The organism is Nocardioides ganghwensis (genome assembly GCF_014779655.1).
Classification (GTDB): domain Bacteria; phylum Actinomycetota; class Actinomycetes; order Propionibacteriales; family Nocardioidaceae; genus Nocardioides; species Nocardioides ganghwensis.
In genome coordinates, this window is the sequence record NZ_JACXYX010000005.1 from 167,811 (window position 1) to 223,284 (window position 55,474).

Here is a 55,474-nt window from a genome sequence, read left to right on the forward strand (position 1 = left end):
AGCATGACGACGTCGGGGACGGAGGCCGCCACGTCGTCGGTGGCGACCAGGCCGATGGCCACGGCGCCCGCGACCACGGTGGTGGCCGCCGCCGCGCCGGAGGCGTACGCCATCCCCTGCGGGCGGAAGCGCGTCGCGAGCGCGACCACGAGCAGGACAGCCGGTGCCGCGAGGTAGACCCAGTCACGGTCGCCGTCGCCGACGATGCCGAGGGCACCGATGCCGAGGAGGAGGAAGAGAACCGTGCCGACGGACACGGCCATGGCGATCGCGTAGCGCGCGGTGCGCGAGGAGGGGCTGGACGGCATGCAGACGACGGTAGGCCCGCTCCCCTCCGGAAGGGGTGGAGGAGGTGTGAAGGTTCGGTGCGGATCGGCGTAGCCTTCGGGCCATGTCGTTGCTCCGCCAGCCGATCCTGCTCCTCGCCCGCAGCCAGGGGGTGAAGCGGCTGGTCTCCACGATGCCCGTCTCGAGCGGCATCGTCACCGGCTACGTCCCCGGTGAGACCACGGAGACCGCCGTCGCGGCGACGCAGGGACTGGTCGACGACGGGCTGCGCGTGACGCTGGACTACCTCGGCGAGGACACCACCGACGTCGCCCAGGCCGAGGCGACCGTCGCCGCCTACAAGGAGCTGCTCGCCGAGCTCGCCGCCAGGGGCCTCGCCCCGCACGCCGAGGTGTCGGTCAAGCTCAGCGCCATCGGGCAGTCGCTCCCCGACAACGGCCACAAGGTCGCGCTGGAGAACGCCCGCGACATCTGCCGCGCCGCCCGCAACGCCGGCACCACGGTGACCCTCGACATGGAGGACCACACCACCACCGACTCGACGCTGACGATCCTGCGCGAGCTGCGCAAGGACTTCCCCGAGACGGGCGCCGTGCTCCAGGCGATGCTGCACCGCACCGAGGCCGACTGCCGCGCGCTCGCCTACGAGGGCTCCCGCGTCCGGCTCTGCAAGGGCGCCTACATGGAGCCCGCGGACGTCGCCTTCCAGGACCGGCTCGACGTCGACAAGGCCTACGTACGCTGCCTCAAGGTGCTGCTCGGCGGGCAGGGCTACCCCATGGTCGCCACCCACGACCCGCGGATGGTCCAGATCGCCTCATCCCTCGCCAGCCGGTTCGGCCGCCGCCCGGGGACCTACGAGTTCCAGATGCTCTACGGCATCCGGCCCGAGGAGCAGAAGCGCCTCGCCGCGGCCGGCGAGTCGGTGCGGGTCTACATCCCCTACGGCACCGAGTGGTACGGCTACCTCATGCGCCGCCTGGCCGAGAAGCCCCAGAACCTGGCGTTCTTCGTACGCTCCCTCGTCTCCAAGAAGTGAGACCACAGCGTCTGCGACGAAGGAGCAGGCGCAGTAGGTTGGCGTCATGACTACAGCCATCATCGGCGCCGGCGTGATGGGGGAGACCCTGCTCTCCGGGCTGGTGCGCGCCGGGCGCCGGGTCGACCAGCTGATGGTCGGCGAGAAGCGTGCCGAGCGGGCCCGCGAGCTCGAGGAGCGCTACGGCGTCGCCGTGGTCTCCAACCGCGAGGCGGCCGCGAAGGCCGACACGGTCGCGCTCGTCGTCAAGCCGCAGGACATGGGCGACGTGCTCGACGAGATCGCGCCCGACCTGCGAGCCGGGCAGCTCGTCGTGTCGCTGGCCGCCGGCATCACCACCGCCTTCATCGAGTCGCGGGTGCCCGAGGGCGTCGCCGTCGTACGGGTCATGCCCAACACGCCGGCGCTCGTCGACGAGGGCATGGCGGCCATCTCGCCGGGCCAGCACTGCGACGAGGCCCACCTCGCCGAGGTCGAGTCGCTGATGGCCTCCACCGGCAAGGTCCTCCGCATCCCCGAGAAGCAGATGGACGCGGTCACCGCGATCTCCGGGTCCGGCCCGGCCTACATCTTCTTCGTCGTCGAGTCGATGATCGAGGCGGGCGTCCACCTCGGGCTGCCGCGCGCCACGGCGACCGAGCTCGTCGTGCAGACCCTCGTCGGGTCCGCTGCGATGCTGCGTGAGACCGGCACCCACCCCGTCGTGCTCCGCGAGCAGGTCACCTCGCCCAGCGGTACGACCGCCTCCGCCCTGCGCGAGCTCGAGATCCACCGGGTCCGCGCGGCGTTCCTGGCGGCGATGGAGGCAGCGCGCAACCGGTCCCGCGAGCTGGCCGAGGGCAGCTGACCGGACCGGGTGGGAGTAACGTCCGCCACATGGAGTGCGTCGGGCCCACGTCAGTCGTGTTCGACCAGACCCTCTGCGAGTACAACTTCGGGCCCACCCACCCGATGTCGCCCGTGCGGGTCGACCTGACGATGCGGCTGGCCGAGGAGCTCGGCGTCCTCGAGCTGATCAAGCTGGTCGACGCGCCCGTCGCCACCGACGAGCAGATCGCCACCGTGCACGACCAGGGGCTGATCGACGCGGTGACGCGGGCCGGTGCGACACCCGGCTACGAGGACGCGTCCCGGGGCCTCGGCACCGAGGACGACCCCGTCTTCGCCGACATGCACCTCGCCAGCGCCCACGTGGTCGGTGCCACCCTCGAGGCCTTCCGCCAGGTGTGGAGCGGGGAGTCGCTGCACTCGGTCAACATCGCCGGCGGCCTCCACCACGCCATGCCGGAGAAGGCAAGCGGGTTCTGCATCTACAACGACGTCGCCGTCGGCATCAAGCAGCTGCTCGCCGACGGCGCCGAGCGGGTGGCCTACGTCGACATCGACGTCCACCACGGCGACGGCGTGGAGAAGATCTTCTGGGACGACCCGCGGGTCCTCACGGTGTCGCTGCACGAGACCGGGCAGATGCTCTTCCCCGGGACCGGCTTCCCCTCCGACACCGGCGGCCCCGGCGCCGAGGGCACCGCGGTCAACGTCGCCCTCCCGCCGGGCACCTCCGACGCGGGGTGGCTGCGGGCCTTCCACGCCGTCGTGCCGCCGGTGCTGCGCGAGTTCGCCCCCGAGGTGCTGGTCACCCAGCACGGCTGCGACTCCCACATGAACGACCCGCTCGCCCACATGATGCTCAGCATCGACGGCCAGCGCGCGGCCTACCTGGCGCTCCACGAGCTCGCCCACGAGGTCGCGGGCGGTCGCTGGGTCGTCACCGGGGGCGGCGGCTACTCGATCGTCGACGTCGTCCCCCGCGCCTGGGCGCACCTGCTCGCGATCGCCGCCGGCCGCCCGCTCGACCCCGCGCTCGCGACGCCGCCGCGTTGGCGGGCGTACGTCACCGAGGTACTGGGCGCCACCGCCCCCCACCGCATGACGGACGGGCGTACGCCGGCCTACCGCGACTGGTCGGCGGGCTACGACCCGGAGGCCTGGCTCGACCGCGCGATCAACGCCACCCGCACCGAGGTGTTCCCGCTCCACGGCCTCGACCCGCTCCCCTAGATCCGGCAGCCGAGATCTAGGAAAGGTAAAGGTTCAACCCGACACGCCGCCAGTCACACAAGTTTCTCTGGCATTCCTCTTCCCCACGCGTCACGCGAGCCCTATTCTCACCAAAAGCGGCACGCCTGTGACGCCGGCGAGGAAGCCGGCGCCGTCGCCGCGAAGAAGGATCGGTGCACACCATGGCTGAGAACACCCCTGGCGACATGTCCGAGGCGCAGTTCCTGACCATTGCCGAGGTCGCAGCCAAGATGCGCGTCTCGAAGATGACGGTCTACCGGCTCGTCCACGGGGGCGAGCTCCCCGCGGTGCGCGTCGGCCGTTCGTTCCGGGTCACCGAGGACGACGTCAACGAGTACCTCCGCAAGAGCTTCTACAACGCCGGCTGACGTCGCCCGTCACGGACGGGATCCCACCGCTCCGACTCGATTCCGCGGTCCACCTCCCTGCCAAGTAGGGTGTGCGGGTCCGACCGGCGAACGCCGGTCGCAAGGAAAGGTCTGATCCACGTGGGTTCTGTCATCAAGAAGCGGCGCAAGCGCATGGCCAAGAAGAAGCACCGCAAGCTTCTCAAGAAGACGCGCGTCCAGCGCCGCAAGCTCGGCAAGTAACACCCTCGACCATGGGGCGGGTCGTGCTGGTCACCGGGATCTCCCGGGACATAGGGCGACGCTTCGCGCGCGCCGCGGCCGGCGACCCGTCCATCGATCGAGTCATCGGGGTCGACGTCGTCCCGCCGCGGGGCGACATCGGGGACGTCTCGTTCGTCCGCGCCGACATCCGCAACCCCGTCATCGCCAAGGTCATCGCCAAGGAGGACGTCGACACCGTCGTCCACATGAGCGTGATCGCGACGCCCGGCTCGGCCGGCGGTCGCGGGACGATGAAGGAGCTCAACGTCATCGGCTCCATGCAGCTGCTCGCTGCGTGCCAGAAGTCGACGACCGTCGAGCGCCTGGTCGTGAAGTCGACCACCACCGTCTACGGCTCCAGCCCTCGTGACCCCGCGATGTTCACCGAGGACATGGGGCCCAAGCGCCTGCCCTCCTCGGGCTACGGCAAGGACGTCTTCGAGGTCGAGGGCTACGTCCGCGGCTTCGCCCGCCGGCGCCCCGACGTCGACGTGACGATGATCCGCGCGGCCAACGTGATCGGTCCGCACGTGTCGAGCCCGCTCACCAACTACTTCCGCCTGCCCGTGGTGCCGCGCGTCCTCGGCTTCGACCCGCGGCTGCAGTTCCTCCACGAGGACGACCTGCTGCGGGTCCTGCGGCACGCCGCGGTCTCCGGCATCCCCGGCACCTTCAACGTCGCCGGCGACGGGCTGATGACGTTGAGCCAGGCCGTACGCCGCCTCGGCCGTCCCTCGGTCGCGCTGCCGAGCTTCGCCGTCGGTCGCCTCGGCGCGACCATGCGGCAGGCCCGCATCTCGGACTTCTCGCCCGAGCAGCTGGGGTTCCTGACCTACGGTCGGGGTGTGGACACCACCCGGATGCGCAGCGAGCTCGGCTTCGAGCCGCGCTTCACCACCGCGGAGGCCTTCGCCGACTTCTGCCGTGAGCTGTCGCCTGCCGGATCCCGCCCCACGCAAGGAGCCGGCCGTGCCTGAGGAAGCCCGCAACGGCACCCAGGACGCCGTCGTGATCCCGATCGGAACCGGCGGCCGTCCCGGTCGTGGCTCCGGCAGCGCGCGGCCCTCCTCGGCCGCCCGCAACCTGGCCCCGTCCGCCAAGTCGGCCTCCAAGCCGGCCCCGAAGTCCTCCGCCAAGTCCTCCGGCAAGTCCTCCGCCAAGTCCTCCACCAAGTCCTCCACCAAGAAGGCACAGCCGCCCCGCGCGGAGCCGGAGGCCGCTCCGACCCAGCAGCAGACCGCCGAGACGCCGCCCACGACCGGCATCCCGGTCGGTGAGTGGCTGTCCGCGCTCCAGGGCGCCGCGCACGAGGTGTTCGGCGACGACTGGGAGCGCCGCCTCGCCGAGCTGATGGCGTTCGTACGCCGCCGGCTCGAGGGCGACTACGAGGTCGACGACTACGGCTTCGACCGCGAGCTCACCGAGCGCTTCTTCATGGCAGCGCTGCGCCCGATCGCGCAGAAGTGGTTCCGTCTCGAGGTCCGCGGCCTCGAGAACATCCCCGCCGAGGGCGGCGCGCTGGTGGTGTCCAACCACTCCGGCACGGTCCCCCTCGACGGCCTGATGACCATGCTCACCGTGCACGACCACACCGGGCGCTTCCTGCGCCCGCTCGGCGCCGACCTCGTCTTCCGGCTGCCGGTCGTCAGCTCGCTGGCCCGCAAGGGCGGCGCGACGCTGGCCTGCATCGAGGACGCCGAGCGGATGCTGTCGGGCGGCGACCTGGTCGGCGTGTGGCCCGAGGGCTTCAAGGGCATCGGCAAGCCCTTCAGCGAGCGCTACAAGCTCCAGCGGTTCGGTCGCGGCGGGTTCGTGTCCGCGGCGCTGCGCACCGGCGTACCGATCATCCCGCTCTCCGTGGTCGGCGCGGAGGAGATCTATCCGCTGGTCGGCAACGTGCCGTCGCTGGCGCGCCTCCTCGGCGTCCCCTACATCCCGATCACGCCGTTCTTCCCGTGGCTCGGACCGCTCGGGCTGGTGCCGCTGCCGTCGAAGTGGATCCTCGAGTTCGGCGAGCCGATCCGCACCGACTCCTACGACTCCGCCGAGGCCGAGGACCCGATGCTGGTCTTCAACGTCACCGACCAGGTGCGCGAGACCATCCAGCACACGCTCTTCGACCTGCTGCGCGAGCGCGACGGGGTCTTCAGCTAGCGCTGGGGATCACGGCGGCGTCAGGGCAGCAGGTTGCCCGTCGCGTCGCCGAGGGTGCCGCCCGTGGCGTTGTCGAGCGTCCCGGTGACCTCGCCGATGAGGCCGCCGGTGGCGTCGTCGAGGTCGGTCGTCAGTCCGCCGACGGCGCCGCCGGTGGCGTCGTCGAGCTCGTCGACGAGCCCGCCGGTGGTGTCGGTGACGGTCTCGGTGACCTCGTCGACCGGCCTGGTCGGCTCGGTCTTGGTGGGCTGGGTCGTGGTCGGGACGGGGAGCGTCGGCGTCGACGCGGCGGGCGTGGACGGCAGGCCCGCCGTGGGCAGCGGCTGCTGCGGGTCGAGCTCCTCCGGCACCGTGATGCCCGTGAGGTCCTGGCCCGAGATCGGAGCCGTCTCGAGCGTCAGCTCGTCCGCGTCGAGACCCTCGAGAAGGTCCGTCGGCGCGCTGGCCAGCAGGAAGTCCGGGATCGTGGTGATGCCGCCGGTGCACGCCAGGCACGCGTTGCTGATCTCGAGGTCGAGGTCGCTGAGCGTGCGGCCGGCGGCGACCAGCTCGTCGCGGGCGCTCTCGGGCAGCTGGTCCTCGAGCGACTCGAGGCGATCCATGCTGGCGGTGGTGAAGTCGCGGGCGTCCTGCGCGTCGCGGTCGCTGCCCGTGGCCTCGTAGGCGGTCAGCAGGCTGCCCACACCGTCGCTGGACTGGCGGGTGAAGGTGTCGAGCGTGTCGGCGACCAGCTGGTCTCCCGCATCCCCGGCCGTCAGCTCCTCGAGCTCGGTGAGGCGGGTGCTTGCCTGTGCCACCAGCGCGCGCCCGCGGGCGGCGTCGTCGGTCGCGAGGCGTACCTGCGCGGACTCGATGCTCCGCTTCACGCCGTAGAGGGACTCGCCTGGCAGGGCGGTCTGGGCGGCCACGGCCATGGTCGCCGCGGAGCCGACGAGCGCGGCGCCGCCGAGCAGGGCGCCGATGCGGCGCTGGCGGGTGCGGGAGGAGGTGGGCATCGCGAGTCGCGGCGTCGCGGCGGGCTGGTGGACCAGGACGGTGTCGGCCTCGGCCATCAGGCTCTCGCGCAGCGACGACACGAAGTCGGCGCGCGGCGTCGGCTGGGGGACCGACCGCAGGTCGGCGACCACCTCGAGGAGGGCCGCGAACCGCTCCGCGTCACGCTCGGTGAGCGGGGTGCCGGGGTCGCGGGAGAGGAGTGCCTCGAAGTCGTCGGCACGCCGTCGTGCCGAGAAGGCGGGTGTCATCGCGGTCGTCCTGTCTCACTGCGGGTGGTTCCTCCCACACGGACGAACGAGTCAGGCGAGGCTGGAGTTACGGGGTGTGTCACGTGTCTCTCAACCCCTCCGGCAGCAGCTTGGCCAGGTTGCGTACGCCGCGGAGCTGCAGCTGCTTGACGGCGCCGTCCGACCGGTCGAGGGCCCGGGCCGTCTCCGCGATCGACAGGCCCTGGAGGAAACGCATGATCAGGCACTCGCGCTGCTCGGTGGGCAGCTCGGTGAGGGCCTTGAGGAGCACCTCGTTGGTGAGCCCCGCGAGCACCGCGCTCTCGGGGCCCTCGGTGGTGTCGTCGTGCGGCGTCATGTCCTCGGTGGTCATCTCCAGGCGGGTGCGACCGGCCTTGAAGTGGTCCGTGGTGAGGTTGCGCGCGATCGTCATCAGCCAGGCGCCGAAGTCCTTGCCCTGCCACCGGAAGTTGTTCATGCTCCGCAGCGCGCGGAAGAACGTCTCCGAGGTGAGGTCCTCGGCCAGCGTCTGCGAGCGGGTGCGGTAGTAGAGGAAGCGGTAGACCGAGAGGTGGTAGTGGTCGTAGAGGAGGCCGAACGCCTCCTTGTCGCCGGCCCGTGCCAGCTCGACCAGTGCGATCAGCCGCTCGCGCTCGGCCTCGTCGACCTCCGAGGACGTCGCGCGGTCCTCGTCGCCGACGGGGCTCGACCCGCGGGACCCTCCGCTCGACAGGGGTGCGGAGTCGGGCACCGCGGTCTCGGCCAGCAGGACGTGACCGGCGGGTTGCGGGACGAGCTGCGGCGAGAGGGCAGCGAGGACCGCGCGCCTGAGCGCGTCCATGCCCTCGTCGAAGGCATGCTGAAGGTCGTCTGATGACCGCATGCGGTGTCCCCTCCCGGTTGCAGCATCATCCACGATAAGCGGCCGAGCCGGTCTTGTGAACCCGTGAGTAACTTTGAGTTACACCTCAGGCGGAACGGCCACGCCCCCGCACGCTGACCCCGGCGGCGACGGCACCGGTGACGGCGCCCGCGACGGCGGCGCCCACCAGTCCCGCGCGGGCGGCCTTGCGCCCGGTCCGGTAGTCGTGGATGCGCCAGCCGTGGGCGCGGGCGTGGGCGCGGAGCCGGGCGTCGGGGTTGATCGCGCAGGGGTCGCCGACCATCGACAGCATCGGCAGGTCGTTGCTGGAGTCGGAGTAGGCCGAGCAGCGGGCCAGGTCGAGACCCTCGCGGGCGGCGAGCGCCTTGATGGCCTCGGCCTTGGCCGGACCGTGCAGGAGGTCGCCGACGAGCTGACCGGTGTAGACGCCGTCCACGTGCTCGGCGACCGTGCCCAGCGCGCCGGTGAGGCCGAGACGACGGGCGATGATGGTGGCGATCTCGATCGGTGCGGCTGTCACCAGCCACACGCGCTGGCCCTCGTCGAGGTGCAGCTGCGCGAGGGCGCGGGTGCCGGGCCAGATCCGGTGGGCCATCGCCTCGTCGAAGATCTCCTCGCCGAGCTCCTCGAGCTCGGCGGTGGTGTGCCCGGCGATGAAGGACAGCGCCGAGTTGCGGGCCTCGGCGACGTGCTCGGGGTCCTCGACGCCGACGATGCGGAAGTAGGCCTGCTTCCACGCGGCCGAGGCGATCTCGCGCGTGGTGAAGAACCGGCGGCGGTGCAGTCCGCGGGCGAAGTGGAAGATGCTCGCGCCCTGCATGACCGTGTTGTCGACGTCGAAGAACGCAGCGGCGGTGGGGTCGCTGGGCGTGAGGAGCGCGTTCTCGACCTCCGCCGAGGCCGCCGCCGCCTCGCCCGCGAGGGCCGAGCGCTGCTGCAGGTTGAGGCGTCGCGGTCGCTCGGACGGGGTCACCCGTCAAGCCTAGCTGTGGAAGGATCGGCCCATGCCGCGCAACGACATCTCCGCGTTGGTGGCCGAGGCCGCCGCGGACGTCCCCGACCGGCAGGCCCTCGTCGAGAGCGGCGGGCGCTCGCTCACCTGGGCGCAGCTCGAGGACGAGGTCGCCCGCCTCGCGACCGGCCTGGGTGCCCACGGCGTACGCGCCGGGCAGCGGGTGATGATCGTCGTCGGCAACCGGATCGAGTTCGTCACGACCTACCTCGCGGTCCTCCGGGCCCAGGTCGTCGCGGTGCCGGTCAACCCGAGGTCGACGGCCGGCGAGGTCGCGCGGATGGTCGCCGACTCCGGCTCCCGCCTCGTGGTCGTCGACGAGACCGCTCTCGACGTCGTACGCCGCGCGCTCGAGGAGCTGGGTCCCGAGGCCACCGCGCCGACCGTCGTCGTCACCGGTGCCGAGCCGGGCGAGGGCGAGCTCGCGCTCGACGACCTGCGCGCGGACGTCGTACGCCCGGTGCCGCCGCTGCCGGACCCCGAGAAGCTCGCCGCCCTGCTCTACACGAGCGGCACCTCCGGCCTCCCGCGCGCGGCGATGCTCAGCCACCGCGCCCTGCTCGCCAACATCGAGCAGGTGGCCGCGGTCGAGCCGCCGATGATGCACGGCGACGACGTCGTGCTCGGCGTGCTGCCGCTGTTCCACGTCTACGGCCTCAACGCCGTGCTCGGCGGGGTCCTGCGCCACCGCGCGCGGCTGCTGCTCGTGGAGCACTACGACCCGCAGGCGGTCCTCGACCTGATCGACGACGAGGCCTGCAGCGTGGTGCCGATCGCGCCGCCCGTCTTCGCCCACTGGCTGCCCGACGAGCACCTGCGTGAGCGCCTCGGCCCGGTCCGGCTGGTGCTGTCGGGCTCGGCGCCGCTCGAGCGCGAGGTGATCGAGCAGTTCACCTCGCTCACCGGCATCCCCGTCCACCAGGGCTACGGGCTCACCGAGGCGGCGCCGGTCGTGACCAGCACGCTGTGCAGCAAGGAGCCCCACGCGGGCTCGGTCGGCGCGGCCCTCCCCGGGATCGAGCTGCGTCTCGTCGACGAGACGTGGGGACAGGTCGAGGGGGAGGACCCCGGCCAGATCCAGGTCCGCGGCGACAACCTCTTCAGCGGCTACTGGCCGGACGGGTCCGACGGCCCCGACGCGGATGGCTGGTACTCCACCGGTGACGTCGGTTTCCTCGACGCCAGCGGCGACCTCTTCCTCGTCGACCGGGTCAAGGAGCTGGTCATCGTCAGCGGGTTCAACGTCTATCCGACCGAGGTCGAGGACGTGATCCGCGAGGTCGACGGGGTGGCCGACGCCGCGGTGATCGGTGTCCCCGACGACGAGACCGGCGAGGCCGTGGTGGCGTACGTCGTCCCCGTCGGCGGCCTCGCGAACGCCCGCACCCACCTCGAGGAGGCGGTCCGGGCGCACGCCGTGGTCCGGCTCGCCCGCTTCAAGCACCCCTCCCGCATCGAGGTCGTCGACGAGCTGCCGCTCACCGCGACCGGCAAGGTGCAGAAGGGCCGGCTGCGCGGCATCGAGCGCCGTCGCGTCCAGGGGCTGCTCGAGTGACCACCCCACGCGTCACCCTCTACTCCCGCCCCGGGTGCCACCTCTGCGACGACGCCCGGGCCGTGATCGAGGCCGTGTGCGCCGACCTCGGGGAGACGTACGAGGAGGTCGACATCACCACCGACGACGACCTCGAGGACCGCTACCGCGACGAGATCCCGGTGACCCTGGTCGACGGCCGCCAGCACGACTTCTGGCGGGTCGACGCCGCGCGGCTGCGGGCCGCGCTCGCCGGCTGACGTACGCGGGCTCGGGCGTGCGGGGGTTCGTGCTCGTCGGCGGCTGGCCCGGGTCGGGCAAGACGACGCTGTCGCGCGCGCTGGCGTCGGAGCTGGGCGTCCCGCACCTCGCCAAGGACGTGGTCAAGGAAGCGCTCATGGACGCCCTGGGTGCGCCGCCCGACGTGGAGGCGTCCCGCCGGTTGGGCCGCGCCGCGGTGCACGCACTGCTGGCCGTCGCGCAGGGCTACCCGGCAGCGGTCATCGACAGCACCTGGTACCCGTACGCGGAGCCGCTCGCCCGGTCGCTGCCCGGGCCGGTCGTCGAAGTCCGGTGCCGCGTCCCGCTGGAGGTCGCTCGCGAGCGTTACCTCCTCCGGGTGAGCGACGAGCGGCACCTCGACGGGCTGCGGGACGAGACCGAGCTGTGGGGCGAGGAGGTGGCTCCGCTCGGGCTGGGGCCGCTCCTGGAGGTGGACACGTCCGGTGAGGTCGATGTGGTCGAGGTCGCCGGGGCGGTGCGGTCGGCGCTGGGCTGAGGTGCGTGCCGGTCCTGCGCACGAACGCGCGGGCGCAGCAGGTTCACGTTGAGCGCGGATGCTCACGCGAGTCGTCGGGTCCGAACCGCCGGCCGGGCAGCTGTACTGCGCGGCCGTCGTCTCGTGGGCGCCCTGTGGCTCGCTCCCCTGATCGTCGTGCTGCGCCGCCCGGTCGTGGATGCGTCAGATCGGGGGTAGAGCGGGACGCAGGTGCTGCGCGGCGGACGACAGCGGATCAGGACGCGCCCGTGGCCCCACCACGTGTTGCTCTGGCGGGGCGTGGGGCGGGGTCATCGTCGGCGGGGTCGCGGGATGCCGGGCGGTTCGGGTGGGTCGAGTGCGGTGGTGCCGGTGTGGTCGCGGCGGTAGTGGTGGCCGTGGGGGGAGGTCCACTCGAACACCCCTGGCTCAGTCATCCGGTAGTTCCAAGGGGAGTGGGTCTTGAGTCGGTGGTGGAACCGGCACAGGCAGGCGAGGTTGTCGGTCTGGGTGGGTCCGGGTTGGGGTCTGCCCTCGGTGTCGGCGTGGTCGTACTCGACGATGTGGTCGATGTCGCAGCCGCGGGCGGGGCGGGTGCACCGAGGGAACACGCAGGTGCGATCGCGGAGGATGACCTGCTCGCGGATCCGGTCGGGGATGTCGTAGCCCTGGGCGGTGAGCTGGGTGTTGAGGTCGATGACGGGCTTGATCGTCACCTTCGTACGGGAGTCGGCGCACCAAGATCGGATCTGGTCCAGCAGGATCAGGCGCTGCCCGTTCTCCATCCGACCGGTCGGCCCGAACACCGTCTGCTCACCGGAGAGGGTGGCGTCGAAGTGGGCGTGGATGACCACCTCACGCGCCGCCGGCAGGTCCGGCTTGTCGTCTTCGGTGGGGGAGGTGCTGGCCTCGTCGGTGGTTGAGGTGCGAGCCGTTCGAGGCGCCTCGTCCCTCGGCTCCTGAGGATGAGCTCCGCGAGCCTCGAATCCACTGCCGTTCTGGGCTGAGTCGTCCTGGGCGTGGAGGTCGAGCGCGGTCTGCGTGCGGGCGAGGTCCCCGAGCGCCTTGGCCCGACGCACGTCCAGCGATTCGGTCGAGCCGAGGGCCTTCTGGAGTGCTGCGTGGTGGGCCACGGCACGGTCGAGGTCGAGGGCGTCGGCGAGGTCGAGGTCGGCCTCGAGGTGCAGGGTGCCGGCGTAGTGCACGTCGTCCTTGTCCACGGTGACGTGCCGCGGGTCGACGTGCTGCCACCCCTCCTCGGGGTCCTTGGTGGGGTCGGCGGTGGCGAGGTCGTAGCGCCTGATCGTCTCCGCGAGGAGGCGGTCGAGCTGCGCCTGCCCGATCCGCCCGGCCACGGCGGCGACCTGGGAGTCGACGAACCCCGCCGCCTCACGGGTGAGGGAAGGAGCCGCGTGGATAGTGGCCTCCGCGACGGCCCGCGCTCGCCACGCCGGCACCTGCCCGGCGTGGACCTGCTCCCACAACCGCGGAAGCCGATGGCGCAGCTCCAACGCGTGACCGATGAGCTTCTTCGCCGCGGTGGTCGAGATGCCGAGGACGGTGCCGAGCTCGGCGACACAGAACTCCGCGACCAGGGGTGCGCCCTCGCCGGCGATGGGCTCCTCGTGCTCACACCCCGGCACGGTGAACGAGGCGGCGTCGTGGATGGACTCCGGCGGGTGCAGGTCGGCCCACCGGGCAGCAACCTCGAGGAGATCGGCTGCGGCCTGTTCTTCGACGGCCTTCCGCTCGCGGGCGAGCGCGAGCAGGTCGGAGGCGGTGAGGTCGTCGACCTCACCTGCTCCGGGCCCCGCCAGCGCTTCGATCATGTGTTCGATGATACGGAAGCCCACCGACACTGGGCCTCGGCTGTGACGGGTGATCTCGGGCGTGGTCTCGAGGCTCGCTGCGCTCGCACCGCGACCACCGACCGGACCGCGCTCGTTCCTCGCGAGGGCCCCACGGCGTACGCCCTCCGATATGCCCTGCGGCACCCTCCGCGCAAGTCGAGGGACCCCCGCGTGGGGTGGGTCTTCTCACATGTGCTAGCGCCTGTCGTTCTCGTTTTGTTCTCCCGTTCACAAACTCCTACAGTGGCGAAGTCACGCGAGATTCGTGGGACTGGAAAGAAGCAGCTGTGACCGCACGGACCCCCGACTCAGCCCGGGACATCCCCGAGGCGACCGTCGCCAGGCTTCCCGTGTACCTGCGTGCCCTGACCAGCCTCGCCGACGACGGGACGACGACCTGCTCGAGCGAGGAGCTCGCGGCGTCGGCCGGCGTCAACAGCGCCAAGCTCCGCAAGGACCTCTCCTACCTCGGCAGCTACGGCACGCGCGGTGTCGGCTACGACGTGGAGTACCTCCGCTACCAGATCGCCCGCGAGATCGGCGTGACCCAGGACTGGCCCGTGGTCATCGTCGGCATCGGCAACCTCGGCCACGCGCTGGCGAACTACTCCGGGTTCCGCAGCCGCGGGTTCCGCGTGGTCGCGCTGCTCGACGCCGACCCGGACCGCCACGACGAGGTCGTCGCCGGGCTCGACGTCCGTTCATTCGAGGACCTCGAGTCGATCGTGGCCGACAACGCCGTCTCCATCGGCGTCATCGCGACGCCGGCCGTCGCCGCGCAGTCGGTCGCCGACCGGATGGTCGCGGCCGGCATCACCAGCATCCTCAACTTCGCCCCGACTGTCCTGTCGGTGCCCGACGGAGTCGACGTGCGCAAGGTGGACCTCTCCATCGAGCTCCAGATCCTCGCCTACCACGAGCAGCGCAAGTCGGTCGCTCCCGGAACGGAGGTCGTGTCGTGAGCGTCCTGGTCGTGGGCATCTCCCACAAGTCCGCACCGGTGGAGCTGCTCGAGCGCCTCGCGCTCGACGCCGACGGCACCACCAAGCTGATCGCCGACGTGATGGGCGGCGAGCACGTCTCCGAGGCGACCGCGATCGTCACCTGCAACCGGCTCGAGGTCTACGCCGAGGTCGACCGCTTCCACGGCAGCGTCGAGGACCTCTCCGGACTCCTCGTCGCCCGCGCCCAGCAGCCGACCGAGTCGCTGCTGCCGCACCTCTACGTCCACTACGACGAGGGCGCCGTCTCCCACCTCTTCCAGGTCGCCGCGGGCCTCGACTCGATGGTCGTCGGCGAGGGCCAGATCCTCGGCCAGACCCGCGAGGCGCTGCGCGTCGGCCAGGAGCACGGCACCGTCGGCCCGGCCCTCAACGCCCTCTTCCAGCAGGCGCTCCGCGTGGGCAAGCGCGCCCACGCCGAGACCGACATCGACCGCGCCGCCCCCTCGCTGGTGACGGCCGCCCTCGAGCGCAGCACGGTGCCCGTCGCGGGTGCCCGCGCGCTCGTCATCGGCGCCGGGGCGATGGCCTCGCTCGCCGTCGCCCACCTCTCGCGCAGCGGTGCCGCGAGCATCTCGGTGCTCAACCGCACCGCGGCCCGCGCCGAACGGCTCGCCGAGGAGTACGCCGCCACCTCCGTGCCGCTCCACGCCCTCGGCGACGAGCTGGCCACCGCCGACATCGTCATCTCGTGCACCGGCGCGCCCGAGCCGCTCGTACGCCTCGCCGACGTCGTGACCGCCCGCGGCGGCAGCGACCGCCCGCTCACCGTGATCGACCTCGCCCTGCCCCACGACGTGGACCCCTCGCTGGCCGACCTGCCGGGCGTACAGCTGGTCAACCTCGCCGGGCTCGCCGCGGAGCTGCGCGGTCTCGAGGCCACCGCCGGGGTCGACGACGTCCGCACCATCGTCGGGCAGGAGATCTCCGCGTTCCTGGCCGTACGCCGCCAGGCGAGCGTGACGCCCACGGTCGTGGCGCTGCGGTCGATGGCCACCTCGGTGGTCGACGCCGAGATGGAGCGCCTCGCCTCGCGCCTGCCCGGGCTCGACGAGGCCACCCGCGCCGAGGTGCTCCACACCGTGCGCCGCGTCGCGGACAAGCTGCTCCACGAGCCCACCGTCCGGGTCAAGGAGCTCGCCGACGCCGAGCCGGCCGTCTCCTACACCGCGGCCCTGGCCGAGCTGTTCCGCCTCGACCCCGACGCCGTCGACGCCATCTCCCGGGCGGAGGGCCAGCCATGACAGCCCCGCGCCCGCTCCGCCTCGGCACCCGCGCCTCGGCCCTCGCGACGACCCAGTCCGGTCACGTCGCCGACCTCGTCCGCGAGCGCCTCGGTCGCGAGGTCGAGCTCGTCGAGGTCTCGACCGAGGGCGACGTCAACCGCGCACCGCTCGCCTCGATGGGCGGCACCGGCGTCTTCGTCAGTGCCCTGCGCGACGCCCTCCTCGACGGCCGGGTCGACCTCGCCGTCCACTCGCTGAAGGATCTCCCGACCACGCCCGCCGACGGCATCGCGCTCGCCGCGATCCCGCTGCGTGAGGACCCGCGCGACGTCGTCGTCGCCCGCGACGGCCTCACCCTCGGCGAGCTGCCGGTCGGCAGCCGCCTCGGCACCGGCTCGCCCCGGCGGGTCAGCCAGCTCGCCGCGCTCGGCCTCGGCCTCGAGCTCCAGGGCATCCGCGGCAACGTCGACACCCGCATCCGCAAGGTCCGCGAGGGCGAGGTCGACGCGGTCGTCCTGGCCCGCGCCGGCCTGGCCCGCCTCGGCCGCCTCGACGAGGTCACCGAGGTCCTCGACCCGCTCCAGATGCTCCCGGCCCCCGGCCAGGGCGCGCTGGCGATCGAGTGCCGCTCCGACGACGCCGACCTCGTCGCGTCCCTGGCGCAGCTCGACGACCCCGCCACCCGCGCCGCGGTCACGGCCGAGCGCGCGGTCCTGTCCACCCTCGAGGCCGGCTGCTCGGCCCCGCTGGGTGCCCTGGCCGAGGTGGTCGAGGGGGAGGACGGCGAGGAGCTGTGGCTGCGCGCCGTGGCCCTCTCGGAGGACGGCGTCCTCTCGGTGCGGATGAGCGCCACCGGCCCGGTCACCGAGGCCGTACGACTCGGAACACGTCTCGCGGGCGACATGCTCGACGAGGGAGCAGCAGACCTGATGGAAGCACCACCAGTGAGGAAGCAGCACGCATGACGCGAGTACAGACCCCCAAGGCCAGCACCGCGACCAGCCCGGCCCAGGGTTGGGTGTCGTTCGTCGGCAGCGGACCCGGTGACCCGGGCCTGCTGACCGTGCGCGCCGTGGAGCTCCTCCAGAGCGCCGAGGTGATCGTCACCGAGGCCCCCGGCCACGTCGACCTGGTCCGTACGGTCCTCGGTCTCGTCGAGGGCCCGGACGGCCTCCAGGGCGGCCCGGAGATCGTCGACGGCGGCTTCGGCGAGGACGGCCAGCCCCTGACGCACGCGGCCCGCGCCAAGGTCGTCGTACGCCACGGCAAGAAGCAGCGGGTGGTGCGCCTGATGGTCGGCGACCCCTTCCTCTACGCGTCCGGGCCCGAGGAGGCGCAGGCCTGCGTGAAGGCCGGCGTCGGCTTCGAGGTCGTCCCGGGCGTCTCGTCGGTGAGCGCCGTCCCGGCCTACGCCGGCATCCCGCTGACCACCAAGCGCCACCGCGAGATGGCCGTGGTCACCTGCGGCGAGAAGGTCGACTGGAGCGCGTACGCCGACGACCGCACGCTCGTCCTGCTCTCCGGGGTCGGCAGCATCGGCGAGACCGCCGCCGCGCTCGTCGAGGCCGGCCGCTCGCCCGAGACGCCCGTCGCGGTCACCCGCGTCGGCACCACGACCGAGCAGCAGACCCTCACCTCGACCCTCGCCTCGGTCGCCGCCGACGTCCGCGCGGCCCGCGTCGCGCCGCCGGCGATCATCGTGATCGGCGACGTCGTCGACCTGCGCGAGACGCTGTCGTGGTTCGAGACCAAGCCGCTCTTCGGCTGGCGCGCGCTGGTGCCGCGCACCAAGGAGCAGGCCGGCTCGCTGTCGCGTCGCCTGCGCGAGTACGGCGCGGTGCCCGAGGAGGTGCCGACCATCTCGGTCGAGCCGCCGCGCAACCCGCTCCAGATGGACAAGGCCGTCCGCGGCCTCGTCGAGGGCCGCTACGAGTGGATCGCGTTCACCTCGGTCAACGCCGTCAAGGCGGTCCGCGAGAAGTTCGAGGAGTACGGCCTCGACGCGCGTGCGTTCTCGGGCCTCAAGATCGCCGCGGTCGGCGACAAGACCGCCCAGGCGATCGCCGACTGGGGCCTGCGCGCCGACCTGGTGCCGTCGGGCGAGCAGTCGGCCGCCGGCCTGCTCGAGGACTGGCCGCCCTACGACGACGTGCTCGACCCGATCAACCGCGTCTTCCTGCCGCGCGCCGACATCGCCACCGAGAACCTCGTCGCCGGCCTGATCGACCTCGGCTGGGAGTGCGACGACGTCACGGCCTACCGGACCGTACGCGCCACGCCCCCGCCGGCACCGGTGCGCGACGCGATCAAGACCGGCAAGTTCGACGCGGTCGTCTTCACCTCGTCCTCGACGGTGCGCAACCTCGTCGGCATCGCCGGCAAGCCGCACCCGTCGACGATCATCGCGGTGATCGGCCCGCAGACCGCCAAGACCGCCGAGGAGCACGGCCTGCGCGTCGACGTCCTCGCGCCCACGCCCGACGTGGAGGTGCTGGTGGACGCGCTCGCCGACTTCGGCGCCGCCCGCCGCCTCGCGATGCTGGAGGCCGGCGAGGCCGTCACCCGGCCGAGCGAGCGCACCGCGTCGGGGCGCCGCAAGGCCCGCGCCAAGTAGCCGTCACCGCCGCTGGGGAAGGATGCTCCCGTGACCGATGAAACCCATGTCCAGGTCCCGACGATCCGACCCCGGCGGCTGCGGCGCACCCCGGCGCTGCGCCGGATGGTCGCCGAGCACCACGTGGTGCCGAGCTCGCTCGTGCTGCCGGTCTTCATCCGTGAGGGCCTCGACGAGCCGCGGCCGATCACCTCGATGCCGGGCGTCGTGCAGCACTCGCGCGACTCGCTGAAGCAGGCCGTCTCCGAGGCGGCCGAGCTCGGCCTCGGCGGCGTGATGCTCTTCGGCATCCCCGAGCACAAGGACGCCACGGGCTCGGGCGCGATCGACCCCGGCGGCGTGCTCAACCTCGCGATCACCGACGTGGTCGCCGAGGTGGGGGACCAGCTGACGGTGATGTCGGACCTGTGCCTCGACGAGTTCACCGACCACGGCCACTGCGGCCTGCTCACCCCCGACGGCGAGGTCGACAACGACCGGACCCTGGTGGCGTACGGCCAGATGGCGCTCGCCCAGGCCGCCGCCGGGGTCGACATGGTCGGGCCCAGCGGGATGATGGACGGGCAGGTCCGGGTCGTGCGGCAGGCGCTCGACGCCGCCGACCACAGCCAGGTGTCGATCCTGGCCTACTCCGCGAAGTACGCCTCCGCGTTCTTCGGCCCGTTCCGCGAGGCCGTGGACTCCTCGCTCGAGGGCGACCGCCGCACCTACCAGCAGGACCCGGCCAACGCCGTCGAGGGCGTGCGCGAGGTGCTGCTCGACGTGGCGGAGGGGGCCGACATCGTGATGGTCAAGCCGGCCCTGGCCTACCTCGACGTCGTACGCCGGGTGCGCGACGCGGTCGACGTGCCGGTCGCCGCCTACAACATCTCGGGCGAGTACTCGATGATCGAGGCCGCCGCCGCCAACGGCTGGATCGACCGCGAGGCCGCGATCCTGGAGACCCTCACGTCCATCCGCCGTGCCGGCGCCGACGTGATCCTCACCTACTGGGCCTCCGAGGCCGCGCGCCTGCTGCGCCGCTGATGCGGGGTCGGCGGCCCCAGCGTCATACGACTCCGCACCCATGGGTGCGCCTTTGCATGACGCTCTCCCGGGAGCCCGCCCCAGCGTCATACGAACCCGCACCTACAGGTACGGGTTCGTATGACGTTGCGGGTCCGGCCGACGTCAGGGGTTGAGCAGGTCGTTCGCGCACTGCTCGAGCTCGTTGACACCGGTCAGGGGAAGGTCGATCACGCCCTGCGCGGTGCACTGGGCGACCGCCTCGACGTAGGTGAGCGTCGACGGGATGGCCGTCGGGACGGGGTTCGGCGGCAGCGTCGGGCTCAGCGTCGGCACGCTGGTCGGGACCGACGTCGTCGGGTTGGTCGTCGGGTCCTTGGTCGGCGTCGGCGTCGGCGTCGGGGTGGGCGTCGGCGTCGGGGTCTGCGTCCCGGAGGGTGTCTGCGTCGGGGTCTGGGTGGGCGTCGGGTCCTTGGTCGGCGAGGCGTCGTCGTCCTTGCCGCCCTTGCCACCCTTGCCGCCCTTGCCACCGTTGCCGGAGGCCGAGCTCGTCGGGTCGGGCACGATCACGCCGCTCGTGAGCGTGGAGGTAGGGACCGCGCTGAAGTCGCCGGCCATGTAGGCCTGCATGATCTCGAGCACCAGGTCGACGTAGGCGTTGGAGTGGTTGTAGCGGTAGACCGAGGCCCGCTGGCCCTTCTCGGCCGACAGGTCGTCGTCGCCGGAGCAAAGGTAGACGGCGGTCGCGAGGGCGGCGTCGTCGATGTCCTGCGGGTTGCGGGTGCCGTCGCTGTCGCCGTCGACGCCGACGACCGCCCAGGTCGAGGGGATGAACTGCATCGGGCCGACGGCGCGGTCGTGGCGGGTGTCGTTGTCGTACTGGCCGGCGTCGGTGTCGGCGATGTCCTGGGTGTTGTTCTTGCCGTTGAGGGCGATGCCGTAGATGCCGGGCTGGGCGACGCCCTGCTCGTCGAGCGCGTTGCCGCCGAAGCGACCGTGGTCGGACTCGACGCGGCCGATCGCGGCGATCAGCTCCCACGGGAGGTTGCAGCCCTTGTCGGCGCTGTTGATGACGCCCTCGGCGCGCTGGTAGGCCGACAGCGCGGCCTGGGGGATGTCGCTGGCCGAGCCCGGTGTGAGGGCCGCGGCGCGGGTGACGGCGTCCTCGCCGACGCTCGCAGGCGCCTCGATGGCGGAGGCGGGCAGCACGGTGCCGTCGGGGAGCGTACGGGGGCCCTCGGGGTCGGCGCTGGCCGAGCCGATGCCGCCGGTGAGGCTGGCCGTCCACGCGGCGGAGAGCACCGCCAGCGGAATGATGGCGGTCGCTCGGTGAAGTCGGCCGGAACTCGACATGTCGCGCTCTCCCCTTGGTCGCACTGGTGTCATGATGCCCCCTCCGGGCACATCCACACCTCGCCAACGACGAACTGTCACTCCAAGTTACGCCCCGGTCACCTGTGCGCCAACCCACAGCCCGGGTCTCTCTGCGCGCACCGAGTGGGATCCCTTTGCGCACCTGCGTGACAATGACCGGGTGACCTCCGCGACGATCCCTTCCACGACCGCGGCCAGCGAGGCCTGGTTCGAGCGAGCCCGGGCCGTGACACCGGGAGGGGTGAACTCTCCCGTCCGGGCGTTCAACGCCGTCGGCGGCACCCCGCGCTTCATCACCTCGGCCTCCGGCGCCTGGCTCACCGACGCGGACGGCAACGACTACGTCGACCTGATCTGCTCGTGGGGCCCGATGCTCCTCGGCCACGCGCACCCCGACGTCCAGGCGGCCGTGGCCGGGGCGGTCGCGCGCGGCACGTCGTACGGCACTCCGACCGAGCCCGAGGTCGAGCTCGCCGAGGAGATCGTGAGGCGCACCCCCGTCGAGCGGGTCCGCTTCGTCTCCTCCGGCACCGAGGCGACCATGTCGGCGATCCGGCTCGCGCGCGGCGCGACCGGCCGTGACCTCATCGTGAAGTTCGCCGGCTGCTACCACGGGCACGTCGACCCGCTGCTGGCCGAGGCCGGCTCGGGGGTCGCCACGCTCGCGGTCCCCGGCACCAGCGGCGTGCCCGCGTCCGCGGCCGCCGAGACGCTCGTCCTGCCCTACAACGACCGCGAGGCGGTCCTCGCGGCCTTCGAGGCCCACGGCCCGCGCATCGCCTGCCTGATCACCGAGGCCTTCCCGGGCAACATGGGCGTCGTCCCGCCCGCGCCCGGCTTCAACGCCTTCCTCGCCGAGACCTGCCGGACCCACGGCGCGCTGTTCATCAGCGACGAGGTGATGACCGGCTTCCGGGCCACCGAGCAGGGCGGCTGGGGCCTCGACGGCGCCATCGAGGGCTGGACCCCCGACCTGATGACCTTCGGCAAGGTGATGGGCGGCGGCTTCCCGGCGGCGGCCTTCGGCGGCCGGGCCGACCTGATGGCCCACCTCGCGCCCGAGGGCCCGGTCTACCAGGCGGGCACGCTCTCCGGGAACCCGGTCGCCACGACCGCCGGGCTCGCCACCCTCCGCCTCGCCACGCCCGAGGTCTACGAGCAGCTCGACGCCACCGCCCACACGATCCGCGCCGCGGTCGCCGAGCACCTGCTGGCCGCGGGCGTGCCGCACGTCGTGCAGGCCGCCGGCACGATGTTCTCGGTGTTCTTCCGCGACGCCGCCGTCCGCGACTTCGCCGAGGCGAGCCGGCAGGACACCACGGCGTACGCCGCGTTCTTCCACTCGATGCTCGACCAGGGCGTCTACCTGCCGCCGTCGGCGTACGAGGCGTGGTTCGTCTCCGCCGCCCACGACGACCGGGCGATCTCGACCATCATCGACGCGCTGCCGGCCGCCGCCCTCGCGGCCGCGACGGCGGGAGGGCACTGACATGGGAGTCCAGACGATCGTCCACCTGCTCCGCCACGGCGAGGTGCACAACCCCGAGGGCATCCTCTACGGCCGGATGGACGGCTTCCACCTCTCCGACCTCGGCCGGCAGATGGCCCAGCGCATCGCGGACTCGATCGGCGACCGCGACATCGTCCACCTGCGCACCTCGCCCCTCGAGCGAGCCCAGGAGACGCTCGCCCCGCTCGCCGCGACGCTCGGGATCACGCCTGAGATCGACCCCCGCGTCATCGAGTCGGGCAACAAGTTCCAGGGCGTCAACTTCGGCGCCGGGGCCAGGACGTTCCTCAAGCGCCCCGACCTGCTGCGCCACATGTACAACCCGTTCAAGCCGTCGTGGGGAGAGCCGTACGACGAGATCGCCGGGCGGATGGTCGCGGCCGTGCACGACGCGCGCGACGCGGCGGTCGGCCACGAGGCGGTCGTGGTGTCCCACCAGCTGCCGATCTGGACGACGCGCCTGTTCCTCGAGAAGCGCAGCTACCTCCACCACCCCAAGACCCGGCAGTGCACGCTGTGCTCGCTCACCAGCGTGGTCTTCGACGACGACCGCATGGTCCAGGTGCGCTACTCCGAGCCGGCCGGCGACCTGATCCCGGTCGGCGACCGGTCCGCCCCGTTCTCGGCCGGTGGCGCCCCGCGGGAGGACCGGCCCTGACGATGCTGCGCCGCCTCGCTGCGCCCCTGGTGGCGCTCGCCTGCCTGCTCGTGCTCGCCGGCTGCTCCGACCTGTCCGGGACCGGCGACAAGGGCTACATCTCCGGCGAGGGCGTGCCGACCGAGGTCGAGCCCGCCGACCGGGGCGAGCCGGTCGCGCTGACCGGCACCGACCTCGACGGCGAGGAGGTCGACCTGGCCGCCCTCCGCGGCAAGCCCGTCGTGGTCAACGTGTGGGCCTCGTGGTGCCCGCCGTGCCGGGTGGAGCAGCCCGACCTCAACGAGGCCGCCGCCGAGCTGGGCGACGAGGTCACCTTCGTCGGTCTCAACATCCGTGACGCCTCGCGCGACAACGCCGCGGCCTACGTCCGCAACCTCGACGTGCCCTACCCCTCCGTCTACTCCGCCGACGGGGCCGCGCTGCTGCCCTTCGCCGGCACGCTGACGCCGCGGTCGATCCCCAGCACGGTCGTCCTCGACGCCGAGGGCCGGATCGCCGCCTCGGTCAACGGTCGCGTCCCGACGACGCAGACCCTCCTGTCCCTGGTCGAGGCGGTCCTCGATGAGTGACTGGTTCCGCGAGACCGCCATGTCGGGGTCGATGGTGCTGGCGCTGCCGGTCGCCCTCGCGGCCGGCCTCATCTCGTTCTTCAGCCCGTGCGTGATCCCGCTGCTGCCCGGCTACCTGTCCTACGCCACCGGCATCTCCGGCGGTGACCTCGACCAGGCGCGGCGCAGCCGGCTGGTGCTCGGCGCGAGCCTCTTCGTCCTCGGCTTCTCGCTGGTCTTCGTGCTCCTCGGCAGCCTCACCGGCGCGGCCGGGGCGTGGCTGTTCACCCACACCCGCCAGCTCAACCTGGTGCTCGGCGTCATCACGATCCTGCTGGGCGTCGCCTTCCTCGGTGCGTTCGGCTTCCTGCAGCGCGACTGGCGCATCCACAAGGTGCCCGCCGTCGGGCTCGCCGCGGCGCCCCTGCTGGGCTTCCTGTTCGGCGTCGGGTGGACGCCCTGCGTCGGGCCGACCCTGGCCGCGATCAACGTGCTGTCGGTCAACGAGGCGACCGCCGGTCGCGGAGCCCTGCTCTCCGCCGTGTTCGCCCTCGGACTGGGCCTGCCCTTCATCGCCGCCGCCCTCGCCTACCGCCGGATGCTGGGCGCCTTCGCCGTCATCCGCCGCCACCAGCAGCTCGTGGTCCGCCTCGGCGGCGCGATGATGATCCTGGTCGGCCTCCTGCTCGTGAGCGGCTGGTGGGACCGCATCGTGCAGTGGCTCCAGCTCCAGCTCGTCCAGGGATTCACGGTGCCGGTGTGACCGACCTCAGGACCGACCTCCAGCACCGCCCGTCGGACGACCGCCAGGCCACCGCGCTGCCTCCCGACCTCACCGCGCGCGAGCTCGCGCGGTGGTCGTGGCGCCAGCTGACCTCGATGCGTACGGCCCTGGTGCTGCTCCTGCTGCTCGCGCTCGCCTCGATCCCCGGGTCGGTCATCCCGCAGGAGAACATCGACTCGCTGGCCGTCTCGCAGTGGCGCGACAACCACCCGCGGCTGGCGCCCGTCTGGGACCGGCTCGACCTGTTCAACGTCTACGGGTCGGTGTGGTTCTCCGCGATCTACATCCTGCTGATGATCTCGCTGGTCGGCTGCATCATCCCGCGCCTGTTCGTGTACGCCCGCGCGGCGCGCGCCCGGCCCCCGCGGGCCCCGCGCCACCTCACGCGCCTGCCCGAGAGCACGTCGTACACCACCGCCGAGGACCCCGAGGTCGTGCTCGCGCGCGCCGCGACGGCGCTGCGCGGCAAGCGGTTCCGGGTCGATGCCGCCGACGACTCCGTGGCCGCCGAGCGCGGCCACCTGCGCGAGGCCGGCAACCTGCTCTTCCACCTCGCCGTGATCGTCGTGCTCGTCGGGGTCGCCGTCGGCAGCCTCTTCGGCTACAAGGGCGGCGTCATCATGCTCAACGGCGAGGACTACGGCTTCTCCAACAACCTCACCCAGTACGACGACTTCGCGCCGGGTGCGCTCTTCGACCCCGACGTGATGGAGCCGTTCTCCTTCAGCATCACCGACTTCGAGGTCGAGTGGCTCACCGAGGGCGAGCGGGCCGGGATGGCGCGCGAGTTCGTCGCCGAGCTCGCCTACGAGACCGAGCCCGGGGGCGAGACGAAGTCCTACGACCTCAGGGTCAACCACCCGCTGAGCATCGGCGGCACCGACGTCTTCCTCATCGGTCACGGCTACGCCCCCGTCATCACGATCCGTGACGGCGACGGCGAGGTCGCCTACAGCGGGCCGTCGGTCTTCCTGCCGACCAACGCCCAGACCTTCGAGTCCTTCGGCGTGATCAAGGCTCCCGACGCGAGCCCGGAGCAGATCGGGCTGGAGGGCACCTTCTACCCGACCTTCGCGATGGGCCGCGACGCCGAGGGCAACCTGACGATGCCGGCATCGGTGTTCGGCGACGCCTTCGACCCCCTGGTCTCGCTGTTCGTCTACACCGGCGACCTCGGCCTCGACGACGGCACCCCGGCGTCGGTCTACGTGCTCGACAAGGCGAAGGCCACCCAGGTCGTCGAGGACGACGGGCAGCCCTTCCGGATGGACCTCCGGCCCGGCGACACCGTCACGCTGCCCGACGACCTCGGCACGGTCTCCTTCGACGGCCTCCAGCGGTGGAACAAGATCCAGGTCAGCCGGAGCCCGGGCAAGATGGTGGCGCTGGCCGGTGTCGTGCTCGCGCTGCTCGGGCTGCTGGGCTCGCTGTTCGTCCGCCCCCGACGCATGTGGGTGCGCGCGCGGCGACAGGACGACGGCACCACGCTGGTCGAGGTGGCGCGCCTGGACCGGTCGTCGGCCGGCGACCCGGAGGACGGCGCCGCCGAGATCGCCGAGGTCGTGGCGGCGCTGCAGGGGGAGACACCCGAGACGAAGACCCGCAAGACCGAGGAGGACGAGTCGTGACCGACGCACAGTGGGAGGTGCTCAGCTACGAGGGCGTCATCGCCGCGGCGGTGCTCTACTTCATCGCCATGCTGGCCTACTTCTTCGAGATGGCCAGCCTGCGCTCCGCAGCGAAGGAGGAGCAGCAGGAGCAGGAGGTGGCGGTCGGCGCGGAGATGGTCCTCGTCGCGACCCGGCGTACGGCGGTGGCCGGCCGGCTCGGGCTGGTCCTGACGTCCTTCGCCGCCGTCGTCCACCTCGTGGCGCTCGTGGCCCGCGGCCTCGCCGCGGACCCCAACCGGGTGCCGTGGGGCAACATGTACGAGTTCACGATCTCCGGCACGTTCGTGGTCGCACTGATCTTCGTGCTCTCCACGCTCCGCCTCGACATCGAGTGGCTCGGCCCGCTGGTGACGACCTTCGTGGTGGCGGCGCTGATGGCGGCGTTCCTCGGGCTCGACGACGCCGTGCTGCCCCTGCCCGACGCGCTCAACAGTCCGTGGCTGGTGATCCACGTCGTCTCGGCGGTGATCTCGACCGGCGCCTTCACCGTCGGTGCCCTGCTGTCCGGGCTCTACCTCGCCAAGGCGCGCTCGACCTCCACCACCGGCTACCTCGCCCGCGTCCCCGACCTCAAGGTCCTCGACCGGCTCTCCTACAAGATGCACGCCTTCGGCTTCCCGGTGTGGACCTTCGCGGTGCTGATCACCGGGCCGATCTGGGCGCACCAGGCGTGGGGCGCCTACTGGAACTGGGACCCCAAGGAGGTGTGGGCCTTCATCACGTGGGTGGTCTACGCCGCCTACCTGCACGCCCGCGCGACGGCGGGCTGGCGCGGGCGCAACGCCGCGATGCTGGCGCTGGTCGGTGCCGCGACGCTGTGGTTCAACTTCATCGGCATCAACTTCTTCAGCTCCTCCAGCCAGCACTCCTATGCCGAAGGGGTCGCGCCCGAGACGTCAGTCGTCGTCGGGCTCGCGGGGCCGGTCAAGGCCGCGGAGGAAGTCGGGGTCGTCGTCGGGTCCGATGACGCGCGGGCGTGACGTCGAGCCACCGTCGAGCCGGCGCAGCATCATCCTGACCAGGAACCACACGACGACGGCGATGGCCGCGACGACGAGCAGGACCTTCAGCATTCCTCCAATGTAGTCGCCACGTCCTAGTCTTGAGGCGTGAAGGAGTTCGTCGTCTACACGGTCATGCGGATCGTGCTGTTCATGGCCTCGTTCGGCATCGTGGTGGGGATCATGGCGCTCGCGTTCGACGGTCGCTACAACCTGTTCTGGGCGATCATCCTCGCCTTCCTCATCTCCGGCGTGGCGTCCTACTTCATCCTCAACCGCCAGCGCGAGGCCTTCGCGCGGCGCGTCGAGGCGCGCGCGGCCAAGGCGTCGGCCGCCTTCGAGGAACGCAAGGCCCGCGAGGACCGGGACTGACCCTCGGGTCCACGCCATGGCGACGCTGCGCGTGACCCGCGGACAGGCACTCGCCTGGCGCCTGGGGCGGCACCACCTGCTCGCCGGTGCCGCCGACGCGACCGAGGTCGTCAGGACCCTGACGGCCGTGTCGGTCTTCGGCTCCGACCCCGACCTGTCCGTACGCCGACGGCTCGCGTCGCCCGGCCCGCCCGGAGAGGTGCAGCGGGCCCTCGCCGACGGTCGGCTGGTGCGCACCTGGTCCTTCCGCGGGTCGGTGCAGGTGATGGCGCCGGAGACGGCCGGCGCCTACCTCGCGGTCCGCTCGGCCGGACGGCAGTGGGAGCGGAAGAGCTGGGTCGAGCACTACCGGCTCGCGGCGGACGACTGGCCCGACCTGCGCGCGGTGGTGCGTGAGGTCGTCGCCGACGGCCCGGTGCCGCCGCAGGCCGTGGCCGACGTCCTCGCGGGCTCGGCCCGCTTCGGGCACCTGGCGCCGGAGTTCGCCGAGCCCAACCACACCCTGCTCAAGCCGTTCGCCTGGCAGGGCGACATCGCCCTCGGGCCCGACCTCGCCGGCCCGCTGGTGCTGCAGAGCCCGAGCGCGGCGCCCGGCTGGGCCGGCATCCCCGACCTCGACGAGGCGGGGCCGCAGACGGTGCTGGAGTACGTCGACGCGTACGGCCCCACGACCCCCGACCACGTGCACTACTGGCTGGGCGAGGGCCTGAGCGCCGGGCGCACGCGCCTCGCGCGGTGGTGGCGCGAGGTGCGGGACGACCTGGTCGAGGTCGACGTCGAGGGTGAGACCCGCTGGCACGTCGCCGAGCGCGCCGACGAGCTGGCCGGCACGCGCGCGCAGCCGACCGTGGTCCTCCTTCCCGGCAAGGACGACTGGGTGATGGGCCCGGGCACCAAGGACGCGTGGGTCGTGCCTGACGGCCTCCGCACCGACATGACCCGCGGCGCCGCCCCGGTGCTCGTCGACGGGGTCGTCGCAGGCACGTGGCGGGTCGTCGGCGACGCGCTCGAGGTGACCACGCCGCCGTCCCCAGACCTGACCGGGGACCTGTCGGCCGAGGTCGCTCGGCTGGGCTCCCTCCTGGGCAGCGCGCTCGAGCTCAGAACCCGGTGAGGCTGTAGGCCGGCTCGCTCAGGTCGGCCATCGCGGCGAGGCGGCGTACGGCCTCCTCGGTGCCGTCGAGACGACCCGCGCGGTGCAGCTGCCGTACGGGCGCGCCGCCGAGGTAGAGGGTCCCCAGTGTCTCCGCAGCGAGGCGTACGTCTGCCTCGTCGTCGGTGGGCGTCACGGTCGCGACGCCTCCGGCGGCGGTCACCGCGAAGCGTCCGGCCGCGTACGCCTGCGGGTCGTCGACCTCGATCACGAGCGAGCCGTCGGCCGCCCACGGGCGGGCGGCGAGGCAGCGCGGCACGTCGAGGACGCGGAGCCAGAGGAATTCCTGGACCTCGGTCGTCCTCACCCGGTTGAGGTCCGTGAGGGCCCACATCAGCGGGTCCTCGGGGTGGAACAGGTTGAAGGTGACCTTGGCGACCCGGTCCATGTCGCCCAGGAACGACCAGAGGGCGAGCTGTGCCTGCGGGGTGAGCGTCGCCATCTCGTCGACCTTGACCGTGTTGTCCTCGCCGGGCTTCCAGAGGGCGAAGCCGTCGACGGCGCCGCCCGCGTCGAGGTGCACGGCGGCGCGGACCTTGCGGTTGGCGCCGCCGCTGCTGGGGTCCCACGCGCCGGTGTGCATGTCCTCGTACTGCGCGGGCCACTCGACCGAGCCGCGCTGGCGGGCGTGGAAGGTGTCGAAGACGGCCTTGACGTGCGGCCACGCGTCGGCGGGCTCGACGAGCTCGACGCGACCCGGGTCGACGAAGTCGCGGAACCCGAACCCGGGCGTCGTGTCGACCTCGACGCCCACGCGGAAGGTCGCCGGGCCGAAGCCCCACCGGCCGTAGATGGTGGCCTCGGCGGCCGTGAGCGCGGCCATCGGCACGCCCTGCGCGACGGCGTCGGCGAGGTCGTCCTCGATCAGGCGGCGCAGCAGGCCCTTGCGGCGATGGGTGGCGCTCGTGGTGACGTCGGTGATCATCCGCAGCGGCAGCAGCTCGCGGCCCGCGTTGAGCGTCTTGTCGAGGCTGGCGTAGGTCGCGACGGGCATGGGGCCCGCGCCGAACTCGCCCTCGGGGAGCCACGCGCCGCGGACGGTCACCCCGTCGGCGCGGTAGTGCTTCACCCACCTCTCGACGGAGTCGTCCTCGGGGCGGTCGTCGCGGAAGCCGCGCAGGACCGCCTCGATCCACCCGCGGCGCCGGGCGGCGGCCTCGGGGGAGTCGTCGGAGAAGTCGAGGATGTCGAAGTCGTAGTCCACCCGGTCACGCTAGTGAGCGCCGCCCGGACGGGCCACGGGTTATCCGAGGAGGAGCAGCGGCACCGCGACCAGCACGGACCAGATCAGCTCCGAGGCGCCCGTCGCGGCCAGGACCGGGATGAGCGCCGGACCCTGTGCGCCGCCGAGGACGGCCCGCGTCGGGACGGCCGCGCGCGCGAGGAAGCCGAGCCCGACCAGCGCCCACCACGTCGTGGCGGCGGCGACCGCGACGACCGCGGCGGCTGCGACCAGGACGAGGAAGGCGTACAGGTAGCGGGTGCGCTCGTCGCCGAGGCGTACGGCGAGGGTGCGCTTGCCGGCGACGGTGTCGGTCGGGATGTCGCGCAGGTTGTTGGCGACGAGGATGGCGCAGGCCAGGGCGCCGATGCCGGTGCCGGCGTAGAGCGCGGGCCACTCCCACGTCTCCGTCTGGACGTAGGTCGTGCCGACCACCGCGACCAGGCCGAAGAAGACGAACACCATCACCTCGCCGAGCCCGAGGTAGCCGTAGGGCTTGTCGCCGCCGGTGTAGAACCAGGCGGCCACCACGCACACGAGGCCCACGGCGACCAGCCACCACGCGGTGGTCGCCGCGAGGACCAGGCCGGCCACGGCCGCCACGCCGAAGGCGGCGAAGGCGGCGGTCTTCACCGCGCGCGGCGTCGCCGCACCCGAGCCGACCAGGCGCATCGGACCGACCCGGTCGGCGTCGGTGCCGCGGATGCCGTCGGAGTAGTCGTTGGCGTAGTTGACCCCGACCTGGAGCGCGAGGCTGACGACCAGTGCGAGCAGGGCCTTCCACCACACGACCTGGTCGACGTACGCCGCGACGCCGGTGCCGGCGAGCACGGGCGCGACCGCAGCGGGGAGGGTGCGGGGGCGGGCGCCGGCGATCCAGTCAGCGGTGGAGGTCACCGGTGGATTCTGGCAGGGGCGCGTCGGGCTCCATCGGCAAGGGCTCCTGGGAGACCGCGAGGTCCACGTGCACCGGTTCGCTCGCCCGGGCGTCCGCGAGGATGTCGGCGGGGACGTGCTGCTCGAGGAAGCGCCGGCCCGCGTGCGCGGACTTGTGCAGGCCTGCCGCGGCGACGACGACGATCGCCGCGATCGTGAGCCAGCCGAAGGCGCCCCACTCCATCGCGAGGAAGCCGTAGGCCGCCGGCGCCCAGAACCGCCCGAGCGTGCCGCCGAGCTCGGAGACCCCCTGGTAGTCGCCGCGGCGACGGGGGTCCATCAGCTCGGCCTCGAGGGTCCAGCCCGAGGCGGAGAGGAACAGCTCGGCCCAGGTGAGGACGATGTGGCCGAGGAAGAACAGGACGATGGTCATCCAGCCGGTCGTCTCGTGCGTGGCCAGCGTGACGAGGCACGTCAGGACGAAGAAGAGGGTGGACAGCCGTACGGCGCGCAGGGCGGTCTCGACGTTGCGGATGCCGCGCGAGGCGAGCCGCGGCAGCACGATGCACATGACCGTGTTGGTGCCGAAGAGCACCGCGACCAGCACCTTGGGCGCGTCGGTCTCGGTCACCAGCCACACCGGGATGACGGTGTGCAGCAGCACCTGGTTGGTCCACATGACGCCGGTGAAGAAGGTGACCGCGATCCAGCTGCGGTTGCGGATGGCTGGGATGCCCTCGGGCTTCACCCGCGGCTCGGAGCTGCGTACGTCGTGGGTGGCGTCGGGCAGCCGGGGGATCGCGGCACTGTTGAGCAGGAACAGCACGGCGCTCAGCAGGGGCGACCAGCGGAGCACGTCGGTGCCGAAGGCGATCGCGCCGCCTCCGAGGAAGGCGCCGATGCTGAAGCCGACGTTGAGCGCGGAGTAGAGGTAGGCACGCGACTCGACCCGCTCCGCCGGAGGCAGGATGTCGATGACGTACGCCCCGTGCGCCGTGCCGCCGAGCGTGCCGGCGACCTCCATCGCGACGGCGAGCGCGACGTACTCGGGGAAGCTGTCGATGAACGGCCAGGCCAGGAACAGCGCTCCCTGCATCGCGGCGGACAGCGTCCACATGCGCTTGGGCCCGAAGTGGTCGACCAGCTTGCCCATCGGCACGGCGACGATGAAGCTCGCCACGGCGGCGATCGTGAGGCCGATGCCCACCTCGGCCAGTGAGAGGCCCACCACCAGGGTGAAGAAGACGGCCGATCCGGCGAGGAACGCGCCGTCGCCCGAGGCGAAGAGCAGGGACTGGACCGACAGCCTGCGGGCGAGGGTGGACGGGGGCGTGGCGTAGTTCTTCAGGGCGGTGAGCATCGCCGGTCATCCTCCCCCGCGGGACCGACAGTCGTCCTGCGATTTTCGGCCGGGGCAGTGGGTGGCGGGCGTGCTCTCGGTCACGCCTCGCTGGTCGAGCAGCCGGTCACCCGCTTCGGTGGTCGTGCGGTCGACGTATAGAGACCCGGCTCTGGGTTGCACTCGAGGAGGTCGCGGCCACGCTTCGAGCAGCGCGGACGCGTCGACTCACGATGCAGGCGGTTCACGCCCGTCGGGCTAGGGGCCGCCCATGAGGCCGTACACGTAGACGCTCCACCCGTCCTTCACGTAGAGGAGGGTGCTTGTGCCCGAGGGGCGTCCGGTCTTGAAGATCTGCCCGCCACCGAGAGTCTCGCCCTTGAGCACCGCGTCAGGGGGCACTCCTCCGGACTGCTTGCCTCCACGGTCGTAGTCCCTGCCCTCGAAGTGAATCTTGGGTGGGGCTGGCGAAGGTGACAGCGTCCACTCCCAGCCGTAGCCGTGGACCTGAGTCGCGCGAGCGCCAAGCGCGACGACACTTACGCTCGCCAAGAGAAGGCATACACGGATGATGTTCCGTCGACTGGCCGCGTTCCCCATGTCCCAAGCGTAGGGCTACAGCCGGTGATGCGTGTGGGCTGAGATTGTGCTTGGAGCGTAGGGCACATGTTCGGAAATACTCCTCCACAGTCCTGTTCTCGCAGGTCGGAGTGTCGGTGGGCTCTGGGAGACTGGACCCATGTCCACCACCGCTCCGGCACCCGCCACCAGCACCCGGCTCTCGAGCCGTGTGGTGCTGGATCGGGCGGTGGCGGCGATGCGTGCGAAGCGGCGTGTCGAGGTCGAAGTCATGGAGTCCGCATTGGCCTGGGCGCACGCGCACACCGTGACCGACGAGGAGGTCGCGGCGGGGTGGCGTTCGGAGACGATCCGTACTCCCGGCACGGCGGCGGCACTGTTCGGGGAGCGTCCCCTCCCGATCGCCGGAGACGGGACCCCGTTGGTCGCGGAGTTCGCGGTGATCGAGCTCGCGGGCGTGTTGGAGCAGTCCCACGAGGCGACGCTGGCGTTGTTGGGTGACGTGCTGGACCTGGCCCACCGCCTGCCACGCCTGTGGGCACTTGTCCGCTCGCTCGACGTTCCGGTGCGGCTGGCCCGGGAGGCGGCGCGGGTGTCGCGGGACCTCGACGTGGTCGCGGCCGGGCACGCGGACCGGCTGCTGGTGTGGCAGCCGCGTCGGCTCAACCCGCACCGCGTGGGGGTGCTGGTCCACGAGGCCCGGTTGTACGCCGACCCGGACCGCGCGATCGCCGACCACGACGAGGCCCTCGCCGCCCGCCGCGTCGAGGTGCACCACGAGCAGGGAGCGCCTGGGGTGAGCGAGGTGTTCATGAGTCTCGACACCGCCGATGCGATCGCGTTCGACAACACGGTGTCGACGATGGCCACCACGATGAAGGCGCTGGGTCACCACGGCGACCTCGGCGTACGACGGGCTCATGCGGTCGGGCTGCTGGCCGACCCCCAGCAGGCGCTGGATCTGCTGGCCGCTGCGGATGTCGCGGACCCCGACCGTGAGGTCGACCCCGACCGGGACGAGGCGGTGTGCGTGGCCGAGGAGGCCGCCTACGCCGCCGCGGACCCGTTCCGCCGCCCCACCACCCACCCGCGAAACGGCCAGACAGGCCAGACAGGCCGGACAGGCGGGTCGGGTGAGGTGCGGCTGGTCCTGCACGTGACTGACCGCGACCTCATCGCTCACGACCAGTCGGTTGACTCGCACGGCATCGATCCGCGCGGTGTCGCGCGCAGCGACGAGCTCGGGCCGATGCTGTTGGGCCGGCTCCAGGCGTGGCTGCTCACCGCAGGCAAGGTGGTCATCCAGCCCGTCCTCGACGCAGAGCGGATGCCTGCGGTGGACGCGCACGACCCGCCCACCCGGATGGCCGCCGCGGTCCGGCTGCGCGACGGCACGTGCGTGTTCCCCGGCTGCAACCGACCCTCCGACCGGGCCGACCTCGACCACATCACCGCGTACGTCCCCATCGACGACGGCGGACCACCCGGACAGACCCACCCGAACAACCTCGCGCCCTTGTGTCGGCGGCACCACCGGGCCAAGACCTTCGGCGCCTTCACCTACCACCGACGACCCGACGGCGCGTACGAGTGGACCCTCCCCTCAGGGCGACGGATCACCACCGACCCACCACGCCCACGACCCAGACCTGACCGCCCCGATGAGCCCGACCACTTCACGTGATCGGGCCATCCTCACGCCACTGGCAGCTGGCCGCCGAGCACGTTGCGGATGTCCTTCAGGATGCGAGTCAGGACTCGGGACACCTGCGCCTGCGTGAGCCCCACTGCTTCACCGATCTCCTGCTGCGACCGCTCTTCGTAGAACCGCAGGTAAACGATGCGTCGGTCACGGGCCGACAGGTTCCGGACGGCCGGCTCGAGCATGACGGACGCCTCGGCAGCGTCGTACGCCCGGTCGTCGGCGCCGAGCCGGTCGCAGAACGCAGAGGCGCTGTCGCCCACGGGTGCGTCGAGAGTCGAGGGAGCGAAGCAGCCGTCGACTGACAGGGCTTCGACGACGTCGCTCACGTCGACGTCGAGGTGGGCGGCGAGCTCGCTGGGTCGCGGTGCGTGACCGAGGATGGCGAGCAGCTCGTCCTGGGCCTGCCCGATCCGTGCCTGGAGCTCCTGGACCCGGCGTGGTGGGCGGACCATCCACCCACAGTCGCGGAAGTGGCGGCGCAGCTCGCCGCGGATGGTGGGGACGGCGAAGGACATGAACGCGTGACCGGCATCCGGGTCGAACCTGTGCGCTGCCTTGGTCAGACCGAGCAGCGCCACCTGCTCGAGGTCGTCGAGGTCGATGCCCCGGTTGCGGTAGCGCAGTGCCATGGACCTGGCGACCTCGAGATGAGCCTCGATGAGCTCGTCGACGAGGAGGTTGCGCCTCGACACGTGGTGGGGCGATTCGAGCTCGTAGATAGTGACCTGCACATCGACCACGGCCGTGGTCCTTCCCGCTCTCCGGGCACTCACCGTGGTCTCCAGTGAGCCGTGTGGGGCAAAGGATCTACACCACCGCGACGACCCGCCACAAGGCTCGATCACCCTTTCGTGGGGTCCTCCTACCGCCCCGGGCCACGGTCGTCCGAGCCGTCGTCCGGACTCCCGCCCGACGCGTCCTCGGGCCGCCCGCGCGCCATGTCCCGTGTGTCCCGCTCGATCCCCTGGGCGCGGCGCTTCTCGAAGAGCAGGATGGCGACGACCACCCCGGCCATCACGAGGACGGTCAGCGCGAGGCGGTAGACGTCCATCCGGTCAGGCTCCCGGCACCACGCGCATGTCGCGGTCGGCGCCGCCGTCGAGCGCGCGCAGCGCCTCCTGGTAGGCCTCGCTCTCGTGCGCAGCGACCGCGGCCTCGACCGAGTCGAACCGGATGACCACGGTGCGGGTCGCCTCGCCCTTCTCGAAGGTCGCCTCGGGCATCCCGCGGACCAGGAACGTCCCGCCGGCGGCGCGCAGGGCGGGGCCGGCGAGCTCGGCGTACGCCGCGACCTTCGCGGGGTCGTGCACGGCCTGGTAGGTGGTGATCCAGTAGGCAGTCATGCCACGAGCCTATGCCGGGTGCGGGGGACTCCAGTCGAGCACGGCCTCCACCAGCTCCTGAGGGCTGGCCGCGCTGTCGAGGCGGAGCACGGGCTGGCCGCGCCCCGCGAGCCACGCGTCGTGGGCAATGCGGCTCCGTCCCTCGAAGGCCGGCTCGTCGTAGCCGCGTGCCCAGGCCAGGAAGGCCGCCCACGCGTCCTCGTCGAAGCCACGGCCCGCCCGCCGGTGCACCTCTCGCGCCTCGAGGCGGCGCAGTCGCTCGTCGGGGTCGAGGGTCAGGAAGACGATGGCGTCGCACTCGTCGACGACCGCCTCGCCCCACCCCGTCATCGACCCGGACAGCACCCACGCCTCGCGAGGCACGAACACCTCGCGCATCAGCGACACCCGTGCCGCCTCGTCGCGCCTCTCGACGTACGGCGGGTCGGTCGGCACCCAGAAGTAGTCGTCCGCGTCGGCGTGCGGAACCGACCAGTGGTCCGCCAGCGCCCGTGCGAGCGTGCTCGTCCCCGATCCGCTGGCCCCCATCACGTGGAGCTTGCACCGTTGCATGGCGACATCCTCGCCGCATCGCGCCCGGACCTGACGAGCGGCTAGCGTTCGCGGTGTGAGCTTCCTCCGGCCCTCGGACGAGCCCTCCGTCGCGATCCGGCAGCTGTCGCGGTGGCTCGAGGCCGACACCCCCGCCCCGCTGCTGATCGAGACCTCCGGGTCCACCGGCCGGCCCAAGGGCGTGGTGGTCCCGCGTCGCGCGGTGCTGGCCAGCGTCGAGGCGTCCGCGCGCCGGCTCGGCGAGTCCGGTCGGTGGCTGCTCGCCCTGCCGTCGTCGTACGTCGCGGGGGTGCAGGTCATCGTGCGCTCCCTCGTCGCGGGCCACGAGCCCTACGTCGTGGACGGCCTCGACATCGGCCGCGCGGCGGCCGCCGACCACAGCGACACCCCGACCTTCGTCTCGCTGGTGCCCACCCAGCTGCACCGGATCCTGGGCAACCCCGAGCAGGTGGCCGCCCTCGCCCGGTGCCACACGGTCCTCGTCGGCGGTGGCGGGCTCGACGCCGACCTGCGGAGGCGCGCCGAGGAGCAGGGCGTCAGCCTCGTCGCGACCTACGGGTCGTCCGAGACCGCGGGCGGGTGCGTCTACGACGGCGTCCCGCTCGACGGCGTGGGCGTGACCCTCGGCGAGGAGGGACGCGTACGGATCGCGGGGCCCACCCTGTTCAGCCACTACCACGACGACCCGGAGCTCACCGCCGCCACGGTGGTCGACGGCTGGTTCCTCACCTCCGACGCCGGCCGCTTCGACGAGGACGGCCGGCTGCGGATCACCGGACGCATCGACGACGTCGTCATCAGCGGCGGGGTGAAGATCCCGCTCGCCACCGTCGCTGCGCGCCTGCGCGCGCACTGCCTCGTGGAGGAGGCCGAGGTGTTCGGCGTGCCCGATCCCGAGTGGGGCCAGCGGCTCGTCGCCGTCCTGGTCGGCAGCGTCCCCGACGCCGAGCTGCGCGACTGGATCAGCATGGAGCACCCCCGCTCGTGGGCCCCCCGCGAGTTCCGCCGGGTCGAGCGCCTCCCGCTGCTGCCCAACGGCAAGGTGGACCGCCTGGCCATCCGGACCGGCCTCTGATGCGCGACCTGCACGTCTTCTCGATCCCGCTGCGCACGAGGTTCCGCGGCATCACCGTGCGCGAGGGCGTGCTGCTGCGCGGCCCGGCCGGCTGGGGGGAGTTCTCGCCCTTCCTCGAGTACGACGACGCCACCTCGCGCCCCTGGCTCGCGTGCGCGCGCGAGTCGGCCGACGAGGGCTGGCCCGAGCCGGTGCGCGACCTCGTCCCCGTCAACGTGACGGTGCCGGCGACCGACCCCGAGCGGGCACACGCGGTCGTCGCCGCCGGCGGCTGCCGCACCGCCAAGGTCAAGGTCGCCGAGCGCGGTCAGACGCTCGCCGACGACGTGGCGCGCGTGGAGGCCGTACGCGACGCGCTGGGGCCGGACGGCCTCGTGCGGGTGGACGCCAACGGAGGCTGGGACGTCGACGAGGCGGTGCGCGCGATCGCCGCGATCGACCGTGCCGCCGGCGGGCTGGAGTACGTCGAGCAGCCGGTCATGGCCGTCGAGGACCTCGCTCTCCTGCGCCGGCGCGTCGACGTCCCGGTCGCGGCCGACGAGTCGATCCGCCGCGCCGAGGACCCCTACCGCGTGCGCGACCTCGAGGCCGCCGACATCGCCGTCCTCAAGGTCCAGCCCCTCGGCGGCGTACGCGCGTGCCTGCGGATCGCCGAGGACATCGGCCTCCCGGTCGTCGTCTCCAGCGCGATCGAGTCCAGCGTCGGCATCGCGGCCGGGGTCGCGCTCGCCGCCGCCCTGCCGGAGCTGCACCACGCGTGCGGGCTGGCCACGGTGCAGATGCTGACCGACGACGTGGCCGTCGAGCCGATGCTGCCGGTCGACGGGATGCTGCGCGTGGCACGCCCTGACGTGGACGACGAGGCACTCGCCCGGCTCGCGGCGCCGGCCGACCGGGCCGACCACTGGCGCGCCCGGCTGGCGTCGGTGGGGCAGGATCGGCCGACATGACCAACCCCTCGACGCGGCTCGCCCGCACGGTGGTGACCGCGCTCCGCGGGTCCGGCGTGCGCGAGGTCGTGATCGCCCCGGGCTCGCGCAACGCGCCGCTCTCCTTCGCGCTGTACGACGCCGCGCAGGCGGGCGTCCTGCGCCTCCACACGCGGATCGACGAGCGTACGGCGGGGTTCCTCGCCCTCGGCCTGGCCAAGGTCGGCAACCGGCCCGCCGCCGTCACCTGCACCTCCGGCACCGCCGTCGCCCACCTCCTCCCCGCCGTGATGGAGGCCGCCCACGCCGGCGTCCCGCTCGTCGTGGTCACGGCCGACCGTCCCGCGCGGCTGCGCGGCACCGGCGCCAACCAGACCACCGACCAGGCCGGGATCTTCGGCACGTTCGCGCCGACGCTCGACGTGGCGGTCGCCGATCTCGAGGAGCTGCTGGCCTTCGTCCGCACCCACGACTTCCGGCGGCCCGTGCACCTCAACGTCCAGCTCGACGACCCGCTGCTGCCCGACGACGGCTGGGAGGTCGGTGAGGTCGCCGAGTGGGAGGGGACCCCGACCACCCGCGGACCGCGGGACCACCTCCTCGGTCTCGGTCCTCGCACCGTCGTGGTGGCCGGCGACGACGCCGGTCCGCCGGCCCGCCAGCTGGCGGAGCGCGCAGGCTGGCCGCTGCTGGCCGAGCCGTCCAGCGGCTGCCGCACCGGCGACAGCGTGATCCGCACCTACCGGCTGCTCCTGGCCGGCGAGCTCGGCCGCCAGGTCGAGCGGGTGGTCGTGTTCGGCCACCCGACCCTCTCCCGACCGGTCTCGCGCCTGCTCGCCCGCGACGACGTGGAGGTCGTGTCGGTGCGGCCCCGCGGCATGTGGCCGGACCGACCGTTCCCGGTCGCCGGTGAGCACGAGGCGATCCGCGTCGACGGGCCGGACGACCCCGCCTGGTTCGAGGCGTGGCGCGACGCGGACCGGGCGACCTCCCGGGACCTCGACCGGCTCCTCGCCGCCGAGCCCGACCTCACGCCCCACGAGGTGGCCGGCGCGGTCAGTCGCGCCCTGCCGCCGCGCGGGCTGCTCGTCGTCGGGGCGTCCAACCCGGTCCGCGACCTCGACCTGATGGTCGCGCCCTACGACGTGGGCGGGCGCCGCAAGGTGATCGCCAACCGCGGGCTGGCCGGCATCGACGGCACCACGTCGAGCGCGATCGGAGCCGCGCTCGGGCGGCCCCGGTCCTCGCGCGCGTTCGCGCTGATGGGCGACGTGACCTTCCTGCACGACACGACGGGCCTGTTCCTCGGGCCGCGCGAGGAGCGTCCCGACCTGACGATCGTGGTCGTCAACGACGACGGCGGCTCGATCTTCGCCACGCTCGAGCAGGGCGCCCCCGAGCACGCCGACCGCTTCGACACGCTGTTCGGCACGCCGCACGGCGTCGACGTCGCGAGCCTGTGCGCGGCCGCACGGGTGCCGCACCTGCGGGTCACCGGCCTGCCCGAGCTCGAGCAAGCGCTCGCCTCGCCCAACGGCGGCATCGAGGTCGTCGAGGCGCGCGTACGCCGCGACGACCGCCGGGCACTGGACGAGAAGATCCGCGCGCTGGCCCCCTGAGGGGACCAACGCGCGGATCGTGGTGGTGCCTGGCTGCTCAGCCGATCAGGACTGCGGGGTCTCCCACACGCGGACCCAGTCGACGTACATGTGCTGCGGCAGCTTCTTGTCCGACATCTCCAGCGCCTCGTAGTCGGAGGCGAGCAGGCTCAGGATGAGGTACTGCTGCTCCTTGGAGACGCGGGCCGACGTGCGCCAGGTCTCCTTGCCGTCGATGTAGAAGACGATCTTGCTCGGGTCCCACTTGACGGAGAAGACGTGGTAGTTCTTCGACCAGCCGTCGCGCTTGTTGTCGAGGAAGGACCTCGAGTCCTTGATCCACGAGCCGGTCTTGATCAGGCGCTTGCCCTTGTACCAGTGGATGAAGCTGGTCAGGCCGCCCTGCGGGTGCTTGTCGCCGAAGTACTCGATGACGTCGATCTCGTGGCCGTCGGAGTGCGGGCCGTTCTCGTTGGTCGGCTGCGACCAGAAGCTGGCGTGCTGGCCCTGGCTCTTGTGCATCTTGATGCGGGCCGCGGCGACGCCGTACTTGAAGTCGAAGCCGCCGTTGGTGCCGACGTGGCCGTTGAGGCGGTAGGCGATCTTCTTCTTGAGCTTGCGCGACTTCGCCAGGCACTTGCCCTTCTTGGCGCGGTCCTTGATGACGCTCAGGCGCAGGGCGCCGCCGGTGACCTTGACGGCCTTCGGGTCGCCCTTGGAGCACTTGCGCTTGCTGGTCGGCTCGTAGTCCTGGCCGCGCATGCTCCACACCGGGCTCAGCGTGCTGCCGGAGAACTCGTCGGTGAACGTCGGGACCAGCCACTGCGAGGTGTCGGCGGTCTTGCTGGTGACCTTCTTGAGGCCCTTGAACTTCATCGCGGTGACCCGGTAGGTCACGGCCGCGCCGCCCTTGGAGACGACGGCCGAGAAGTGGGCCCGGCCGGACTTCTCCTGCTTGGCGGTGCCGACCTTCTTCCAGGACGACCCGTTGAGCTGCTCGAGGACGACCTTGCGGCCGACCTTGACCGGCTTGATGGTGGCGGTGACGCCGGCCTTGGCCTTGTCAGGGCTGGCGGTGCGCTTGCCCTGCTGGACGATCTGCGGGAGCACCTCCAGGGAGATCTTCTGGCTGGCCTTCTTGGTCACCGACGTCGACGCGGGGCGAGCCGCGGAGTCGGAGGCCGAGCCGGTCTCGACCGTCAGGAGCAGGGACGCGGGCAGGAGCAGCGCGGTGACGCTGCCTGCGAGCACGCGGCGTGCAGACATGTAGGACTCTCTTCGTCTCGGGTGCGATTGGTGATTCCCCCAGGGCACTCCACCCGTCGGAGGCGGCCCCACCTTAACCTTCCGTCCCTCCCGTCGGACGATTCGGCGCGATCTCGACGCGCCTAGGGTGGGGTCATGCGGATCACCAAGTTCGGCCACGCGTGCGTGCGGGTCCAGGGAGACGGCGGCGTCGTGGTCATCGACCCAGGGGTGTTCACCGACGCCTCCGCCCTCGACGGGGCGGACGCCGTGCTGATCACCCACGAGCACGCCGACCACGTGCACTCCGACCACCTGCGGGAGCGCGACGTACCGATCTGGACGATCGCCGCCGTGGAGCGGCTGCTGCGCGAGCAGGCGCCCGACGTGGCCGCGCGGGTCACGGTCGTACGCCCCGGCGACAGGCTCGAGGTCGCGGGCACCGCCGTGCAGGTGGTGGGCGAGAAGCACGCGGTGATCCACCCCGACTACGACCGGTTCGACAACTCCGGCTACGTCCTCGAGTCGGGCGGGGCCAGCGTCTACCACCCGGGCGACGCACTGACACCGCCCGGCCGCGCGGTCGACGTCCTCCTCGCGCCGGTGAGCGCACCGTGGCTGAAGGTCAGCGAGGCCGTCGACTTCGTGCGCGAGGTCGCCGCCCCCAGGTCGCTGGCGATCCACGACCGCGTCTACAGCGACATCGGGCTCGACATGGTCGCCACCCACATGGGCAACCTGCTGCCCGAGGGGCAGGCCTTCGAGCGGCGCGACCCCGGCCAGGACCTCTGACTCAGTCGGCCTCGAGGGCGTCGCGGACCGGCACGAACTTGGCCTGCGACTCGGCCAGCTCGGCCTCGGGGTCGGAGCTCGCCACGATGCCGCAGCCGGCGAAGAGGCGTACGCCGCGGTCGGTGACCATCGCCGAACGCAGCGCGATGCCCCACTCGCCGTCGCCGGAGGCGTCCATCCAGCCCACCGGGCCGGCGTAGCGGTCGCGCGGCATCCCCTCGATCTCCGCGATGAGGCGCGTCGCCTCGGGGGTGGGGGTGCCGCCCACGGCGGCCGAGGGGTGCAGCGACTCGGCGAGCTGGAGCGACGTCGCGACGTCGTGGACGACGCCGTTCACGTCGGTGGCCAGGTGCATCACGTTGGGCAGGTGCAGGACGAACGGCGCCTCCGGCACGTTCATCGACGAGCAGTGCGGCTCGAGCGCGTCGGCGACCGAGCGCACGGCGTACTCGTGCTCCTCGAGGTCCTTCGACGACCGGGCCAGGGTCGCGGCCAGCGCCAGGTCGCGCTCGTCGTCGCCCGTACGCCGGATGGTGCCCGCGAGCACGCGGGAGGTCACCAGGCCGCGCTCGCGCCGGACCAGCATCTCGGGGGTGGCGCCGAAGAGGCCGTCGACGTGGAACGTCCAGCACATCTCGTACTGCGAGGCGAGGCGGCGCAGCGGCCAGCGGACGTCGAGCGGCTCGTCGGTGGTGGCGATGAGGTCACGGGCGAGGACGACCTTCTCGAGGTCGCCGGCGCCGATGCGACGCACCGCCTCGGCGACCACCGACATCCACTCCTCGCCGTTGCGGGCCCCGTCGGAGAAGACCAGTCCCACCGGCGCGGCCGGGGCCGGCGTGGGCGCGAGCGTCGGGGCGTCGACGGACACCGTCGTCAGCCACGTCCGGTCACCGCGCCGGCCGACGACGACCTGGGGGATCACGAGCACGGAGTCGCCGGGCTCGTCGGCGAAGGCGAACGTGCCGAAGCAGACGGGGCCGGTGCCGGGCTCGCCGACGTGGTCCTCGACGTCGGCTCGCGCGACGGTCTCCGACCACCACTTCACCGCGTCGCTGAACCGGGTCGGGCCGGAGGTCTCGAGACGGGCGGCGACACCCCAGCCGACCAGGCCCTCGCCGCGGCGCAGCCAGCTCACCGGCTGCTCGCGGGGGAGCAGGTCGAGGAGCGGGAGGTCCGCCAGGTCCACGGGGACCGTGCGCACGACAAGCGGCGCAGCAGGTCCGGGGGAGGGAGCGGACGCGGGGGTCGTCACGAAGGGGGAGCCTACGCCCGGGCGCACAGCGCGGTGACGTGAGATCGGCCAAACGGCGAACAGGAGAGGCGTACGTCACCTACCTTGCTTCGACACAGCGAGCCATCTAGGAGCCACCGTGCCTGTCGACGAATCTCCTCTCGTCCGGTTGGAGCGGCACGCGCGCAACCGCGCGCTCGAGGTCGCGGTGATGGAGCAGCGGGGCGGGGTCTGGTCGTCGCTGACGTGGAACGAGCTCTACCGCCGGGTGATCGACGGCGCCGCCGGCATGATCGAGGCCGGGGTGAACCCGGGCCAGGTGGTGGTGATCCGCGTCCCGACCGGCGTCCGGCAGCTCGAGCTCGAGCTCGCCACCCGCCTCGCGGGCGCGGTGCCGCTGCTGCTGCCCGACGAGCTCGACGCCGCCGAGGTGGGACGGCTCCTCGACGAGGTCCAGGTGCGCCTGGTCGTGGTGGACGAGGAGAGCCGGCTGGCACTGTTGCGCCGCGCCGCGCTGGCCGACGCGCAGCTCTTCGAGTGCGACGACCGCTCGTGGGAGCGGCTGCGGGGCATGGGCCTCGAGCGCCGCAAGCGCCAGCCCGACCTGCTGACCTGGGTGGCGGGCGCCCGTACGGGGGCCGCGTCCGGCGCGGTGCTCGGCCTGCCCCGCGAGAAGAGTCTCGCCTGGCTGTTCCGTCCCGAGTGCTCGGGCACCCTGTCCGACCTGACCGGCGACGACGTCGTGCTGCTGACCGGCGCGGCGACCGACCGCTTCACGACCGTCGCGCGTGACGCCCACCTCACCTCCGGGTGCGCGCTCGCCTGGGTGGAGTCGCCCGCGCAGCTCGAGGCGGCGCTCACCCACGTCGCACCCACCCACGTCCTGCTCGACCACGCCAGCGCCCGGGCGCTGGAGGACCTGCTCGAGGCAGGCACCGTCGACGGTGTCGCGTGGCACCCGACGCCGCGCGACGTGCTCGACGCGATGTCCGCGCAGGTGGCCGAGGCCCGGCTGGGCTCGCGCGCGCGAAAGCTCGCCGCGGACGTCGCGGCGCTCAGGCCCTGGTGGGGCGGCCGGCTGCGCGTGCTGGTGCTCGACACCCGCGTCAACCGGACGATCAGCGGCCTCGCGACCTCGCTCGGCTTCCGGATCGGCCGGATCGCCCACCACCCCGCGGTCAAGCTCGAGCTGTCCCGCGAGTACGCCGTGGTGCAGGTCCCGGCGGCATCCCGGGTCGAGGCGGCCGACGCGTCGCTCCCGCGCCGTGGTCGTGCGGGCGAGGGCCTCGACACCGCCTTCTCCCTGGCGGGCTCGCCGGGCGCCTGAGCGGGCCCGGGGTTCAGGACCGGTAGACGATCACCTTGTCGCCGATCAGGACCCGGTCGAACAGCCACGCCACCGCCGGGCGGTCGCGCACGTTGACGCAGCCGTGCGACGCCCCGTCGTAGCCGTTGGCGGCGAAGTCGGGGGAGTAGTGCACGGCCTGCCCGCCGGAGAAGAACATGGCGAACGGCATCGGGGTGTCGTAGAGGCTGGAGACGTGGTCGCGCGACTTGCGGAAGACCGCGAAGGCGCCCTCGCGGGTGGGCAGCTCGTCGGAGCCGAAGCGCACCTCGACGGTCTTGAGCACGACGCCGTCGACCACCCAGCGCAGTGACCGCGAGGTCTTGTCCACGCACATCGCCCGACCCGTCGTGCACCGCGGGTCCAGCGCGGGGCCGCTCGCGACGATGTTGAAGAGCTCGGCGCGGGTCGGCGTGCGCGTCATCTGCTGGAGGCGGGTGAGCGTACGGCGGTCGACCTGCCCGGTGACCGGGATGCGCCGCTTGGCCTGGAAGCCCTCGACGGCCGCGACGGTCGAGCGGGCGTAGCGGCCGGTGACGCGGCCGTCGTACCAGCGGACCTGCTTGAGGCGCGCCTGGACGTGGCGGACCCGCAGGCCGGTGTCACCGCGCTGGAGCAGGGGCCGACCGGGTGTGTAGACGTTGTGCAGCGCCTCGGTGGTCGGCTCGGTCGTGATCGCGGTGATCTTGAGCCAGGTGCGCTCGTCGACGACGCCGTCGGCGCGCCAGCCGCGACGACGCTGGAAGGTCGCGACGCCGGCCCGGGTCTCGCGGTCGAAGCGGCTGGTGACGACCTCGGAGTGCAGGTCGAGCTGGTGCAGGCGGCTCTGGAGCTCGCGCACCCGCCAGCCCGTGTCGCCGATCCGCATCGGGGTGAAGTCGGCGCGTGCCGCGCCGGCGGCGGTGGTCGTGCCGACCGCAGCGAGGCCGGTCAGGGTGACGAGCAGGACGAGCAGCGGCGCGACGAGGCGCTGCGCGGGACGGTGCGGCATGTGGTTCCTCCCCCGGGAAGCCGACGACGGGTCGATCATAGGGACGCCGTACGACGCCCCCGCGTTGCACGTGCCGTGGATCGGACGCCTACGCTCACGACGTGGCCCGCGCTGACCTGGACAAGCAACCGACCGACGTTCGTCGCATGTTCGACACCGTGGCCAGGCGCTACGACCTGACCAACGACCTGATGACGGCCGGCATCCAGCGCAGCTGGCGACGCTCCATGGTCGAGGCAGTCGCCCCGCGTCCCGGCGACCTGGTGCTCGACCTCGCCGCCGGCACCGGTTGCTCGAGCGAGCCGTTCTTCGAGCGCGGCGCCACCGCCGTGCCGTGCGACTTCTCCGTCGGGATGCTCCAGCAGGGCAAGAAGGACCGGCCGGCGCTGCCCTTCGTGGCCGGCGACGGCACGCGGCTCCCGTTCCTGGACGACACCTTCGACGCGGTCACCATCTCCTACGGCCTGCGCAACTTCGTCGACCCGGTCGCCGGGCTCAAGGAGATGCTCCGGGTCACCCGGCCGGGCGGCCGCCTGGTGGTGTGCGAGTTCAGCACACCCACCAACGGCGCCCTCCGCACCGTCTACATGGACGGCTTCATGCGCGCGCTGCCCGCGATCGCCTCGCTGACCGCCAGCGCCGCGGACGCGTACGTCTACCTCGCCGAGTCGATCCGCGCCTGGCCCGACCAGGCCGGGCTCGCCGACCTGGTCGCCGAGGCGGGCTGGCAGCGGCCCGAGTGGCGCGACCTCACCGGCGGCATCGTCGCCCTGCACCGCGCCACCGCCTGACGGGCCCGGCGCACGCGACGGCCCATTTAGGGCACGGTCCCGTCACCTAAATCCGCAGGTCAGGGCCGCAAACGGGGCCGATCGGCTGGTCCGGACCCCCGCGTGACGTACGTGACATCCGAGTCCTAGACTGTGGCACGCGCCACTCGTGAAGCCATTCACAAAGTCACATTCTCGGTGACGGCGCAGGTCCACCGGAAGGGAATCGATGGAGCTCTACACGCCGGTCCTCGCCCTGGCGCTGCTCGCGACGGGTTTTGCGGTCTTCTCCGTGGTCGTCAGCGCCTTCACCGGGCCCAAGCGCTACAACCGGGCCAAGCTCGACTCCTACGAGTGCGGCATCGAGCCGACTCCGCAGCCGATCGGCGGCGGCAGGATCCCGGTGAAGTACTTCATCACCGCGATGCTCTTCATCATCTTCGACATCGAGATCATCTTCCTCTACCCGTGGGCCGTCCACTTCGACCAGATGGCCCTGTTCGGCCTGATCGAGATGGTCCTCTTCATCGGCACGGTCTTCGTCGCCTACGCATACGTTTGGCGACGCGGCGGACTGGATTGGGACTGAGGCCCGTGATGCACGCACATTGCCCGCGTTGTCGTCGGTCGACGACCGCTCCGCTGCGCTCCGCTGAAGGTCGCCTTCCCTCCTCCGCCTTGGCACTGCACGCGCCTCACGACCCTCAGAGGGAGATCTGACATGGGACTGGAAGAGAAGCTGCCGTCCGGTGTCCTGCTGACGACCGTCGAGGGCGTCGCGGGCTACATGCGCAAGGCGTCGTTCTGGCCGGCCACCTTCGGCCTGGCCTGCTGCGCCATCGAGATGATGACCACCGGCGGCCCCAAGTACGACCTCGCCCGCTACGGCATGGAGGTCTTCCGGGCGAGCCCGCGCCAGGCCGACCTGATGATCGTCGCCGGTCGCGTCAGCCAGAAGATGGCCCCGGTCCTGCGCCAGATCTACGACCAGATGCCCGAGCCCAAGTGGGTGCTCGCCATGGGCGTGTGCGCCTCGTCGGGCGGCATGTTCAACAACTACGCCGTCGTCCAGGGAGTCGACCACGTCGTTCCCGTCGACATGTACCTCCCCGGCTGCCCGCCGCGTCCGGAGATGCTCATCGACGCGATCCTCAAGCTGCACGACCAGGTCCAGCAGACCAAGCTGGGCGTCAACCGCCGCAACGAGATCGCCGAGCTCGAGACGGCCGCGCTGCGCGCCCTGCCCACCTCGGAGATGAAGGGCCTGCTGCGGTGACCGACAAGCCTGACGAGAAGCACGACGAGAAGCACGACGAGAAGGTGGCCGGCAAGGCCGAGGGCGAGACGGACGACAAGACCGACGCCAACGAGAGCGCCCGGCCCGCCGAGGAGCGCAACCTCGAGGCGGCCAAGGCCGAGACCGGCACCGGCAGCGGTGTCGAGCAGCCGGCCCCCGAGAAGTCCCCGGAGAACGTCCCTGCCCCGACCGGCGAGGTGCGCTCCGTCGGGGCCCGCCACGGCATGTTCGGCGTCAGCGGCACCGGTGACACCTCCGGCTACGGCGGCCTGGTCGCCGCCAAGGTGTTCCCGGCCCCGTCCCAGAAGCCCTACGGCGGCTGGTTCGACGAGGTCGCCGGCGCCCTCGAGGCACGCCTGGAGGCCACCGAGCTCACCGCGGCCATCGAGAGCGTCGTGGTGCACCGCGGCGAGATCACCTTCCACGTACGCCGCGAGGACCTGCCGTTCGTGGCGCAGATGCTGCGCGACGACGAGGCGCTGCGCTTCGAGTTCTGCTCCGGCGTCAGCGGGGTCCACTACCCCGAGGACACCGGGCGCGAGCTGCACGCCGTCTACCACCTGACGTCGATGACCCACAACCGCCGCATCCGGGTCGAGGTCACCGCGCCGGACAGCGACCCGCACGTGCCGAGCCTGGTGAGCATCTACCCCACCCTCGACTGGCACGAGCGCGAGACGTACGACATGTTCGGGCTGGTCTTCGACGGCCACCCCGCTCTCACCCGGGTGCTCATGCCGGACGACTGGCCGGGCCACCCGCAGCGCAAGGACTACCCCCTCGGCGGCATCCCCGTCGAGTACAAGGGCGGCTCCATCCCTCCGCCGGACCAGCGAAGGTCGTACAACTGATGACTACAGAGCAGGACTTCTACTCCGCGCCCGGCGAGACCAGCCAGGGCCGAGTCTTCACCGTCACCGGCCAGGACTGGGACTCGATCACGCAGAGCATCGGCGAGTCCGCCGAGGAGCGCGTGGTGGTCAACATGGGTCCGCAGCACCCGTCCACCCACGGCGTGCTCCGGCTCATCCTCGAGCTCGAGGGCGAGACGGTCACCGAGGCCCGGTGCGGCATCGGCTACCTCCACACCGGCATCGAGAAGAACATGGAGTACCGCTCCTGGGTCCAGGGCACCACGTTCTGCACCCGGATGGACTACCTCTCGCCGTTCTACAACGAGGCGACCTACGTCCTGGGCGTGGAGCGCCTGCTCGACATCGAGGACGACATCCCGGAGAAGGCGCAGGTCATGCGCGTGCTCCTGATGGAGCTCAACCGCATCTCCTCCCACCTGGTCGCGGTCGCGACCGGCGGCATGGAGATCGGCGCGCTGACGGTCATGACGATCGGCTTCCGCGAGCGCGAGCTGGTGCTCGACCTGTTCGAGCTGATCACCGGCCTCCGGATGAACCACGCGTTCTTCCGTCCCGGCGGCGTCGCCCAGGACCTCCCGCCCGGTGCCCTCGACGAGATCCGCGACTTCATCGCCCTGATGAAGAAGCGCCTGCCCGAGTACGCCGCGCTCTGCAACGCCAACCCGATCTTCAAGGGCCGTCTCGAGGGCGTGGGCCACCTCGACCTCGCCGGCTGCCTGGCCCTCGGCATCACCGGCCCGGTCCTGCGCTCCACCGGCTACGCCTGGGACCTGCGCAAGACGCAGCCCTACTGCGGCTACGAGGACTACGACTTCGAGGTCCAGACCTGGGACACGGCCGACTCCTACGGCCGCTTCCGCATCCGCCTCAACGAGATGTGGGAGTCGCTCAAGATCGTCGAGCAGTGCGCCGACCGCCTCGCCGGCCTCGAGGGCGCGCCGGTCATGGTGGCGGACAAGAAGATCGCGTGGCCCAGCCAGCTCGCCATCGGCAGCGACGGCATGGGCAACAGCCTCGACCACATCCGCCACATCATGGGCGAGTCGATGGAGGCACTGATCCACCACTTCAAGCTGGTCACCGAGGGCTTCCGGGTCCCCGCGGGCCAGGCCTACGTCCCGATCGAGTCGCCCCGCGGCGAGCTGGGCGCCCATGTCGTCTCCGACGGCGGTACGCGTCCCTTCCGCGCGCACTTCCGCGACCCGTCCTTCACCAACCTGCAGGCCACGAGCGTGATGAGCGAGGGCGGCATGGTCGCCGACGTCATCGTCGCGATCGCCAGCATCGACCCCGTGATGGGAGGCGTCGACCGATGAGCCTGGACCAGAAGACCCGGGACGAGCTGCGCGAGATCGCGGCCCGCTACCCCGAGGCCCGCTCCGGCCTGCTCCCGATGCTGCACCTCGTGCAGTCGGTCGAGGGCCGGGTCACCCCCGAGGGCATCGAGGCGTGCGCCGAGGTGCTCGGCATCAGCGCCGCCGAGGTCAACGGCGTGGCGACGTTCTACACGATGTACAAGCGCAAGCCGGTCGGCGACTACCACGTCGGCGTCTGCACCAACACGCTGTGCGCGGTCATGGGCGGCGACCTGATCTTCGAGCGCCTCAAGGACCACCTCGAGGTCGGCAACGACGAGACCACCGAGGACGGCACGATCACGCTCGAGCACATCGAGTGCAACGCGGCGTGCGACTACGCCCCGGTGATGATGGTCAACTGGGAGTTCATGGACAACCAGACGCCGGAGTCGGCCGTGCAGGTCGTCGACGACCTCCGCGCCGGCAACGAGGTCCACTCCACCCGCGGGCCCCGGCTGTGCACGTGGCGCGAGGCCGAGCGCGTGCTCGCCGGCTTCCCCGACGACCGCGCCGACGAGGGCCCGGCCGCCGGGCCCGCCTCGCTCGCCGGCCTGAGGATCGCCCGCGAGAAGGGCTGGACGGCTCCGGCCGGGGAGAGCAAGGGGGAGAGCAAGTGACCGACACGTTGACTCCGGTCCTCACCGACAACTGGGACGCCGAGCGCGCCTGGACGCTCGCCTCGTACGAGGAGCGCGGTGGCTACGCCGCCCTCGACAAGGCGTTCGCGATGGCGCCCGACGACGTCATCGCCGCCGTCAAGGAGTCCGGCCTGCGTGGCCGCGGCGGCGCGGGCTTCCCCACCGGCATGAAGTGGGGCTTCATCCCGCAGGACAACCCCAAGCCGAAGTACCTCGTCGTCAACGCCGACGAGTCGGAGCCGGGCACCTGCAAGGACATCCCGCTCATGATGGCCAGCCCGCACACGCTGGTCGAGGGCGTCATCGTCAGCTCCTACGCGATCCGTGCCAACACCGCGTTCATCTACGTCCGCGGCGAGGTCCTCCACGTGATCCGCCGCCTCCAGCGCGCGGTGCAGGAGGCCTACCTGGCCGGTCACCTCGGCAAGAACATCCACGGCTCCGGCTACGACCTCGACCTGATCGTCCACGCCGGCGCGGGCGCCTACATCTGCGGTGAGGAGACGGCGCTGCTCGAGGGCCTCGAGGGCCGTCGCGGCCAGCCCCGCCTGCGCCCGCCGTTCCCGGCGGTCGCCGGCCTCTACGCCAGCCCGACCGTCATCAACAACGTCGAGTCCATCGCCTCGGTGCCGAGCATCATCGTCAACGGCCCGGCCTGGTTCGCCGGCATGGGCACCGAGAAGTCCAACGGCTTCGGCATCTTCAGCCTCTCGGGCCACGTCGCCAACCCCGGCCAGTACGAGGCCCCGCTCGGCATCACGCTGCGCGAGCTCATCGACCTCGCCGGCGGCATGCGCGAGGGCCACGAGCTGAAGTTCTGGACGCCCGGCGGGTCGAGCACCCCGCTCCTGACGCCCGAGCACCTCGACGTGCCGCTCGACTTCGAGGCGGTCGGCGCGGCCGGCTCGATGCTCGGCACGCGGGCGCTGCAGCTCTTCGACGAGACCACCTGCGTGGTCCGTGCGGTGCTGCGCTGGACCGAGTTCTACAAGCACGAGTCCTGCGGCAAGTGCACGCCGTGCCGCGAGGGCACGTGGTGGCTCACGCAGACGCTGGCCCGGCTGGAGAAGGGGCAGGGGAGCGAGGCCGACCTCGACCTGCTGCTCGACCAGTGCGACAACATCCTGGGCCGTTCGTTCTGCGCGCTCGGCGACGGCGCCACCAGCCCGATCTCGAGCTCGATCCAGTACTTCCGCGACGAGTACCTCGCGCACCTCACCCACGGGGGCTGCCCGTTCGACCCGGCCGCCTCGACCACCTTCCCCTCGCTGTCCGACACTGCGGCTGGAGCCACTGCATGACGACCACCCCTGCGCGTACGGAGGTCGAGACGGTCACCCTGACCATCGACGGCGTCCAGGTGAGCGTCCCCAAGGACACCCTGGTGATCCGCGCCGCCGAGCAGGTCGGCGTCCAGATCCCGCGCTTCTGCGACCACCCGCTGCTCGACCCGGTCGGCGCCTGCCGCCAGTGCCTGGTCGACATCCCCGACGCCGGCAACGGCCGCGGCTTCCCCAAGCCGCAGGCCTCCTGCACGTTGCCGGTGGCCGAGGGCATGGTCGTCAACACCCAGGCGACCAGCGAGGTGGCCGACAAGGCCCAGCAGGGCGTGATGGAGTTCCTGCTGATCAACCACCCGCTCGACTGCCCGGTCTGCGACAAGGGCGGCGAGTGCCCCCTCCAGAACCAGGCGATGAGCAACGGCCGCGGCGAGAGCCGCTTCGCCGGGTCCGGTGGCGTCAAGCGCACCTTCCCCAAGCCGATCAACATCTCCGCGCAGGTCCTGCTCGACCGCGAGCGGTGCGTGCTGTGCGCGCGCTGCACCCGCTTCTCCGAGCAGATCGCGGGCGACCCGTTCATCGCCCTCGCCGAGCGCGGTGCGCTCCAGCAGGTCGCGATCTACGAGCGCGAGCCCTACGAGAGCTACTTCTCCGGCAACGCCATCCAGATCTGCCCGGTCGGTGCGCTCACCTCGGCCGACTACCGCTTCCGCTCGCGCCCGTTCGACCTCGTCTCGACGCCGGGCGTGGCCGAGCACGACTCCTGCGGCGCCGCGATCCGCATCGACCACCGGCGCGGCAAGGTCATGCGCCGCCTCGCCGGCAACGACCCCGAGGTCAACGAGGAGTGGATCAGCGACAAGGACCGCTTCGCCTTCCGCTACACCCAGGTCGAGGACCGCATCACCTACCCGCAGATCCGCGAGGACGGTGAGCTCCGGCCCGCGTCGTGGCCCGAGGCCTTCGCCGTCGCCGCCCGCGGTCTCCGCGACGCCGGTGCCGCCGCGGTCCTCACCGGTGGCCGCCTGACCGCCGAGGACGCCTACGCCTACGCGAAGTTCGCCCGCGTCGCCCTCGACACCAACGACGTCGACTTCCGCGCGCGTCCGCACACCGCCGAGGAGGCCAGCTTCCTGGCCTCGCACGTCGCGCTGTCCGGTGACGTGACCTACTCCGACCTCGAGGCCGCTCCGGTCGTCGTGCTCCTCGGCCTCGAGCCCGAGGACGAGGCCGCCACGATCTTCCTGCGGCTGCGCAAGGCCGCCAAGCGCGGTCGTACGCAGGTCGTCTCCGTCGCGCCCTACACCTCGCGCGGCCTGGCCAAGATGAAGGGCCGGCTCGTGCCCACCGCCCCGGGCGCCGAGGTCGAGGCCATCGGCTCGCTCCGGGACGCCGAGCACGGGATCACGAGTGACGCGATCATCCTCGTCGGCGAGCGCCTGGCCCAGACCCACGGAGCGCTCAGCGCGGCCGCGGACCTCGCGGCCGGCACCGGTGCGCGCCTGGCGTGGGTGCCCCGTCGCGCGGGTGACCGCGGTGCGGTCGAGGCCGGCGCGCTACCCACCCTGCTGCCCGGTGGACGTCCCGTCGGCGAGGCCTCGGCCCGCGTCGACGTGGCTGCCGCGTGGGGTGTGGGGTCGCTGCCCGCCAAGCCGGGTCGTGACGGCAACGCCATCGTCGCGGCCCTCGCCAAGGGTGACCTCGGCGGCGTGGTCGTCGGCGGCGTGGACCCCGACGACACCGCCGACCCGGCCGCCTTCCGAGCCGCCCTCGACGCTGCCGGCTTCGTGGTCAGCCTGGAGCTGCGCGAGACCGACGTGACCCGCGTGGCCGACGTCGTGCTCCCGGTCGCCCCGGTGACCGACAAGGCCGGCACGTTCGTGACCTGGGACGGTCGCCCGCGCTCCTTCGACGCCGTCTTCACCAACCCCTCCTCGCTGCCCGACCTGCGGGTCCTCGCCGGCATCGCCGACGAGCTGGCCGCGCTGGGGACGGGCCGCTCGCTCGGCTTCCGTACGGTCGCCGAGGTGCGCGCGGAGATGCAGGCGCTCGGCCCGTGGGACGGTGCCCGCCCCGCCCTCGACGCCGGCAAGGCCCCCAAGCCCCCCAAGGGCCCGCGCAAGGGCGACACGCCCCTCGTGCTCGCGACGTGGAAGCAGCTGGTCGACCTGGGCTCGATGCAGGACGGCGAGGAGCACCTGCGGGCCACCGCCCGTACGCCCGTCGCCCGCGTCAGCCGCGCGACCTACGAGTCGGCACTCGGCATGCTCGAGGCCCAGCCGGCCGGCGAGCAGCTCGTCACCGTCACCGGTGACCGCGGCAGCGTGACGCTGCCGGTCGTGGTCGCCGACCTGCCCGACGGCGTGGTCTGGGTCCCGGCCCGGTCCTTCGGTCGCGGGGTCCTCGCCGAGCTGGCCTCGCCCGGCAGCCCGGTCACCCTGAAGGGAGCCTCCTGATGAAGCAGCTCGCTCCGCTGGCAGCGGACCTGCCCGCCCCGGGACTGGACGCGTTCGGGCAGGACCCGTGGTGGGTCATCCTGCTCAAGGCCGTCTTCATCTTCCTGATCCTGGTCCTGCTGACGCTCTTCAACATCTGGTTCGAGCGTCGCGTCGTGGCCCGGATGCAGCACCGCGTCGGCCCCAACGTGCACGGCCCCTTCGGCCTGCTCCAGTCGCTCGCCGACGGCGTCAAGCTCGCGCTGAAGGAGGACATCATCCCCAAGGCGGCCGACAAGGTCGTCTTCCTCCTGGCCCCGGTGATCGCCGTGGTGCCGGCCTTCGTCACCTGGGCGGTCATCCCGCTCGGGCCGACGGTCAACTTCTTCGGCCACCAGACGCCGCTGCAGCTCACCGACATGCCGGTGGCGGTGCTCTTCATGCTCGCCATCGCCTCGATCGGCATCTACGGCATCGTCCTCGGCGGCTGGTCCTCCGGCTCGACCTACTCGCTGCTCGGCGGCCTGCGCTCGAGCGCGCAGATGATTTCCTACGAGGTCGCGATGGGCCTCGCCCTCGTCGCGGTCTTCCTCTACGCCGGCTCGATGTCCACCTCGGAGATCGTCGCCGCGCAGGACCGCCTGTGGTTCGGCCTGATCCTGCTGCCGTCCTTCGTCATCTACGTCATCTCGATGGTCGGCGAGACCAACCGTGCCCCCTTCGACCTCCCCGAGGCCGAGGGCGAGCTGGTCGGCGGCTTCCACACCGAGTACTCCAGCCTGAAGTTCGCGCTGTTCTTCCTCGCCGAGTACATCAACCTCGCGACCGTGTCGGCCATCGCCACCACGCTGTTCCTCGGCGGCTGGGCCGCACCGTGGGGCATCGAGAACGTGTGGGAGGGCGCCAACAGCGGCTACTGGCCCCTGCTGTGGTTCTTCGGCAAGGTCTTCATCTTCATCTTCATGTTCGTCTGGCTGCGCGGCTCGCTGCCCCGCATGCGCTACGACCAGTTCATGGCGCTCGGCTGGAAGGTCCTCATCCCCGTCTCGCTGGCCTGGATCGTGGCCGTGGCCACCATCCGCGTCATCTCGATCGAGGGCAACATCGACCGCACCTACCTCGTCGCCGCCATCGCGGTGCTGCTCGTCCTGACCATCGGCCTGATGTTCGTCGGCGAGAAGAAGGCCGAGGAGGCGCCGGTCGAGGATAGCGAGGAGCCCCACGACGCGTTCGCCGGCGGGTTCCCCGTCCCGCCGATGCCGGCGGGAGGCCCCGTACGCGGTGGCGCCGCGCCGCTCACGTTCGCCACCGGCCGCACCACCGTCACCGCTTCAGCGGAGGAGAACCATGAGTGAGTCCCCCCAGAACCCCGGCCAGGAGTCCAAGGGGATCAAGGAGAGCTTCTGGGACCCGATCGCCGGGTTCGGCGTCACCTTCCGCACGATGTTCAAGAAGGTCGTCACCGAGCAGTACCCCTTCGAGAAGCTCCCGACGGCGCCCCGCTTCCACGGCCGGCACCAGCTCAACCGCTGGCCCGACGGCCTGGAGAAGTGCATCGGCTGCGAGCTGTGTGCATGGGCCTGCCCGGCCGACGCGATCTACGTCGAGGGCGCGTCCAACGTCGACCTCGAGGACGGCTCCGGCCGCTTC

Annotated in this window: 57 protein-coding genes (2 of these 57 only partly in view); 39 read left to right on the forward strand and 18 right to left on the reverse strand. The window is 72.0% G+C overall.

Annotated elements, in window-relative coordinates; genetic code table 11:
- A protein-coding gene (locus IEZ24_RS07830) for a hypothetical protein (RefSeq protein WP_129454867.1) crosses the window boundary here: on the reverse strand, positions 1-308 show its 5' portion. 73 nt of this gene lie to the left of the window's left edge; the window shows 308 of its 381 coding nt (coding positions 1-308); it begins with the start codon at positions 306-308; its stop codon lies beyond the left edge, outside the window.
- Between the two features lie 83 nt (positions 309-391).
- On the opposite strand from IEZ24_RS07830, the gene IEZ24_RS07835 reads away from it, so the two are divergent.
- The 7 genes from IEZ24_RS07835 (at position 392) to IEZ24_RS07865 (ending at position 6,171) form a co-directional block, all read left to right on the forward strand.
- Positions 392-1,327, forward strand: a complete 936-nt coding sequence (locus tag IEZ24_RS07835; protein WP_224745006.1) for a proline dehydrogenase family protein — start codon at positions 392-394, stop codon at positions 1,325-1,327.
- Between the two features lie 46 nt (positions 1,328-1,373).
- Positions 1,374-2,174 carry a pyrroline-5-carboxylate reductase gene (gene proC, locus IEZ24_RS07840; RefSeq protein ID WP_129454866.1) on the forward strand — a complete coding sequence of 267 codons (801 nt, stop codon included), beginning with the start codon at positions 1,374-1,376 and terminating at the stop codon, positions 2,172-2,174.
- Between the two features lie 29 nt (positions 2,175-2,203).
- On the forward strand, positions 2,204-3,385 hold the full coding sequence (locus IEZ24_RS07845; protein ID WP_129454865.1) for an acetoin utilization protein AcuC: 1,182 nt from the start codon (positions 2,204-2,206) through the stop codon (positions 3,383-3,385).
- 182 nt (positions 3,386-3,567) lie between these two features.
- Positions 3,568-3,774: a helix-turn-helix domain-containing protein gene (locus IEZ24_RS07850; protein ID WP_129454864.1), complete on the forward strand. Its 207-nt coding sequence runs from the start codon at positions 3,568-3,570 to the stop codon at positions 3,772-3,774.
- A 120-nt stretch (positions 3,775-3,894) separates the two neighbouring features.
- A complete protein-coding gene (locus IEZ24_RS07855; protein ID WP_008356322.1) occupies positions 3,895-3,996 on the forward strand; it encodes a 30S ribosomal protein bS22 in 102 nt (33 codons plus the stop codon).
- 11 nt (positions 3,997-4,007) lie between these two features.
- Positions 4,008-4,994, forward strand: a complete 987-nt coding sequence (locus tag IEZ24_RS07860; protein ID WP_129454863.1) for an SDR family oxidoreductase — start codon at positions 4,008-4,010, stop codon at positions 4,992-4,994.
- Positions 4,987-6,171 (forward strand): lysophospholipid acyltransferase family protein, encoded by a 1,185-nt coding sequence (locus IEZ24_RS07865; protein WP_242498451.1) that lies wholly within the window; start codon positions 4,987-4,989, stop codon positions 6,169-6,171. The genes IEZ24_RS07860 and IEZ24_RS07865 overlap by 8 nt, the downstream gene beginning before the upstream one ends.
- Positions 6,172-6,191: 20 nt before the next feature.
- Here the strand turns inward: IEZ24_RS07865 and IEZ24_RS07870 are convergent, their stop codons facing one another.
- The 3 genes from IEZ24_RS07870 to IEZ24_RS07880 form a co-directional block, all read right to left on the reverse strand.
- Entirely contained in the window at positions 6,192-7,415 is a 1,224-nt protein-coding gene (locus IEZ24_RS07870; protein WP_129454861.1) for a DUF5667 domain-containing protein, read from the reverse strand.
- Between the two features lie 79 nt (positions 7,416-7,494).
- Entirely contained in the window at positions 7,495-8,277 is a 783-nt protein-coding gene (locus tag IEZ24_RS07875) for a sigma-70 family RNA polymerase sigma factor (RefSeq protein WP_224745007.1), read from the reverse strand.
- An 85-nt stretch (positions 8,278-8,362) separates the two neighbouring features.
- On the reverse strand, positions 8,363-9,250 hold the full coding sequence (locus IEZ24_RS07880) for an HAD family hydrolase (protein WP_129454860.1): 888 nt from the start codon (positions 9,248-9,250) through the stop codon (positions 8,363-8,365).
- Between the two features lie 31 nt (positions 9,251-9,281).
- On the opposite strand from IEZ24_RS07880, the gene IEZ24_RS07885 reads away from it, so the two are divergent.
- The 3 genes from IEZ24_RS07885 to IEZ24_RS07895 are packed head-to-tail and all read left to right on the forward strand — an operon-like array spanning position 9,282 to position 11,601.
- On the forward strand, positions 9,282-10,844 hold the full coding sequence (locus tag IEZ24_RS07885) for a class I adenylate-forming enzyme family protein (RefSeq protein ID WP_129454859.1): 1,563 nt from the start codon (positions 9,282-9,284) through the stop codon (positions 10,842-10,844).
- Positions 10,841-11,083 carry a glutaredoxin family protein gene (locus IEZ24_RS07890; RefSeq protein ID WP_129454858.1) on the forward strand — a complete coding sequence of 81 codons (243 nt, stop codon included), beginning with the start codon at positions 10,841-10,843 and terminating at the stop codon, positions 11,081-11,083. Before IEZ24_RS07885 ends, IEZ24_RS07890 begins: the two co-directional genes overlap by 4 nt.
- Positions 11,084-11,100: 17 nt before the next feature.
- On the forward strand, positions 11,101-11,601 hold the full coding sequence (locus IEZ24_RS07895; protein ID WP_207206780.1) for an AAA family ATPase: 501 nt from the start codon (positions 11,101-11,103) through the stop codon (positions 11,599-11,601).
- Between the two features lie 290 nt (positions 11,602-11,891).
- Here IEZ24_RS07895 and IEZ24_RS07900 read toward each other — a convergent pair whose 3' ends face one another.
- Entirely contained in the window at positions 11,892-13,409 is a 1,518-nt protein-coding gene (locus tag IEZ24_RS07900) for an HNH endonuclease signature motif containing protein (protein ID WP_191192830.1), read from the reverse strand.
- Between the two features lie 308 nt (positions 13,410-13,717).
- Between IEZ24_RS07900 and IEZ24_RS07905 the strand changes: the two genes are divergently transcribed.
- From IEZ24_RS07905 to hemB, 5 genes are read left to right on the forward strand one after another with little or no spacing between them, the layout of a single operon-like run.
- The gene (locus tag IEZ24_RS07905) at positions 13,718-14,392 is read left to right on the forward strand and encodes a redox-sensing transcriptional repressor Rex (RefSeq protein WP_129454856.1); all 675 of its coding nucleotides are present in this window, start codon (positions 13,718-13,720) and stop codon (positions 14,390-14,392) included.
- Positions 14,389-15,675, forward strand: coding sequence for a glutamyl-tRNA reductase (locus IEZ24_RS07910; RefSeq protein WP_129454855.1), 1,287 nt, complete (start codon positions 14,389-14,391; stop codon positions 15,673-15,675). The genes IEZ24_RS07905 and IEZ24_RS07910 overlap by 4 nt, the downstream gene beginning before the upstream one ends.
- The gene (gene hemC / locus IEZ24_RS07915; protein WP_129454854.1) at positions 15,672-16,622 is read left to right on the forward strand and encodes a hydroxymethylbilane synthase; all 951 of its coding nucleotides are present in this window, start codon (positions 15,672-15,674) and stop codon (positions 16,620-16,622) included. Before IEZ24_RS07910 ends, hemC begins: the two co-directional genes overlap by 4 nt.
- On the forward strand, positions 16,619-18,271 hold the full coding sequence (locus IEZ24_RS07920) for a bifunctional uroporphyrinogen-III C-methyltransferase/uroporphyrinogen-III synthase (protein ID WP_129454853.1): 1,653 nt from the start codon (positions 16,619-16,621) through the stop codon (positions 18,269-18,271). Before hemC ends, IEZ24_RS07920 begins: the two co-directional genes overlap by 4 nt.
- 30 nt (positions 18,272-18,301) lie before the next feature.
- Positions 18,302-19,297, forward strand: a complete 996-nt coding sequence (hemB, locus tag IEZ24_RS07925; protein ID WP_129454852.1) for a porphobilinogen synthase — start codon at positions 18,302-18,304, stop codon at positions 19,295-19,297.
- A 144-nt stretch (positions 19,298-19,441) separates the two neighbouring features.
- On the opposite strand, the gene IEZ24_RS22300 is transcribed toward hemB, so the two are convergent.
- A complete protein-coding gene (locus IEZ24_RS22300) occupies positions 19,442-20,629 on the reverse strand; it encodes a lytic transglycosylase domain-containing protein (protein WP_165356063.1) in 1,188 nt (395 codons plus the stop codon).
- A 181-nt stretch (positions 20,630-20,810) separates the two neighbouring features.
- Between IEZ24_RS22300 and hemL the strand changes: the two genes are divergently transcribed.
- Genes hemL through ccsB form a run of 6 tightly spaced genes read left to right on the forward strand, consistent with a single transcriptional unit; the run spans position 20,811 to position 26,800 of the window.
- Complete coding sequence (gene hemL / locus IEZ24_RS07935) at positions 20,811-22,139, forward strand: glutamate-1-semialdehyde 2,1-aminomutase (RefSeq protein WP_397190527.1); 1,329 nt, start codon at positions 20,811-20,813, stop codon at positions 22,137-22,139.
- A 1-nt stretch (position 22,140) separates the two neighbouring features.
- Entirely contained in the window at positions 22,141-22,818 is a 678-nt protein-coding gene (locus IEZ24_RS07940; protein ID WP_129454850.1) for a histidine phosphatase family protein, read from the forward strand.
- 2 nt (positions 22,819-22,820) lie between these two features.
- Complete coding sequence (locus IEZ24_RS07945; RefSeq protein WP_129454849.1) at positions 22,821-23,387, forward strand: TlpA family protein disulfide reductase; 567 nt, start codon at positions 22,821-22,823, stop codon at positions 23,385-23,387.
- The gene (locus IEZ24_RS07950; protein WP_129454848.1) at positions 23,380-24,129 is read left to right on the forward strand and encodes a cytochrome c biogenesis CcdA family protein; all 750 of its coding nucleotides are present in this window, start codon (positions 23,380-23,382) and stop codon (positions 24,127-24,129) included. Before IEZ24_RS07945 ends, IEZ24_RS07950 begins: the two co-directional genes overlap by 8 nt.
- Entirely contained in the window at positions 24,126-25,778 is a 1,653-nt protein-coding gene (gene resB, locus IEZ24_RS07955; RefSeq protein ID WP_129454847.1) for a cytochrome c biogenesis protein ResB, read from the forward strand. The genes IEZ24_RS07950 and resB overlap by 4 nt, the downstream gene beginning before the upstream one ends.
- Complete coding sequence (gene ccsB, locus IEZ24_RS07960) at positions 25,775-26,800, forward strand: c-type cytochrome biogenesis protein CcsB (protein WP_129454846.1); 1,026 nt, start codon at positions 25,775-25,777, stop codon at positions 26,798-26,800. The genes resB and ccsB overlap by 4 nt, the downstream gene beginning before the upstream one ends.
- On the opposite strand, the gene IEZ24_RS07965 is transcribed toward ccsB, so the two are convergent.
- Positions 26,717-26,893 carry a hypothetical protein gene (locus IEZ24_RS07965; protein WP_165356062.1) on the reverse strand — a complete coding sequence of 59 codons (177 nt, stop codon included), beginning with the start codon at positions 26,891-26,893 and terminating at the stop codon, positions 26,717-26,719. The two genes, ccsB and IEZ24_RS07965, sit on opposite strands and share 84 nt — an antisense overlap.
- A gap of 36 nt (positions 26,894-26,929) precedes the next feature.
- On the opposite strand from IEZ24_RS07965, the gene IEZ24_RS07970 reads away from it, so the two are divergent.
- Both IEZ24_RS07970 and IEZ24_RS07975 read left to right on the forward strand, forming a co-directional pair.
- Positions 26,930-27,193, forward strand: a complete 264-nt coding sequence (locus IEZ24_RS07970; protein WP_129454845.1) for a DUF4229 domain-containing protein — start codon at positions 26,930-26,932, stop codon at positions 27,191-27,193.
- Positions 27,194-27,209: 16 nt separating this feature from the next.
- The gene (locus IEZ24_RS07975) at positions 27,210-28,307 is read left to right on the forward strand and encodes a DNA glycosylase AlkZ-like family protein (RefSeq protein WP_129454844.1); all 1,098 of its coding nucleotides are present in this window, start codon (positions 27,210-27,212) and stop codon (positions 28,305-28,307) included.
- Here IEZ24_RS07975 and IEZ24_RS07980 read toward each other — a convergent pair.
- The 4 genes from IEZ24_RS07980 to IEZ24_RS07995 all read right to left on the reverse strand — a co-directional run bounded on the left by IEZ24_RS07980 (position 28,294) and on the right by IEZ24_RS07995 (position 32,383).
- Complete coding sequence (locus IEZ24_RS07980) at positions 28,294-29,550, reverse strand: GNAT family N-acetyltransferase (RefSeq protein WP_129454843.1); 1,257 nt, start codon at positions 29,548-29,550, stop codon at positions 28,294-28,296. The two genes, IEZ24_RS07975 and IEZ24_RS07980, sit on opposite strands and share 14 nt — an antisense overlap.
- A gap of 39 nt (positions 29,551-29,589) precedes the next feature.
- Positions 29,590-30,465: a 1,4-dihydroxy-2-naphthoate polyprenyltransferase gene (locus IEZ24_RS07985; RefSeq protein WP_129454842.1), complete on the reverse strand. Its 876-nt coding sequence runs from the start codon at positions 30,463-30,465 to the stop codon at positions 29,590-29,592.
- A complete protein-coding gene (locus tag IEZ24_RS07990; RefSeq protein WP_129454841.1) occupies positions 30,449-31,804 on the reverse strand; it encodes an MFS transporter in 1,356 nt (451 codons plus the stop codon). Before IEZ24_RS07990 ends, IEZ24_RS07985 begins: the two co-directional genes overlap by 17 nt.
- 237 nt (positions 31,805-32,041) lie before the next feature.
- Positions 32,042-32,383 (reverse strand): hypothetical protein, encoded by a 342-nt coding sequence (locus IEZ24_RS07995; protein WP_129454840.1) that lies wholly within the window; start codon positions 32,381-32,383, stop codon positions 32,042-32,044.
- Between the two features lie 139 nt (positions 32,384-32,522).
- Between IEZ24_RS07995 and IEZ24_RS08000 the strand changes: the two genes are divergently transcribed.
- A complete protein-coding gene (locus IEZ24_RS08000; RefSeq protein ID WP_191192831.1) occupies positions 32,523-34,046 on the forward strand; it encodes an HNH endonuclease signature motif containing protein in 1,524 nt (507 codons plus the stop codon).
- Positions 34,047-34,057: 11 nt separating this feature from the next.
- Here IEZ24_RS08000 and IEZ24_RS08005 read toward each other — a convergent pair whose 3' ends face one another.
- The 4 genes from IEZ24_RS08005 to IEZ24_RS08020 all read right to left on the reverse strand — a co-directional run bounded on the left by IEZ24_RS08005 (position 34,058) and on the right by IEZ24_RS08020 (position 35,962).
- The gene (locus IEZ24_RS08005) at positions 34,058-34,807 is read right to left on the reverse strand and encodes a sigma-70 family RNA polymerase sigma factor (RefSeq protein WP_129456133.1); all 750 of its coding nucleotides are present in this window, start codon (positions 34,805-34,807) and stop codon (positions 34,058-34,060) included.
- Positions 34,808-34,929: 122 nt separating this feature from the next.
- Positions 34,930-35,118 (reverse strand): hypothetical protein, encoded by a 189-nt coding sequence (locus tag IEZ24_RS08010; RefSeq protein ID WP_129456134.1) that lies wholly within the window; start codon positions 35,116-35,118, stop codon positions 34,930-34,932.
- A gap of 4 nt (positions 35,119-35,122) precedes the next feature.
- The gene (locus IEZ24_RS08015; protein ID WP_129456135.1) at positions 35,123-35,410 is read right to left on the reverse strand and encodes a DUF1330 domain-containing protein; all 288 of its coding nucleotides are present in this window, start codon (positions 35,408-35,410) and stop codon (positions 35,123-35,125) included.
- Positions 35,411-35,419: 9 nt separating this feature from the next.
- The gene (locus IEZ24_RS08020; protein ID WP_129456136.1) at positions 35,420-35,962 is read right to left on the reverse strand and encodes an AAA family ATPase; all 543 of its coding nucleotides are present in this window, start codon (positions 35,960-35,962) and stop codon (positions 35,420-35,422) included.
- A 55-nt stretch (positions 35,963-36,017) separates the two neighbouring features.
- Here IEZ24_RS08020 and IEZ24_RS08025 point away from each other — a divergent pair, with 55 nt between their 5' ends.
- From IEZ24_RS08025 to menD, 3 genes are read left to right on the forward strand one after another with little or no spacing between them, the layout of a single operon-like run.
- Entirely contained in the window at positions 36,018-37,037 is a 1,020-nt protein-coding gene (locus IEZ24_RS08025) for an AMP-binding protein (protein WP_242498557.1), read from the forward strand.
- A complete protein-coding gene (locus IEZ24_RS08030) occupies positions 37,037-37,987 on the forward strand; it encodes an o-succinylbenzoate synthase (protein ID WP_129456137.1) in 951 nt (316 codons plus the stop codon). Before IEZ24_RS08025 ends, IEZ24_RS08030 begins: the two co-directional genes overlap by 1 nt.
- The gene (gene menD / locus IEZ24_RS08035; RefSeq protein ID WP_129456138.1) at positions 37,984-39,585 is read left to right on the forward strand and encodes a 2-succinyl-5-enolpyruvyl-6-hydroxy-3-cyclohexene-1-carboxylic-acid synthase; all 1,602 of its coding nucleotides are present in this window, start codon (positions 37,984-37,986) and stop codon (positions 39,583-39,585) included. The genes IEZ24_RS08030 and menD overlap by 4 nt, the downstream gene beginning before the upstream one ends.
- A 45-nt stretch (positions 39,586-39,630) precedes the next feature.
- On the opposite strand, the gene IEZ24_RS08040 is transcribed toward menD, so the two are convergent.
- Entirely contained in the window at positions 39,631-40,830 is a 1,200-nt protein-coding gene (locus tag IEZ24_RS08040; protein WP_129456139.1) for a glycoside hydrolase family 16 protein, read from the reverse strand.
- 135 nt (positions 40,831-40,965) lie between these two features.
- Between IEZ24_RS08040 and IEZ24_RS08045 the strand changes: the two genes are divergently transcribed.
- Positions 40,966-41,601, forward strand: coding sequence for an MBL fold metallo-hydrolase (locus IEZ24_RS08045; RefSeq protein WP_129456140.1), 636 nt, complete (start codon positions 40,966-40,968; stop codon positions 41,599-41,601).
- Between the two features lies 1 nt (position 41,602).
- Here IEZ24_RS08045 and IEZ24_RS08050 read toward each other — a convergent pair whose 3' ends face one another.
- Positions 41,603-42,856: an isochorismate synthase gene (locus tag IEZ24_RS08050; protein WP_129456141.1), complete on the reverse strand. Its 1,254-nt coding sequence runs from the start codon at positions 42,854-42,856 to the stop codon at positions 41,603-41,605.
- Between the two features lie 118 nt (positions 42,857-42,974).
- On the opposite strand from IEZ24_RS08050, the gene IEZ24_RS08055 reads away from it, so the two are divergent.
- Positions 42,975-44,162, forward strand: a complete 1,188-nt coding sequence (locus tag IEZ24_RS08055; RefSeq protein WP_129456142.1) for an AMP-binding protein — start codon at positions 42,975-42,977, stop codon at positions 44,160-44,162.
- 13 nt (positions 44,163-44,175) lie between these two features.
- On the opposite strand, the gene IEZ24_RS08060 is transcribed toward IEZ24_RS08055, so the two are convergent.
- Entirely contained in the window at positions 44,176-45,171 is a 996-nt protein-coding gene (locus IEZ24_RS08060) for a L,D-transpeptidase family protein (protein ID WP_224745008.1), read from the reverse strand.
- A gap of 101 nt (positions 45,172-45,272) precedes the next feature.
- Here IEZ24_RS08060 and IEZ24_RS08065 point away from each other — a divergent pair, with 101 nt between their 5' ends.
- The 10 genes from IEZ24_RS08065 to nuoI all read left to right on the forward strand — a co-directional run.
- On the forward strand, positions 45,273-45,962 hold the full coding sequence (locus tag IEZ24_RS08065; protein ID WP_129456143.1) for a demethylmenaquinone methyltransferase: 690 nt from the start codon (positions 45,273-45,275) through the stop codon (positions 45,960-45,962).
- A 208-nt stretch (positions 45,963-46,170) separates the two neighbouring features.
- Positions 46,171-46,530 (forward strand): NADH-quinone oxidoreductase subunit A, encoded by a 360-nt coding sequence (locus IEZ24_RS08070; RefSeq protein WP_129456144.1) that lies wholly within the window; start codon positions 46,171-46,173, stop codon positions 46,528-46,530.
- 132 nt (positions 46,531-46,662) lie between these two features.
- A complete protein-coding gene (locus tag IEZ24_RS08075) occupies positions 46,663-47,217 on the forward strand; it encodes a NuoB/complex I 20 kDa subunit family protein (RefSeq protein WP_129456145.1) in 555 nt (184 codons plus the stop codon).
- 44 nt (positions 47,218-47,261) lie between these two features.
- Positions 47,262-48,089, forward strand: coding sequence for an NADH-quinone oxidoreductase subunit C (locus tag IEZ24_RS08080; RefSeq protein ID WP_397190529.1), 828 nt, complete (start codon positions 47,262-47,264; stop codon positions 48,087-48,089).
- Complete coding sequence (locus tag IEZ24_RS08085) at positions 48,089-49,429, forward strand: NADH-quinone oxidoreductase subunit D (RefSeq protein WP_129456146.1); 1,341 nt, start codon at positions 48,089-48,091, stop codon at positions 49,427-49,429. Before IEZ24_RS08080 ends, IEZ24_RS08085 begins: the two co-directional genes overlap by 1 nt.
- A complete protein-coding gene (gene nuoE, locus IEZ24_RS08090) occupies positions 49,426-50,088 on the forward strand; it encodes an NADH-quinone oxidoreductase subunit NuoE (RefSeq protein ID WP_129456147.1) in 663 nt (220 codons plus the stop codon). The genes IEZ24_RS08085 and nuoE overlap by 4 nt, the downstream gene beginning before the upstream one ends.
- On the forward strand, positions 50,085-51,410 hold the full coding sequence (gene nuoF, locus IEZ24_RS08095; protein ID WP_129456148.1) for an NADH-quinone oxidoreductase subunit NuoF: 1,326 nt from the start codon (positions 50,085-50,087) through the stop codon (positions 51,408-51,410). The genes nuoE and nuoF overlap by 4 nt, the downstream gene beginning before the upstream one ends.
- Positions 51,407-53,845, forward strand: coding sequence for an NADH-quinone oxidoreductase subunit G (locus IEZ24_RS08100; protein ID WP_129456149.1), 2,439 nt, complete (start codon positions 51,407-51,409; stop codon positions 53,843-53,845). Before nuoF ends, IEZ24_RS08100 begins: the two co-directional genes overlap by 4 nt.
- Entirely contained in the window at positions 53,845-55,179 is a 1,335-nt protein-coding gene (nuoH, locus tag IEZ24_RS08105; protein WP_129456150.1) for an NADH-quinone oxidoreductase subunit NuoH, read from the forward strand. Before IEZ24_RS08100 ends, nuoH begins: the two co-directional genes overlap by 1 nt.
- Positions 55,172-55,474 carry the 5' portion of an NADH-quinone oxidoreductase subunit NuoI gene (nuoI, locus tag IEZ24_RS08110; RefSeq protein ID WP_129456151.1) on the forward strand. 258 nt of this gene lie beyond the right edge of the window, so the window shows 303 of its 561 coding nt (coding positions 1-303); the start codon lies at positions 55,172-55,174; the stop codon falls past the right edge of the window. Before nuoH ends, nuoI begins: the two co-directional genes overlap by 8 nt.

Coding starts and splice junctions, on each gene's coding strand:
- IEZ24_RS08100 (WP_129456149.1), top strand. CDS start 51,407: ATGACGACCACCCCTGCGCGTACGGAGGTCGAGACGGTCACCCTGACC.
- IEZ24_RS07990 (WP_129454841.1), bottom strand. CDS start 31,804: ATGCTCACCGCCCTGAAGAACTACGCCACGCCCCCGTCCACCCTCGCC.
- IEZ24_RS08045 (WP_129456140.1), top strand. CDS start 40,966: ATGCGGATCACCAAGTTCGGCCACGCGTGCGTGCGGGTCCAGGGAGAC.
- IEZ24_RS07885 (WP_129454859.1), top strand. CDS start 9,282: ATGCCGCGCAACGACATCTCCGCGTTGGTGGCCGAGGCCGCCGCGGAC.
- IEZ24_RS07940 (WP_129454850.1), top strand. CDS start 22,141: ATGGGAGTCCAGACGATCGTCCACCTGCTCCGCCACGGCGAGGTGCAC.
- IEZ24_RS08075 (WP_129456145.1), top strand. CDS start 46,663: ATGGGACTGGAAGAGAAGCTGCCGTCCGGTGTCCTGCTGACGACCGTC.
- IEZ24_RS07945 (WP_129454849.1), top strand. CDS start 22,821: ATGCTGCGCCGCCTCGCTGCGCCCCTGGTGGCGCTCGCCTGCCTGCTC.
- nuoH (WP_129456150.1), top strand. CDS start 53,845: ATGAAGCAGCTCGCTCCGCTGGCAGCGGACCTGCCCGCCCCGGGACTG.
- IEZ24_RS08070 (WP_129456144.1), top strand. CDS start 46,171: ATGGAGCTCTACACGCCGGTCCTCGCCCTGGCGCTGCTCGCGACGGGT.
- IEZ24_RS08030 (WP_129456137.1), top strand. CDS start 37,037: ATGCGCGACCTGCACGTCTTCTCGATCCCGCTGCGCACGAGGTTCCGC.
- nuoE (WP_129456147.1), top strand. CDS start 49,426: ATGAGCCTGGACCAGAAGACCCGGGACGAGCTGCGCGAGATCGCGGCC.
- IEZ24_RS07845 (WP_129454865.1), top strand. CDS start 2,204: ATGGAGTGCGTCGGGCCCACGTCAGTCGTGTTCGACCAGACCCTCTGC.
- IEZ24_RS07950 (WP_129454848.1), top strand. CDS start 23,380: ATGAGTGACTGGTTCCGCGAGACCGCCATGTCGGGGTCGATGGTGCTG.
- IEZ24_RS07835 (WP_224745006.1), top strand. CDS start 392: ATGTCGTTGCTCCGCCAGCCGATCCTGCTCCTCGCCCGCAGCCAGGGG.
- IEZ24_RS07900 (WP_191192830.1), bottom strand. CDS start 13,409: ATGATCGAAGCGCTGGCGGGGCCCGGAGCAGGTGAGGTCGACGACCTC.
- IEZ24_RS07975 (WP_129454844.1), top strand. CDS start 27,210: ATGGCGACGCTGCGCGTGACCCGCGGACAGGCACTCGCCTGGCGCCTG.
- IEZ24_RS08015 (WP_129456135.1), bottom strand. CDS start 35,410: ATGACTGCCTACTGGATCACCACCTACCAGGCCGTGCACGACCCCGCG.
- IEZ24_RS08000 (WP_191192831.1), top strand. CDS start 32,523: ATGTCCACCACCGCTCCGGCACCCGCCACCAGCACCCGGCTCTCGAGC.
- IEZ24_RS07920 (WP_129454853.1), top strand. CDS start 16,619: ATGACGCGAGTACAGACCCCCAAGGCCAGCACCGCGACCAGCCCGGCC.
- IEZ24_RS08085 (WP_129456146.1), top strand. CDS start 48,089: ATGACTACAGAGCAGGACTTCTACTCCGCGCCCGGCGAGACCAGCCAG.
- IEZ24_RS07850 (WP_129454864.1), top strand. CDS start 3,568: ATGGCTGAGAACACCCCTGGCGACATGTCCGAGGCGCAGTTCCTGACC.
- IEZ24_RS22300 (WP_165356063.1), bottom strand. CDS start 20,629: ATGTCGAGTTCCGGCCGACTTCACCGAGCGACCGCCATCATTCCGCTG.
- IEZ24_RS07860 (WP_129454863.1), top strand. CDS start 4,008: ATGGGGCGGGTCGTGCTGGTCACCGGGATCTCCCGGGACATAGGGCGA.
- IEZ24_RS08040 (WP_129456139.1), bottom strand. CDS start 40,830: ATGTCTGCACGCCGCGTGCTCGCAGGCAGCGTCACCGCGCTGCTCCTG.
- IEZ24_RS07995 (WP_129454840.1), bottom strand. CDS start 32,383: ATGGGGAACGCGGCCAGTCGACGGAACATCATCCGTGTATGCCTTCTC.
- IEZ24_RS07870 (WP_129454861.1), bottom strand. CDS start 7,415: ATGACACCCGCCTTCTCGGCACGACGGCGTGCCGACGACTTCGAGGCA.
- hemC (WP_129454854.1), top strand. CDS start 15,672: ATGACAGCCCCGCGCCCGCTCCGCCTCGGCACCCGCGCCTCGGCCCTC.
- menD (WP_129456138.1), top strand. CDS start 37,984: ATGACCAACCCCTCGACGCGGCTCGCCCGCACGGTGGTGACCGCGCTC.
- IEZ24_RS08020 (WP_129456136.1), bottom strand. CDS start 35,962: ATGCAACGGTGCAAGCTCCACGTGATGGGGGCCAGCGGATCGGGGACG.
- IEZ24_RS07875 (WP_224745007.1), bottom strand. CDS start 8,277: ATGCGGTCATCAGACGACCTTCAGCATGCCTTCGACGAGGGCATGGAC.
- proC (WP_129454866.1), top strand. CDS start 1,374: ATGACTACAGCCATCATCGGCGCCGGCGTGATGGGGGAGACCCTGCTC.
- IEZ24_RS07965 (WP_165356062.1), bottom strand. CDS start 26,893: ATGCTGAAGGTCCTGCTCGTCGTCGCGGCCATCGCCGTCGTCGTGTGG.
- IEZ24_RS08010 (WP_129456134.1), bottom strand. CDS start 35,118: ATGGACGTCTACCGCCTCGCGCTGACCGTCCTCGTGATGGCCGGGGTG.
- IEZ24_RS08060 (WP_224745008.1), bottom strand. CDS start 45,171: ATGCCGCACCGTCCCGCGCAGCGCCTCGTCGCGCCGCTGCTCGTCCTG.